59 protein-coding genes and 2 tRNA genes (2 of these 61 running past the window's edge) are annotated in these 54612 nt (G+C 62.0%); 33 read left to right on the forward strand and 28 right to left on the reverse strand.

Going from position 1 to position 54612, the window contains the following annotated elements:
• Positions 1–72 carry the beginning of a trigger factor gene (tig, locus tag ACNQ62_RS06115; RefSeq protein ID WP_037943993.1) on the reverse strand. It extends 1260 nt beyond the left edge of the window, so 72 of the gene's 1332 nt are visible here — the first part of the coding sequence; its start codon is at positions 70–72; the stop codon falls past the left edge of the window.
• Positions 73–285: 213 nt separating this feature from the next.
• Positions 286–573: a DUF2312 domain-containing protein gene (locus ACNQ62_RS06120; RefSeq protein ID WP_009826729.1), complete on the reverse strand. Its 288-nt coding sequence runs from the start codon at positions 571–573 to the stop codon at positions 286–288.
• A gap of 107 nt (positions 574–680) precedes the next feature.
• Between ACNQ62_RS06120 and ACNQ62_RS06125 the strand changes: the two genes are divergently transcribed.
• The 4 genes from ACNQ62_RS06125 to ACNQ62_RS06140 all read left to right on the forward strand — a co-directional run bounded on the left by ACNQ62_RS06125 (position 681) and on the right by ACNQ62_RS06140 (position 2420).
• Positions 681–920 (forward strand): hypothetical protein, encoded by a 240-nt coding sequence (locus ACNQ62_RS06125; RefSeq protein WP_005852805.1) that lies wholly within the window; start codon positions 681–683, stop codon positions 918–920.
• A gap of 204 nt (positions 921–1124) precedes the next feature.
• Positions 1125–1556: a YeeE/YedE family protein gene (locus ACNQ62_RS06130; protein ID WP_418094425.1), complete on the forward strand. Its 432-nt coding sequence runs from the start codon at positions 1125–1127 to the stop codon at positions 1554–1556.
• 1 nt (position 1557) lies between these two features.
• The gene (locus ACNQ62_RS06135) at positions 1558–1989 is read left to right on the forward strand and encodes a DUF6691 family protein (RefSeq protein WP_418094426.1); all 432 of its coding nucleotides are present in this window, start codon (positions 1558–1560) and stop codon (positions 1987–1989) included.
• A gap of 8 nt (positions 1990–1997) precedes the next feature.
• Positions 1998–2420 carry a TIGR01244 family sulfur transferase gene (locus ACNQ62_RS06140; protein ID WP_005852802.1) on the forward strand — a complete coding sequence of 141 codons (423 nt, stop codon included), beginning with the start codon at positions 1998–2000 and terminating at the stop codon, positions 2418–2420.
• Positions 2421–2681: 261 nt separating this feature from the next.
• On the opposite strand, the gene ACNQ62_RS06145 is transcribed toward ACNQ62_RS06140, so the two are convergent.
• The 4 genes from ACNQ62_RS06145 to ACNQ62_RS06160 form a co-directional block, all read right to left on the reverse strand.
• Positions 2682–5375 carry an ATP-binding protein gene (locus ACNQ62_RS06145; protein ID WP_418094427.1) on the reverse strand — a complete coding sequence of 898 codons (2694 nt, stop codon included), beginning with the start codon at positions 5373–5375 and terminating at the stop codon, positions 2682–2684.
• A complete protein-coding gene (locus tag ACNQ62_RS06150; protein ID WP_418094428.1) occupies positions 5375–5647 on the reverse strand; it encodes a hypothetical protein in 273 nt (90 codons plus the stop codon). Before ACNQ62_RS06150 ends, ACNQ62_RS06145 begins: the two co-directional genes overlap by 1 nt.
• A complete protein-coding gene (locus ACNQ62_RS06155; RefSeq protein WP_005852799.1) occupies positions 5644–6027 on the reverse strand; it encodes a response regulator transcription factor in 384 nt (127 codons plus the stop codon). The genes ACNQ62_RS06150 and ACNQ62_RS06155 overlap by 4 nt, the downstream gene beginning before the upstream one ends.
• A 107-nt stretch (positions 6028–6134) precedes the next feature.
• Positions 6135–7430: a helix-turn-helix transcriptional regulator gene (locus tag ACNQ62_RS06160; RefSeq protein ID WP_037943986.1), complete on the reverse strand. Its 1296-nt coding sequence runs from the start codon at positions 7428–7430 to the stop codon at positions 6135–6137.
• 231 nt (positions 7431–7661) lie between these two features.
• Here ACNQ62_RS06160 and ACNQ62_RS06165 point away from each other — a divergent pair, with 231 nt between their 5' ends.
• The 8 genes from ACNQ62_RS06165 to aat all read left to right on the forward strand — a co-directional run bounded on the left by ACNQ62_RS06165 (position 7662) and on the right by aat (position 15695).
• Positions 7662–9026: a substrate-binding protein gene (locus tag ACNQ62_RS06165; RefSeq protein ID WP_005852796.1), complete on the forward strand. Its 1365-nt coding sequence runs from the start codon at positions 7662–7664 to the stop codon at positions 9024–9026.
• 88 nt (positions 9027–9114) lie between these two features.
• Complete coding sequence (locus tag ACNQ62_RS06170; protein WP_009826721.1) at positions 9115–10146, forward strand: branched-chain amino acid ABC transporter permease; 1032 nt, start codon at positions 9115–9117, stop codon at positions 10144–10146.
• Between the two features lie 3 nt (positions 10147–10149).
• Positions 10150–11358, forward strand: a complete 1209-nt coding sequence (locus ACNQ62_RS06175) for a branched-chain amino acid ABC transporter permease (RefSeq protein ID WP_005852794.1) — start codon at positions 10150–10152, stop codon at positions 11356–11358.
• A 15-nt stretch (positions 11359–11373) separates the two neighbouring features.
• Positions 11374–12138 carry an ABC transporter ATP-binding protein gene (locus ACNQ62_RS06180; protein WP_005852793.1) on the forward strand — a complete coding sequence of 255 codons (765 nt, stop codon included), beginning with the start codon at positions 11374–11376 and terminating at the stop codon, positions 12136–12138.
• A 60-nt stretch (positions 12139–12198) separates the two neighbouring features.
• The gene (locus ACNQ62_RS06185; RefSeq protein WP_005852792.1) at positions 12199–12954 is read left to right on the forward strand and encodes an ABC transporter ATP-binding protein; all 756 of its coding nucleotides are present in this window, start codon (positions 12199–12201) and stop codon (positions 12952–12954) included.
• Between the two features lie 249 nt (positions 12955–13203).
• Positions 13204–13704 carry an acetyl-CoA carboxylase biotin carboxyl carrier protein gene (accB, locus tag ACNQ62_RS06190; protein WP_009826719.1) on the forward strand — a complete coding sequence of 167 codons (501 nt, stop codon included), beginning with the start codon at positions 13204–13206 and terminating at the stop codon, positions 13702–13704.
• 10 nt (positions 13705–13714) lie between these two features.
• On the forward strand, positions 13715–15067 hold the full coding sequence (gene accC, locus ACNQ62_RS06195) for an acetyl-CoA carboxylase biotin carboxylase subunit (protein WP_132996778.1): 1353 nt from the start codon (positions 13715–13717) through the stop codon (positions 15065–15067).
• Complete coding sequence (aat, locus tag ACNQ62_RS06200) at positions 15060–15695, forward strand: leucyl/phenylalanyl-tRNA--protein transferase (protein ID WP_418094429.1); 636 nt, start codon at positions 15060–15062, stop codon at positions 15693–15695. The genes accC and aat overlap by 8 nt, the downstream gene beginning before the upstream one ends.
• On the opposite strand, the gene ACNQ62_RS06205 is transcribed toward aat, so the two are convergent.
• From ACNQ62_RS06205 to ACNQ62_RS06225, 5 genes are all read right to left on the reverse strand, one after another.
• Positions 15659–16012: a DUF2155 domain-containing protein gene (locus ACNQ62_RS06205; RefSeq protein WP_340287087.1), complete on the reverse strand. Its 354-nt coding sequence runs from the start codon at positions 16010–16012 to the stop codon at positions 15659–15661. The genes aat and ACNQ62_RS06205 overlap by 37 nt on opposite strands.
• A 91-nt stretch (positions 16013–16103) precedes the next feature.
• Positions 16104–16487 carry an NADH:ubiquinone oxidoreductase subunit NDUFA12 gene (locus ACNQ62_RS06210; protein ID WP_005852787.1) on the reverse strand — a complete coding sequence of 128 codons (384 nt, stop codon included), beginning with the start codon at positions 16485–16487 and terminating at the stop codon, positions 16104–16106.
• A gap of 83 nt (positions 16488–16570) precedes the next feature.
• On the reverse strand, positions 16571–16930 hold the full coding sequence (locus ACNQ62_RS06215) for a RidA family protein (protein ID WP_418094430.1): 360 nt from the start codon (positions 16928–16930) through the stop codon (positions 16571–16573).
• Positions 16931–17074: 144 nt separating this feature from the next.
• Complete coding sequence (gene clpX, locus ACNQ62_RS06220; protein WP_005852783.1) at positions 17075–18340, reverse strand: ATP-dependent Clp protease ATP-binding subunit ClpX; 1266 nt, start codon at positions 18338–18340, stop codon at positions 17075–17077.
• A 134-nt stretch (positions 18341–18474) separates the two neighbouring features.
• Positions 18475–19134, reverse strand: a complete 660-nt coding sequence (locus tag ACNQ62_RS06225) for an ATP-dependent Clp protease proteolytic subunit (protein ID WP_009826714.1) — start codon at positions 19132–19134, stop codon at positions 18475–18477.
• A 367-nt stretch (positions 19135–19501) separates the two neighbouring features.
• Between ACNQ62_RS06225 and ACNQ62_RS06230 the strand changes: the two genes are divergently transcribed.
• The 3 genes from ACNQ62_RS06230 to ACNQ62_RS06240 all read left to right on the forward strand — a co-directional run bounded on the left by ACNQ62_RS06230 (position 19502) and on the right by ACNQ62_RS06240 (position 23034).
• Positions 19502–21532, forward strand: coding sequence for a PhoX family protein (locus ACNQ62_RS06230; RefSeq protein ID WP_418094431.1), 2031 nt, complete (start codon positions 19502–19504; stop codon positions 21530–21532).
• A gap of 138 nt (positions 21533–21670) precedes the next feature.
• Positions 21671–21985 (forward strand): ArsR/SmtB family transcription factor, encoded by a 315-nt coding sequence (locus ACNQ62_RS06235; protein WP_005852780.1) that lies wholly within the window; start codon positions 21671–21673, stop codon positions 21983–21985.
• Positions 21982–23034 carry a permease gene (locus ACNQ62_RS06240; protein WP_418094432.1) on the forward strand — a complete coding sequence of 351 codons (1053 nt, stop codon included), beginning with the start codon at positions 21982–21984 and terminating at the stop codon, positions 23032–23034. The genes ACNQ62_RS06235 and ACNQ62_RS06240 overlap by 4 nt, the downstream gene beginning before the upstream one ends.
• A 15-nt stretch (positions 23035–23049) precedes the next feature.
• On the opposite strand, the gene ACNQ62_RS06245 is transcribed toward ACNQ62_RS06240, so the two are convergent.
• Entirely contained in the window at positions 23050–24255 is a 1206-nt protein-coding gene (locus ACNQ62_RS06245; protein WP_418094433.1) for a zinc ABC transporter substrate-binding protein, read from the reverse strand.
• Between the two features lie 88 nt (positions 24256–24343).
• Here ACNQ62_RS06245 and ACNQ62_RS06250 point away from each other — a divergent pair, with 88 nt between their 5' ends.
• Genes ACNQ62_RS06250 through ACNQ62_RS06260 form a run of 3 tightly spaced genes read left to right on the forward strand, consistent with a single transcriptional unit; the run spans position 24344 to position 26395 of the window.
• Entirely contained in the window at positions 24344–24826 is a 483-nt protein-coding gene (locus ACNQ62_RS06250) for a Fur family transcriptional regulator (protein ID WP_005852777.1), read from the forward strand.
• On the forward strand, positions 24823–25611 hold the full coding sequence (locus tag ACNQ62_RS06255; protein ID WP_418094434.1) for a metal ABC transporter ATP-binding protein: 789 nt from the start codon (positions 24823–24825) through the stop codon (positions 25609–25611). Before ACNQ62_RS06250 ends, ACNQ62_RS06255 begins: the two co-directional genes overlap by 4 nt.
• Positions 25604–26395 (forward strand): iron chelate uptake ABC transporter family permease subunit, encoded by a 792-nt coding sequence (locus ACNQ62_RS06260; protein ID WP_180827530.1) that lies wholly within the window; start codon positions 25604–25606, stop codon positions 26393–26395. The genes ACNQ62_RS06255 and ACNQ62_RS06260 overlap by 8 nt, the downstream gene beginning before the upstream one ends.
• Before the next feature lie 74 nt (positions 26396–26469).
• Here ACNQ62_RS06260 and ACNQ62_RS06265 read toward each other — a convergent pair whose 3' ends face one another.
• Complete coding sequence (locus ACNQ62_RS06265; protein WP_243249979.1) at positions 26470–28017, reverse strand: MHYT domain-containing protein; 1548 nt, start codon at positions 28015–28017, stop codon at positions 26470–26472.
• Between ACNQ62_RS06265 and ACNQ62_RS06270 the strand changes: the two genes are divergently transcribed.
• Entirely contained in the window at positions 27988–28188 is a 201-nt protein-coding gene (locus tag ACNQ62_RS06270) for a hypothetical protein (RefSeq protein WP_418094435.1), read from the forward strand. The two genes, ACNQ62_RS06265 and ACNQ62_RS06270, sit on opposite strands and share 30 nt — an antisense overlap.
• 60 nt (positions 28189–28248) lie before the next feature.
• On the opposite strand, the gene ACNQ62_RS06275 is transcribed toward ACNQ62_RS06270, so the two are convergent.
• The 11 genes from ACNQ62_RS06275 to phnD all read right to left on the reverse strand — a co-directional run bounded on the left by ACNQ62_RS06275 (position 28249) and on the right by phnD (position 36090).
• Entirely contained in the window at positions 28249–29235 is a 987-nt protein-coding gene (locus ACNQ62_RS06275; protein ID WP_418094436.1) for a TonB family protein, read from the reverse strand.
• Positions 29232–29621 carry an ExbD/TolR family protein gene (locus tag ACNQ62_RS06280; RefSeq protein WP_418094437.1) on the reverse strand — a complete coding sequence of 130 codons (390 nt, stop codon included), beginning with the start codon at positions 29619–29621 and terminating at the stop codon, positions 29232–29234. The genes ACNQ62_RS06275 and ACNQ62_RS06280 overlap by 4 nt, the downstream gene beginning before the upstream one ends.
• Positions 29622–29624: 3 nt before the next feature.
• The gene (locus ACNQ62_RS06285) at positions 29625–29969 is read right to left on the reverse strand and encodes an ExbD/TolR family protein (protein WP_009826705.1); all 345 of its coding nucleotides are present in this window, start codon (positions 29967–29969) and stop codon (positions 29625–29627) included.
• 28 nt (positions 29970–29997) lie between these two features.
• The gene (locus ACNQ62_RS06290; RefSeq protein ID WP_418094438.1) at positions 29998–30690 is read right to left on the reverse strand and encodes a MotA/TolQ/ExbB proton channel family protein; all 693 of its coding nucleotides are present in this window, start codon (positions 30688–30690) and stop codon (positions 29998–30000) included.
• On the reverse strand, positions 30690–31121 hold the full coding sequence (locus ACNQ62_RS06295; RefSeq protein WP_418094439.1) for a hypothetical protein: 432 nt from the start codon (positions 31119–31121) through the stop codon (positions 30690–30692). Before ACNQ62_RS06295 ends, ACNQ62_RS06290 begins: the two co-directional genes overlap by 1 nt.
• 223 nt (positions 31122–31344) lie before the next feature.
• Positions 31345–31650 carry an SH3 domain-containing protein gene (locus ACNQ62_RS06300; protein WP_005852768.1) on the reverse strand — a complete coding sequence of 102 codons (306 nt, stop codon included), beginning with the start codon at positions 31648–31650 and terminating at the stop codon, positions 31345–31347.
• Positions 31651–31764: 114 nt separating this feature from the next.
• Positions 31765–32676, reverse strand: a complete 912-nt coding sequence (locus ACNQ62_RS06305; protein WP_418094440.1) for an HAD-IIA family hydrolase — start codon at positions 32674–32676, stop codon at positions 31765–31767.
• Entirely contained in the window at positions 32673–33482 is an 810-nt protein-coding gene (gene phnE, locus ACNQ62_RS06310) for a phosphonate ABC transporter, permease protein PhnE (protein ID WP_005852764.1), read from the reverse strand. Before phnE (ACNQ62_RS06310) ends, ACNQ62_RS06305 begins: the two co-directional genes overlap by 4 nt.
• On the reverse strand, positions 33479–34273 hold the full coding sequence (gene phnE / locus ACNQ62_RS06315; RefSeq protein ID WP_037962787.1) for a phosphonate ABC transporter, permease protein PhnE: 795 nt from the start codon (positions 34271–34273) through the stop codon (positions 33479–33481). Before phnE (ACNQ62_RS06315) ends, phnE (ACNQ62_RS06310) begins: the two co-directional genes overlap by 4 nt.
• The gene (gene phnC, locus ACNQ62_RS06320) at positions 34270–35055 is read right to left on the reverse strand and encodes a phosphonate ABC transporter ATP-binding protein (RefSeq protein ID WP_093733937.1); all 786 of its coding nucleotides are present in this window, start codon (positions 35053–35055) and stop codon (positions 34270–34272) included. The genes phnE (ACNQ62_RS06315) and phnC overlap by 4 nt, the downstream gene beginning before the upstream one ends.
• Positions 35056–35109: 54 nt before the next feature.
• Entirely contained in the window at positions 35110–36090 is a 981-nt protein-coding gene (phnD, locus tag ACNQ62_RS06325) for a phosphate/phosphite/phosphonate ABC transporter substrate-binding protein (protein WP_005852758.1), read from the reverse strand.
• A 166-nt stretch (positions 36091–36256) separates the two neighbouring features.
• Between phnD and ACNQ62_RS06330 the strand changes: the two genes are divergently transcribed.
• From ACNQ62_RS06330 to ACNQ62_RS06340, 3 genes are all read left to right on the forward strand, one after another.
• The gene (locus tag ACNQ62_RS06330; protein ID WP_418094441.1) at positions 36257–37051 is read left to right on the forward strand and encodes a DeoR/GlpR family DNA-binding transcription regulator; all 795 of its coding nucleotides are present in this window, start codon (positions 36257–36259) and stop codon (positions 37049–37051) included.
• A gap of 218 nt (positions 37052–37269) precedes the next feature.
• Positions 37270–39279: an ATP-binding protein gene (locus ACNQ62_RS06335; protein ID WP_418094442.1), complete on the forward strand. Its 2010-nt coding sequence runs from the start codon at positions 37270–37272 to the stop codon at positions 39277–39279.
• A 129-nt stretch (positions 39280–39408) separates the two neighbouring features.
• Positions 39409–39975, forward strand: a complete 567-nt coding sequence (locus ACNQ62_RS06340) for a hypothetical protein (protein ID WP_418094443.1) — start codon at positions 39409–39411, stop codon at positions 39973–39975.
• A 79-nt stretch (positions 39976–40054) separates the two neighbouring features.
• Here ACNQ62_RS06340 and ACNQ62_RS06345 read toward each other — a convergent pair.
• Positions 40055–40130: transfer RNA gene (locus tag ACNQ62_RS06345), tRNA-Thr, on the reverse strand.
• 127 nt (positions 40131–40257) lie between these two features.
• Between ACNQ62_RS06345 and ACNQ62_RS06350 the strand changes: the two genes are divergently transcribed.
• A complete protein-coding gene (locus ACNQ62_RS06350; protein WP_418094444.1) occupies positions 40258–41133 on the forward strand; it encodes a hypothetical protein in 876 nt (291 codons plus the stop codon).
• A gap of 21 nt (positions 41134–41154) precedes the next feature.
• Here ACNQ62_RS06350 and ACNQ62_RS06355 read toward each other — a convergent pair whose 3' ends face one another.
• The 3 genes from ACNQ62_RS06355 to ACNQ62_RS06365 form a co-directional block, all read right to left on the reverse strand.
• Entirely contained in the window at positions 41155–42270 is a 1116-nt protein-coding gene (locus tag ACNQ62_RS06355; protein WP_418094445.1) for a glycine cleavage system protein T, read from the reverse strand.
• Positions 42271–42506: 236 nt separating this feature from the next.
• Complete coding sequence (locus ACNQ62_RS06360; RefSeq protein ID WP_418094446.1) at positions 42507–43850, reverse strand: esterase-like activity of phytase family protein; 1344 nt, start codon at positions 43848–43850, stop codon at positions 42507–42509.
• Positions 43851–43973: 123 nt separating this feature from the next.
• Positions 43974–44063, reverse strand: a tRNA-Ser gene (locus ACNQ62_RS06365).
• Positions 44064–44407: 344 nt separating this feature from the next.
• Here ACNQ62_RS06365 and ACNQ62_RS06370 point away from each other — a divergent pair.
• From ACNQ62_RS06370 to ACNQ62_RS06415, 10 genes are all read left to right on the forward strand, one after another.
• The gene (locus ACNQ62_RS06370) at positions 44408–45211 is read left to right on the forward strand and encodes an SPOR domain-containing protein (RefSeq protein ID WP_418094447.1); all 804 of its coding nucleotides are present in this window, start codon (positions 44408–44410) and stop codon (positions 45209–45211) included.
• Positions 45212–45233: 22 nt separating this feature from the next.
• Complete coding sequence (locus ACNQ62_RS06375; RefSeq protein WP_005852693.1) at positions 45234–46403, forward strand: D-alanyl-D-alanine carboxypeptidase family protein; 1170 nt, start codon at positions 45234–45236, stop codon at positions 46401–46403.
• Complete coding sequence (gene tmk, locus ACNQ62_RS06380; protein ID WP_037943958.1) at positions 46400–47038, forward strand: dTMP kinase; 639 nt, start codon at positions 46400–46402, stop codon at positions 47036–47038. The genes ACNQ62_RS06375 and tmk overlap by 4 nt, the downstream gene beginning before the upstream one ends.
• Before the next feature lie 39 nt (positions 47039–47077).
• Positions 47078–48193: a DNA polymerase III subunit delta' gene (locus ACNQ62_RS06385; RefSeq protein WP_064216861.1), complete on the forward strand. Its 1116-nt coding sequence runs from the start codon at positions 47078–47080 to the stop codon at positions 48191–48193.
• Positions 48194–48225: 32 nt separating this feature from the next.
• Complete coding sequence (locus ACNQ62_RS06390; protein ID WP_009826687.1) at positions 48226–49044, forward strand: TatD family hydrolase; 819 nt, start codon at positions 48226–48228, stop codon at positions 49042–49044.
• Positions 49044–49841, forward strand: coding sequence for an MBL fold metallo-hydrolase (locus tag ACNQ62_RS06395; protein ID WP_418094448.1), 798 nt, complete (start codon positions 49044–49046; stop codon positions 49839–49841). Before ACNQ62_RS06390 ends, ACNQ62_RS06395 begins: the two co-directional genes overlap by 1 nt.
• A gap of 110 nt (positions 49842–49951) precedes the next feature.
• Entirely contained in the window at positions 49952–50881 is a 930-nt protein-coding gene (locus tag ACNQ62_RS06400; RefSeq protein WP_005852681.1) for an AEC family transporter, read from the forward strand.
• Positions 50878–51501 carry a glutathione S-transferase gene (locus ACNQ62_RS06405; RefSeq protein WP_418094449.1) on the forward strand — a complete coding sequence of 208 codons (624 nt, stop codon included), beginning with the start codon at positions 50878–50880 and terminating at the stop codon, positions 51499–51501. Before ACNQ62_RS06400 ends, ACNQ62_RS06405 begins: the two co-directional genes overlap by 4 nt.
• Positions 51502–51675: 174 nt before the next feature.
• Positions 51676–52959, forward strand: a complete 1284-nt coding sequence (locus tag ACNQ62_RS06410) for a serine hydrolase domain-containing protein (protein ID WP_418094450.1) — start codon at positions 51676–51678, stop codon at positions 52957–52959.
• 185 nt (positions 52960–53144) lie between these two features.
• A protein-coding gene (locus ACNQ62_RS06415; protein WP_418094451.1) for a cation:proton antiporter crosses the window boundary here: on the forward strand, positions 53145–54612 show its 5' portion. 335 nt of this gene lie beyond the right edge of the window; only the first 1468 of its 1803 coding nucleotides appear in the window; it begins with the start codon at positions 53145–53147; its stop codon lies off the right edge, out of view.

Genomic DNA, 54612 nt, shown 5'->3' on the forward strand with positions numbered 1-54612 from the left:
CAGCTCAGCTGCTGTCACAGTGATGGCATAGCCGCGTTTCAGACCTTCGTTCAGCGTCTCGTTGACCTGCATGTTTGCTCCATAGGGTAAGGCCGCGCATTGCGGGGCGCGGGCGGAAAAATTTCCGCTCTTCTATTGGGGCCTGCGCTTGGGCGCAAGCGGATTTGGCGGCGGGGTCCCGTGGGACGGGGCGAATTGCCCCCTGCCCCCGCGTACCGATGGCATTAAACGTCTCGCGCGGCGTCCAGTGGGCGCATAATCAGCCCCCGAGGCACCGCATCCGGATCAGGACATGCCAAGCGCTTCTTTGTACATTTCGAGCACGGCTTCTTCTTCGGCGATATCATCAGCTTCACGCTTGCGCAGAGCGATGATCTTGCGCAGCACCTTGGTGTCGTAACCGCGGGATTTCGCTTCGGCCATGACCTCTTTTTGCTGTTCGGCGAGGTCTTTCTTCTCGGCATCCAGCCGTTCGATCCGCTCTACGAACTGGCGCAGCTCATTCGCGGTCACGCGATATGTGGCATCACCGATGGCGTCTTGGGATTCGGGATTGGTGGCACTGTCGCTCATCTGGGGCGTCCTATGTCTTGAATGGGTCAGCGCATTGACTACCCGCGTGCCTGCGCTGCCGCAAGCCACTCTTGCCCATTGGGCGGAATTCGGATAGCTCGCGGCCTATGGAAAATGCATCTCTTTCACTCTTTGACGTCCTGATCTGGGCGGGCGCGGCGATCTCCTTTGTAGGGTTGGTCGGGCTTGTCTGGTGTATCCTGCGCGTGGCCCGTGCCAAACGCGCTGCCCTGCCCGAAGAAGAGATGCGGATCGTCCTGCAAAAAGTGCTGCCGATGAACCTTGGCGCATTGCTGCTGTCGGTGATTGGGCTGATGATGGTCGTGGTCGGTATCATTCTCGGCTAAGGCAGGTGACGGCCACTTTCTGCCTCTGTCTCTATAGATCACGCCCCTGTCTCGATAGATAACGCCCCTGTCTCGATAGATAACAAACGCCCAGAGACCGACACAGCGTCAACCTCGCGCTTGCGGCTTGCCACACATTCAGCATTCATTATATGTTTTCCCGACACCCGCCGCTTACGGCGGTACGAAAGGGCGATATAGCATATGATTGAAGCAGATTGGATTTGGGGCCTGATTGGCGGGCTGATGATTGGCAGCGGCGCTGCGGTCTACCTGTTGGGGAACGGCCGCATCATGGGGGCCAGCGGCATTATCGGCGGGCTGGTGGACGGATCGGCGCGTGGCGCTTGGGCCGAACGCGGCAGCTTTCTGGCGGCGCTGATCATCTTCCCCGCGATGATCGCGTTCTTTGCCCCCGTCCCTGCGACCACCAACCTGACAGAGAACCTGTGGCTGGTCGGCGCGGCTGGCCTTCTGGTCGGGCTGGGCACGCGCATCGGCAATGGCTGCACCTCCGGTCACGGGGTCTGCGGCATTTCGCGGCTGAGCCCACGCGGTATCGTTGCGACGCTCGTTTATATCGCGGCAGGCGCGCTGATGGTTGTCGCCCTGCGCGCCCTGGTCGGAGGGGTCTGAGATGCGCAATATGCTTGCCGCCCTCGCCGGTGCCTTGTTTGGCACCGGGCTATATCTGTCGGGCATGACCGATACCCAAAAGGTCCAGGGTTTTTTGGATTTCTTCGGGGATTGGGATCCGACGCTCGCCTTTGTTATGGGCGGGGCCATTTTGCCGATGGCGGTCGCTTGGGCGCTGACCCGTGGGCGGCGGCCCGTGGTGGGCGGTGACTTCCCCGATCGCCCCGACCCGCGGCTGGACCGCAAGCTGATCGTGGGGGCCGTGCTCTTTGGGGCGGGCTGGGGGCTGGTCGGGCTGTGCCCGGGGCCTGCGCTGGCGTCGCTTGGGTTTGGAGACTTGGGCGGCCTGATTTTTCTGATCACCATGCTGGCGGGTATGATGATCGCCCCCAAAGCGCGGCGGATACTAGACACAACGCGGGCGGCTGGATAAGTCAAACTATGGATATTCGTCAAATCACCCCCCGCTTCTTTGCTGCCCCTCAGATCGACCCCTCCGATATGGAGGCGATCAAAGAGGCTGGCGTTACCTTGATCCTGTGCAACCGTCCCGACGCGGAAGTGCCCCCCAGCCATCAGCATGCCGCCATCCAGGCCGCGGCAGAGGCGGCTGGCTTGCGCTTTGCGGTGCAAGAGCTGACGCACCAAACGATGACCCCTGATGTCATAGCCCGCAACCGCGAGATCGGCGTGGCGCAGGACGAGGTTGTTCTGGCCTATTGCGCCTCGGGCACACGGTCGACCATCGCTTGGGCCTTGGGTCAGGCAGGCGAACAACCGGCAGACGCGCTGATTGAGGCCGCACGGGCCGGTGGCTACGATCTAAGCCACATGCGCGGCGTGCTCAGCGCCCCCTACGCGTAACCGCAACGCGACACGGGTCGACGCGCCGAAGTCAACGCGCCACCGGTCGATCCACCAAGGATCAGGCCAACCGCGCCGTTGCAGAAGCCATACCAACGGATAGCGCCAAGACGGCGCTGTCCCCCCGCGACTGATGCCACCGGCATCATGTGGCAAAACTCACATCCCTTACACCATCGCACGCATCCTTCACTGCCATTTCACCCCTATGAAATGACGCAGAGAGGTTACGATTCCCTTTAAAGAACCGAAAAAATCGCCCTAGGCCCCGCTCTGCGCCAACGGCAGTTCAACCCGAAAACCAGTGCCCGACACCTCGGTAAGATACGAGATATCCCCCTGCAAACGTTTGATAATCTCGCGGCATATCGCCAGTCCCAGACCGGCCCCCTCGCCGCCCTGCCCGGGCAAACGACTAAACTTTTCGAAAATCAATTCCTGCGAGGCAGCATCGATCCCCGCGCCATTGTCGATCAGGTCCACAATGATGCGGGGCCCCCGCTGGTGGGCGCGGATCGACAGCTTTGGGTCGTCGGCAACGCAATACTTCTGCGCATTTGTGATAAGGTTGATGAAAACCTGCACCAGTCGGTCCAGATCCGTCTCCAACATCACCTCCTCGCCCGCCAGATCGCGGTCAATGGTGATCGCGCGGGTATTGGCGGCGCGCGCTGTGGTCACGGCCTGATCCAGCACATCGCGCAGCGACCCGCGCTGACGGTTCAACGACACCTCGCCGTTTTCCAGCACAGACAGGTCCAGCAGATCGTCCAGCAACCGCGTCAGCCGGATGGTTTCGGAGTGGATGATCGAGGCATAGCGCGTCTTTTCCTCCGGCCCGAGCCCTTGGGCGTCACGCAGAATCTCGGAGAACGACCGGATAGAGGTCATGGGCGTGCGCAGTTCATGGCTGATCTGGCTCAGAAAACTATCTTTCTGATGCGACAGTTGCGTCAGCTTGTCATTGGCGCGGCGCAGCTTCGCGGCGGTATCGGTCAGCTCGCGCGATTTGATTTCAAGCTGGCTTGAATACTCCAGCATCTGCGCCGATTCGTCCGCCACCGCCAGCAGATCCTGCACCGAGACAGAGGCACCGCCAACCAGCTGCGACACCATCGCATGGGCCGTCGCCGCCCCGACCGAGGCCGCCAATTCACGCTCCAGCGCCTGAACAAAACGCGGCGTTGGCTCTGGCAAACCATCCGATTTTTCCTGCAACTGGGCTTGCGCGCGGAAAAATCCCTGCGCCTCGGCGGGGCCTAAAATCCGCTGCGCCATGATCATCAGATCCTCGCTGGCCGCGACGGACGCGCTCCACCCGCGGGCGGCGGTGGAATGGTCGAAGATATTGACAAATTGCGCGCCTTGCAGCCGCTCGACAGGGGCCGGAAAGCTGAACAGGGACACGGCGACAAAGACCAGCGCATTGAGCGAAAGGCTCCAGATCACTGCGTGAACAGTGGGGTCCAAACCGTTGATTCCAAACAAGGCTTCGGGGCGCAGCCAGGTCATACCGAACAGCCCGTCCTGAAAGGTCGCAACCGATAGCGCCGCGCCTACGCCAAAGCTGGGCAAGAGCATCGTATAGACCCAGATCGCAAAGCCCACGCTTAGCCCGCAGACGGCCCCCGTGCGCGTGGCCCCGCGCCAGAAGATACCGCCCAGCAACACCGGCAGGAACTGCGCGACCCCCCCGAAAGAGATCGTCCCGATCGCCGCCAACGCACCGCCGCCGCCCGACAGCCGGTAATAGAAATACCCCAGCGAGATGATCAGCAGGATGGACAGCCGCCGCGACAGGATCACCACATGACGCACATCGCCCGATTGCTGCACCGAGTTCTGCCCGTAGGTGAGCCAGATCGGCATGACGATATGGTTGCTCACCATCGTCGACAGCGCGAGCGTCGCCACGATCACCATCGACGTGGCCGAGGAAAAGCCCCCCAGAAAGGCAAACATCGCAAGACTGTTCTGCCCTTGGCTGAGCGGCAGGCTCAGCACGAACAGATCGGGGTTCGACCCTTCGGGCAGCAGGTCCAGACCGACCACGGCAATCGGCACGACAAACAGGCTCATCAGCATGAGATACAGCGGGAAGGCCCAGCTGGCGGTTTGCAGGTGACGTTCGTCGTCATTCTCCACCACCAGCACTTGAAACATCCGCGGCAGGCAGATGAAGGCGGCAGCGGCCAGCAGCGTCAGCGCGGCCCAACGGCCGCCTTCGACCTGCCATTGACCAAGGGCCGACCGGTCAATCTGCGCCAGCGCCTGATCGACGCCGCCCGCCAGCCCCCAGACCACGAAAACGCCGACAGCCAGGAGCGCCAGCAGCTTGACCACGGCCTCGACTGCGATGGCGATCACCACGCCGTGGTGGCGTTCGTTCACGTTAAGATTGCGGGTGCCGAAGAGCACGGTGAATAGCGCCAGCCCCACCGCGACCCAAAAGGCCGCCTGTGCGGAATTCAGCGGATCGCTGCCCGGTGTCACCCCCGGCTCGGCGCTGGCAAAGATCGACAGGGACAGGGTAACCGATTGAAGTTGCAGCGCGATATAGGGCGTCACCCCGATCACCGCCATGATGGTGACCAAGATCGCCAGCAGGTTCGACTTGCCATAGCGCGAGGAAATCAGATCCGCGACAGAGGTCACCCGATGCGACCGCCCGATGCGCACCAACCGCCGCAGCACCCACCACCAGCCGATCATCACCAGCGACGGGCCAAGGTAGATCGTCACAAACTCCAACCCCGACCGCGCGGCATAGCCAACGGCGCCGTAAAAGGTCCAGGCGGTGCAATAGATCGACAGCGACAGCGTATAGACCAGCGGAGAGCGCAACAGCCAGTCGCCCCGCCCCCGTGCCGCCGCACGCTCTGCCGCGAAGGCCACGGCAAAGAGCCCGACCACATAAAGCAGACAGACCGCGACCAACTGGTTCAGCGACACCATCAGTCTTGCGCTTCCTGAGCAATCTGCCGCGCCGTGCGCCGCCAAAGCAGAAAGCACAAGACGATGCCCGCCAGCCAGACGCCAAAGACATAGCGCAGCGCGTGCGACATGGGCACGGCCGCGCCCACGGGGGCATCCTGCACGGGCCAGAGCAGCGGCACCATCCAGAAGGCCAGCACCAGCAAGGGCAGCAGCCGGACGGCATCCATCAAGCGGCGAAACCGGTAGCTGCGCCGTTCCAGAAACAGCGGCGAGCCGGGGGGCTTGCTCATGCTTTTGCGGTGCCTGCGGCGGTCAGGTCGCGCACGGCTGCAAGCATATCGGCGTTGGAAAACGGTTTGGTCATAAACCGGCTGACCCCGGCCTCTAGTGCGATTTCGCGGTCGCGGGTCTGGCCGCGGGCGGTCAACATCAGGATCGGCAGATCAGCCAACGCCGCATCCGCACGCAGTTCTTTCAGGATTTCGAAACCACTTTTGCCCGGCAGCATCACATCCAGCATCACCAGATCGGGGCTGGCGTTGCGGATCACCTCCACGGCTGTCGCGCCATTGGCCAGCGTTTCGACGCGCCAGCCCTCACGGCCGAGTAAAAATCGTATCGCCTCGGCGATGTTCGTCTCGTCTTCCACGAGCACCACATGCTTGCCCATTGGCAAAATCCCTCCCTGTGGCCCTGGTCGCTTGTGCCGCGATCTCGGTAGGCCGAGCGGCAAGATGCACGGAAAACCCTGCCCTGTCAAAAGCCTGTTGCCCCGCGCTAGACCCCGTCATTCAGGATCGACGGTTCGCGCCGCGCCGGACAGGCCGCGCGCGGGCAGACGCGACAGGTGGCCCCCACATCAAGCGCGGGCGCGCTGTCGGGCCCTGCGGGCAGGATCAACATCACCGAATGAAGCAAGGGTACCGCGTTGTAATCGCGCACGTTTTGCGTCTCGCAGGTGGCAAAACAGTCAAAGGCGGAATGGCCCCGCCCCAATTGCGCGACCCGTTGTTTCTGCACCATGCCCGGGCTGCCCAGAACGGCGAACAGCGGCCAAAGCGGGCAACAGGCCCCAAAGCGCGGCACGACGAAACCGTCGATGGATTTGCGAAAGATCAACGTGCCCGACCGGTCGCAGATCACCAGCCCTGCCCCCAGTTCCGGCACCGTTGCCATGCGCCGCAAGACGCGGGCCACGGGCTGGCGCAGCTCTGCACCAAGCGCCACGGGGTCGGGTCCAAGCCGGTCAAGCGCCTGTGTCAGCCGTGTGATCGGCAGGGCTTCGGCATCAATGGCGATCTGCTGCAACACATCGCGCGCGATGTGACGCGCGGCCACGCTTTGCAGTTCGGGGGCGGTCTGGATCAGCTTGTCGATGGCATCCGCATCCCCTTCGGTGACCTCAAGCGTGGCAAAACGATAGCGATGTGCGGCCAGAAACGCCTCTACCTCCTCTTGCGGGGAATCGGCGGCGGGGGTGATTTCGGGGTCGGCCTCAAGATAGCCCACAAGCGCCTGCGCGCTATCGGCAAGGCGACGGCTGTCCTGATCGATGTTGATGTGAAACCGGTCGCGCCATTCGGGTTCTAGCGTTTTGGTATCGGCCAAAATCGACGCGGTGGACCGGATCGCGGCAGCGGTCGTCAGCAGTTCGTGCATAGAGGCGGCCAGATGCGGGTCATGGGCCAGCCGGTCGGTCAGGGTTTCGACCGTACGCTCCAACGTCGCGATCCGGCGCTGCGCGTTGGCCAGCACATCGGCCCAGCCCGGGAACCGCCCGGCAAATTCATCGGCGCGGGTCGCCTCTGGCCCGCTGAGCCGCGCATCATCAGCTGCCTCGCGCAGGGTGGCGATCAGCGCCGCCTCCGCCCCTTCGGTCAACGCCGTCGGCTCCACCCCAAGGGCGGCCGCGATGTTAAGAAGCAGTTTCCCGCCGATTCTGCGACGGTTGTGCTCAATAAGATTCAGATAGCTGGCCGAGATGCCGATCCGCTTGGCAAGGTCCGCCTGTTTCTGCCCCGCCATCACCCGACGTTCACGGATACGGCTGCCGGTCAGCGCATCACGGGTCACGCGGCACCCCCGCGCGAATTATATCGCGTTATCAACGGCTTTCTGCGCTGCAATATCATTAAATTTACAACTCCCCCTCAACCTGTGCGAATATATTTACAGAATAGTTGTTTTTATCAAGGGGCTTGTTGATCGGTTTTCAGTTTTCCTCTCATATCATATTTGCACCTCTGTGCATCATGGACCCGGAAAAATAATCGGGCCGTGATTTCAACATTTGGGAGGAAATACATGTCATTTTCTAACTTGACGCGTCGTGGCGTGATCAAAACCGGCGCTGCTGCCGGGGCCGGTCTGGCGCTGCCGACGTATCTAAGCGCGGCCGCGCATTCCGGCTTTACCAACGCGCCAACGGGCGACACGGTGACGCTTGGCTTTAACGTACCCCAATCAGGCCCCTACGCGGACGAAGGCGCAGACGAGCTGCGCGCGTTCGAGCTGGCGGTCGAGCACCTGAACGGTCAGGGCGACGGCGGTATGCTGAACACCTTCAGCTCGAAGGCGCTGGAAGGTAACGGGATCATGGGCAAGAAAGTCCAGTTCGTGACCGGCGACACGCAGACCAAATCGGACGCGGCCCGCGCATCGGCGCAGTCGATGATCCAGAAAGACGGCGCAATCATGATCTCGGGCGGCTCAAGCTCGGGCGTGGCGGTTGCGGTGCAGGGCCTGTGCCAAGAGGCCGGCGTGATCTTTATGTCGGGTCTGACCCACTCGAACGACACCACGGGTAAAGACAAGAAAGCCAACGGCTTCCGTCACTTCTTCAACGCCTATATGTCCGCTGCCGCTTTGGCACCGGTGCTGAAAAACCTCTATGGCGACGATCGCAAGGTCTACAGCCTGACAGCCGACTACACCTGGGGCTGGACGCAGCAGGAATCCATTCAGGCCGCGACCGAAGCCATGGGCTGGGAAACCATCAACGACGTGCGCACGCCGCTCGCCGCGACCGATTTCTCGTCCTATATCGCGCCTGTCCTGAACTCCGGTGCGGATGTTCTGGTGCTCAACCACTACGGCGGAAACATGGTCAACTCGCTGACCAACGCCGTGCAGTTCGGCCTGCGCGAAAAGCAGGTGAACGGCAAGAACTTCGAAATCGTCGTACCGCTCTATTCAGAGCTGATGGCCCGTGGTGCGGGTGAGAATATCACCGGTATCGTCGGCTCGCAGAACTGGGACTGGAAGCTCGAGAACCAGATGGGCGACCGCTACAAGGGCACCAACGCTTTCGTTCAATCCTTTGGCGAAAAATACGGCTTCCCCCCCAGCCAGGCGGCTCAGACCTGCTATGCGCAGACGCTGCTGTACGCGGATGCGGTGGCCCGTGCCGGGTCGTTCAATCCCTGCGCCGTCGGCGAAGCCCTTGCCGGGTTCGAATTCGACGGTCTGGGCAACGGCCCGACGCTGTACCGCGCCGATGACCACCAGTGCTTTAAGGACGTTGTGGTCGTGCGCGGCAAAGAGAACCCCGAGAATGAATTCGATCTCGTGGAAATCGTCGAAGTCACCCCAGCCGATCAGGTCACCTATGCACCTGACCACCCGATGTTTGCGGGCGGCGAGTTGGGCGACTGCAACCCCGGCGCGTAAATCAAGTCTAAGGCAGGGGGCGACCCCTGCCTTACCTTGCCGGCGGGCTTTTCCGCCTTTCACTTCTTAAAAATTCGAGGGCACCGCGATGGACGCCATTCTTTTGCAACTTCTTAACGGGTTGGACAAAGGTTCAGCCTATGCGCTCATCGCGCTTGGTCTGACGTTGATTTTCGGCACGCTGGGTGTCGTGAACTTTGCCCATGGGGCGCTGTTCATGATCGGTGCCTTCTGCGCCGTCACGCTAAGCAAGATTTTCACGCTCAGCCATAAGGCATCGGAACCGTCCGGCGTCGATTTTCTGGGCAAGCCGAAATACGAGGACATTCTCTATATCAAGGACTGGTTCGGAGAGACCGCCGGTGCCTGGATGCTGGATTGGTCCGTTCCCCTGTCGATCCTCTTTGCCGTGCCGATCATGCTGGCCATCGGCTTTGTCATGGAGCGCGGGTTGATCAAACATTTCTACAAGCGCCCCCATGCCGACCAGATTCTGGTAACCTTCGGTCTGGCGATCGTGTTGCAAGAGGTGATCAAGTATTTCTACGGCGCGAACCCGATCCCCACCTCCGCCCCGGAGGCGTTTCGCGGGTCGTTCGACTTTGGCGTGATGCTGGGCTTTGATCCCAATGCGATCATCTACCCCTACTGGCGTCTGATCTATTTCGCTTTCTCGGCGGTAATCATCGGCGGTGTTTTTGCCTTCTTGCAGTTCACCACCTTCGGGATGGTTGTGCGCGCCGGTATGGCCGACCGCGAGACTGTCGGTCTGCTGGGCATCAACATCGACAAACGTTTCACCATCATGTTCGGCATCGCTGCGGCGGTCGCCGGTCTGGCCGGTGTCATGTACGCGCCGATCAATTCGCCCAACTACCACATGGGTATGGATTTTCTGGTGCTGAGCTTTGTGGTCGTCGTTGTCGGCGGCATGGGGTCGCTGCCCGGTGCCGTGCTGGCGGGGTTCTTGCTGGGTATTCTGGAAAGCTTTGCCTCTATGAACGAGGTCAAGAACATCCTGCCCGGTATTGACCAGATCATCATTTACGTTGTCGCGATACTCATCTTGCTGACACGCCCCCGTGGCCTGATGGGCCGCAAAGGCGTGATGGAGGAATAACCCATGCACTCACTCACGAAAAAAGACTTTCTCCTGCTGTTGGTGGTGGCATTCCTGACCATGGCAGCCCCTATCATCCTCAACCCCTTCCCCGCCGGATCAGGGCTGGCGCAGTTCAACGCGGGCTACCCCGACCTGATGCAACGCTTTGTGATCTTTGGCATCTTTGCCATCGGGTTCAACATTCTGTTCGGACTGACCGGATACCTCTCCTTTGGTCACGCGGCCTTTCTGGGGGTCGGTTCCTACTCTGCCGTGTGGATGATGAAGCTCTTGTCGATGAACGTGATCCCCGCGATCCTTTTGTCGGTGATCGTGGCGGGGCTTTTCTCTGTCGTGATCGGCTTTGTCTCGCTGCGCCGGTCGGGGATCTACTTTTCGATCCTGACGCTGGCCTTTGCGCAGATGTCGTTCAACCTTGCCTATTCGGTGCTGACGCCGATCACCAATGGCGAAACCGGCCTGCAAATCGCACTGAGCGATCCGCGTATCCTTGATGGGGCGAATGCACCCAGCTACCCCAATCTGTTCGGGGCGCAGATGAATGCGGCGACGACGCTGGATTTCGGGGCGTGGTCCTTCACCTTCTCGGTCGGCTATTACCTGTGTGCCGTGATCATGCTGCTGGCGTTCTATATCTCGATCCGCGTGTTCCGGTCGCCTTTCGGCATGATGCTGCGGGCGGTGAAATCGAACCAGCAACGGATGAACTACACGGGCCTGAACACCAAACCCTACACGCTGGCGGCCTTTGTCATCTCTGGCATGTATGCCGGTCTGGCCGGTGGCCTGCTGGCCGCAATGGACCCGCTTGCCGGTGCTGAACGGATGCAGTGGACCGCCTCGGGCGAGGTTGTTCTGATGACCATCCTTGGTGGTGCGGGCACCCTTCTGGGGCCGGTTCTGGGCGCGGGCTTTATCAAGTACTTTGAAAACATCTTTTCCAAGATCAACGATAACGTCCTGCACGGTTGGTTCGCCTTTATGCCTGACGGGCTGGAAGACACGCTGATCACGCTGATCCACCCCTTTGTGGGCAAGGGCTGGCACCTGACGCTGGGCCTGCTGTTCATGCTGGTCGTGATCTTCCTGCCCGGTGGTCTGGTCGAAGGCGGTCAACGTATCGGTCGCGTGTTCCGCCGCAAGGACCGGAACGCCGGATCGGTCGAGGCAGACGCCGCCGCACAACGCAACACACCCCCAGCCGAATAAGAAGGAGCTGAACAGATGGCCATTCTCGAAGTCAAAAATGTCGGCAAACGTTTCGGCGGGTTGCAAGCGCTGAGCGACGTAAACCTCAGCGTCGCGGAAAACTCGGTCCATGCGATCATCGGGCCGAACGGGGCGGGCAAATCCACGCTGCTGAACTGTCTGGTGGGCAAGCTGATCCCCGATACAGGATCGGTCATGTTCGACGGGCAGTCGGTGCTGGGGCGCAAACCCTACGAGATCAACCAGATGGGGATTTCCCGCGTATTCCAGACGCCCGAGATCTTTGGTGATCTCAGCGTGCAGGAGAACATGATGATCCCCTGCTTTGCCAAACGTGACGGGGCGTTCCAAATGAACGCGCTCACCGCGATGTCGAGCCAACGTGACGTGATCGAAAAAGCCGAGGAGATGCTGGTCGAGATGAAGCTCGCCGACAAGCGCCATATGCACGCGGCCTCTATGTCGCGCGGGGACAAACGTCGGTTGGAAATCGCGATGTGCCTGTCTCAAGACCCGCGCCTGCTGCTGCTGGATGAACCCACAGCGGGTATGGCGCGGGCCGATACCAACAATACCATCGACCTGCTGAAACAGATCAAGGACGAACGCGACATCACCATCGCCATCATCGAACACGACATGCATGTGGTGTTCTCGCTGGCGGAACGGATCACCGTGTTGGCGCAAGGCACCCCGCTGGTCGAAGACACCCCCGACAACATCAAAGGCCACCCCAAGGTGCGCGAGGCGTATTTGGGCGAATCCCAGGACGCCGCCTGACGCGCGGGGGCTCCCCCCTCCCGCGTCGCCCCGCTTCCACGGCTTTGCAAGGACAAGACTATGAACACGAAACCCGATTTCTCGAACAGCGCCAACCACGCCGCTACCGCCCCCGCCTATCTTTCGGTCTGGGACATCCACGCCTATTACGGCGAAAGCTACATCGTGCAGGGCGTCAGCTTTAACGTGCATGAAGGCGAAATTCTGGCGCTTCTGGGCCGCAACGGGGCGGGGAAAACCTCTACCCTGCGGGCCATCGCCCAGATCGGCGATCCCGAGTTGCGCAAAGGCGAGGTCTGGCTGGACCACCAGCCGCTGCACAAGATGGCCAGCCACGAGGCCGCCGCCAACGGTCTGGCGCTGGTCCCCGAAGACCGCCGCATCATCGCGGGTCTCACGGTCGAGGAAAACCTGCAACTGGCGCAGATCGCCCCGCCCATCGGCTGGTCGCTTGACCGCATCTACGAATTATTCCCCCGCCTCAAGGAACGCCGCAAGCAAGAGGGCGTGACCCTGTCGGGCGGCGAACAACAGATGCTGGCGATTGCCCGCGCACTGGCCCGTGACATCAAGGTGCTGCTGCTGGATGAACCCTATGAGGGGCTTGCCCCCGTCATCGTGGACGAGATCGAAAAGACCCTGTCGCTGATCAAATCCCAAGGCATCACCACCATTCTGGTCGAACAAAACGCGGTGCGTGCGCTTAAACTCGCGGATCGTGCGGTGATCCTTGATACCGGCGGCGTGGTGTTTGACGGCACCGCCGAAGAGGTGCTGAACAACGCCGAACTGCGTGCCGAATATCTGGCAATCTGACGGCCAAGACTCGACGCGCGCGGGAAAAACAGACGAAACATATGTTTCACACCGGCATTTTCCCGCGCCCGCGTCCCCCTGTCACATCCCCCATATCCCTCGCCCCGATCCGCTGCCCGATCCCGCGCTTTGCGCGGCCAAGCTTACGTTAGGCAACTGCTTGCTTTTCATGCCTGCGCCCATGCCCTATAAGGCAGCAATTCAAGGGCACAGGCAGCGCCCGATCGACTTAGACTGGCTGAGGAAAATATGACAAAAAACACCCATGACGCCGATGTGGCTTTTATCCAGGCGCTCGCCGAGTTGCTGAATGAAAACGATCTGACCGAATTGCAGGTCAAGCGGGATTACGCCGAGGATGACAGCCTGAATGTGCGCGTCAGCCGTAAACCCCCACAACAAATCGTCGCGCCGCAACAGGCGCAGTCGGCCCCTGCACAATATGCAGCCCCCGCCCCCGCGGCCCCAGCAGCGGCAGCAGCCCCTGCCGCAGACAACAGCGACCCGGCGGATCACCCCGGCGCAGTCGTCTCTCCGATGGTGGGCACCGTCTATATGCAAGCCGAACCCGGCGCGCCCGCGTTTATCTCTGTCGGGACAAGCGTTTCCGAAGGCGACACTCTGTTGATCGTCGAAGCGATGAAAACCATGAACCACATCCCTGCGCCACGCTCCGGCACGGTCAAGCGGATCCTGGTAGAAGACGGCGCCGCCGTTGAATTCGGCGCGCCTTTGGTGATCCTGGAATAAGGCGAAACCCATGTTCAAAAAAATCCTAGTCGCAAACCGCGGCGAGATCGCGTTGCGCGTGATCCGTGCGGCCCGCGAGATGGGCATCGGGTCTGTCGCCGTCCATTCGACGGCTGACAGCGATGCGATGCATGTGCGCATGGCAGACGAATCTGTCTGCATCGGCCCGCCCTCTTCGCAGCAATCCTATCTGTCGATCCCGTCGATCATCGCCGCCTGCGAGATCACCGGTGCCGAAGCGATCCACCCCGGATACGGTTTCTTGTCGGAAAACGCGGGCTTTGTGCAGATCGTCGAAGACCACGACCTGACCTTCATCGGCCCCACAGCGGAACACATCCGCATCATGGGCGACAAGATCACCGCCAAAGACACCATGAAAGAGCTTGGCGTGCCTTGCGTTCCCGGGTCTGACGGCGGCGTGCCCACATTGGCCGAAGCCAAGCGTATCGGTGAGGAAATAGGCTATCCGGTGATCATCAAGGCGACCGCCGGTGGGGGGGGCAAGGGCATGAAAGTGGCGCAATCCGCCGCTGAAATGGAACGTGCCTTCATGACCGCCCGCGCCGAGGGTAAATCGAACTTCGGCAATGACGAAGTCTATATCGAGAAATACCTCACCACGCCCCGCCACATCGAGATTCAGGTCTTTGGCGACGGCAAGGGCCGTGCTGTCCACCTGGGCGAGCGGGACTGTTCGCTGCAACGCCGTCACCAGAAAGTTTTCGAAGAGGCCCCCGGCCCGTCGATCACCGCCGAAGAACGCGCGCGGATCGGTAAAGTCTGTGCCGATGCGATGGCCAACATCAACTACATCGGTGCGGGCACGATCGAATTCCTCTATGAAAACGGCGAATTCTACTTCATCGAGATGAACACGCGTTTGCAGGTGGAACACCCTGTGACCGAAGGCATCTTCGGGGTCGATCTGGTGCGCGAACAGATCCGCGTTGCTGCCGGTATGGACATGTCCTTTACCCAAGAAGACCTGCAGATCAACGGCCACGCGATCGAGGTCCGGATCAACGCCGAGAAACTGCCGAACTTCTCGCCCTGCCCGGGCAAGATCACGCAGTATCACGCCCCAGGCGGGCTTGGTGTGCGGATGGATAGTGCGCTGTATGACGGCTATAAAATCCCGCCCTATTACGACAGCCTGATCGGCAAGCTGATCGTCCACGGGCGCGACCGCCCCGAAGCGCTGGCGCGTCTGCGTCGCGCCTTGGGCGAGCTGATCGTGGATGGGGTCGACACCACGGTGCCGCTGTTTCATGCGCTGCTGGACGAACAAGACGTGCTGACAGGGGATTACAACATCCACTGGCTAGAGCATTGGCTTGAAACCAACTTGGGCAATGCCTGACCTCACGCCCGAGCTGTTATTACACGGCTATTCCATCGGGATTTTCCCCATGGCCGAACACCGCGACGACCCAGAGATTTTCTGGGTCGATCCGCGGCGTCGGGGTGTCTTTCCCCTCGACGGGTTCCATATCTCGCGGTCCCTGTCGCGCGCAATGCGGCGCACGCGATTTACCATCACCACCAACACCGCGTTCAACGAGGTTGTCACCGGCTGCGCCGACCGCGCCGACACCTGGATCAACGCCGAGATTTTCAGCCTTTACGCCCAGCTACACGCGCTTGGTCATGCCCACGCCCTTGAGGTCTGGGAGGATGACATGCTGGTGGGCGGGGTCTATGGCGTCACGCTGGGGCGTGCGTTCTTTGGCGAAAGCATGTTTTCAAGGCGCGACAACGCGTCCAAGATTGCGCTGGCCTGTCTGGTAGACCGGCTGAACCGCGGCGGGTTCACCCTGTTTGACACGCAGTTCCTGACCCCGCATCTGGCGTCCCTTGGCGCGCAAGAGATCACCCGCGCGGCCTATCACGCACGGCTAGAGATGGCGTTGATGAAAACCGCAGACTTCACAGCGCCCGCTGCGGCCAGCCCTCAAGAGGTGGTGCAGCGGATGACCCAGATGTCATAGCGCGGATGCTCCAGCGCCGACAGCGCGGGGGCAGAGGCGATCATCCAGCCTGCAAAAAGCCGGTTCTCGTCGCCCGTCTCGACGATATCAAGCTCGGCATAGGCGTCGCCCGCAGGGTTGCCCGACGGATAGCGACATTCATTCATTGTCACATTCAGATTGCCCACGCGCGCCGTTTCGCCACGGCGCATTTCAACGTCACGCGACACACCCGATACCTTGTCGAGCGCGCGCAAAACTCCGCCTTCAGCGCTGGCGACCTGCTGTGCCTGCACCGGTGCGGCCATTATGGCGAGCATCATCAATATCTTGCGCATCACATGGGTTCCTTGAACGTCAAAGGGCGTTGCCAGCACAGCCGGGCCGTCGCAGCAGCGCGCGCCCGATCACGGGGCGCGCGTGTGGCGTTTATTCGGGCTGCCACGCCTCGTAGTCACCGCGGTCCGCAGGCTTCTCGCGGCGGATCGATCCTGCGGGCGCATAGGCCAAGGCGGTGCCTGTCAGGTTCTCTTGGTGGGGCTTTTCCCAGGTCTTATGCGCCAGCGGACGCGCCTCGGGGGTTTCATCCCACGAATGGTGCAGCCAGCCGTGCCAATCCGCGTTGACGCGCGTCGCCTCGATCTCGCCGTTGAAGATCACCCAGCGTTTGCTGCTGTCCGCGTTGCGGTAGTACACATTGCCCTCGGCGTCTTCGCCGACCTTGATGCCCTTGCGCCACGTGAACAGTTGCGTGTTCAGCGTCTGGCCGTTCCACCACGTCACGCCGCGCAAAAGAGAGTTGAGAATGCCCATAGAGGTCTCCTGAAGCTTTGATGGATATATGCACCAAGGCCGCGCAAAGGTCTAGCGGGCTTCGGGGCACATAGCCGCGGTTTTCAGCCGGGTAGGCAGGCGGTGACTTCGATTTCGATGCGGTATTTGTCGTCGATCAGCCCGCATTCGATCATTGTCGCGGCGGGCGGCGCGTCGCCAAAGACCTCGAACAGGATCGGCCAGCAGGGTTCGAACTCTGCGCGGTCGGGTAGATAATAGTTCACGCGCACCACATCCGCCATGGTGCAGCCTGCCTCGCGCAGGGCCCCTTCGATGGTCGCAAGGGCGGCGCGGCACTGGTCGGTCACGGTATCGCCCTGCCCCACGGTGCCCGCCACATGGACAAAGCCCCCCGCCACAACGGCGCGGCAGTAGCCGATCTTGGCTTCGAATTCACCGCCGGAAAAAATACGTCTTGTCATGATGCGCCTCTTGTCTGTCATGCCTGCCCCTGTCAAAGCGCCTGCCCCTGCGAAGGTCAAGCGACAAAGCGGCGGCCCCCTGCCAGATACGAAAAAGGCGCACCATCGCTGGCGCGCCTTGATCAGATAACATGCATGCGATGCCTAGCCGGCGGTTGCAGGCTCTTTCTCGGCGTCGGCGTGGATCATCAGCGGAGCCGCGTCAGAGGTCACCGCCTCTTCGTTCACGACCACCTCGGTGACGCTGTCCATGCCGGGCAGATCGAACATCGTGTTCAGCAAGATGTCTTCGAGGATAGAGCGCAGACCACGGGCACCGGTTTTGCGTTCGATGGCGCGTTTCGCGATCGCCAACAGCGCGTCATCGGTAAAGGTCAGCTGCGTATCCTCGATCTCGAACAAGCGCTGGTACTGTTTGACCAACGCGTTTTTCGGTTCGGTCAGGATGGTGACCAGCGCGTCCTCGTCCAGATCCTCAAGCGTCGCCAGAACCGGCAGACGGCCTACGAATTCAGGGATGAGGCCGAACTTCAGCAGATCTTCCGGTTCGAGGTCGGTGAAAATCTCGCCAATGCCGCGGGCATCCTGATCACGCACATCGGCACCAAAGCCCATGGCCGACCCTTTACCGCGCGCGGCAATGATCCGGTCCAGACCGGCGAAAGCACCGCCGCAGATGAACAGGATGTTCGTGGTATCCACCTGCAGGAATTCTTGCTGCGGATGCTTGCGCCCGCCCTGTGGCGGGACAGAGGCCACGGTGCCTTCCATCAGTTTCAGCAAGGCTTGCTGCACGCCTTCGCCGCTTACATCACGGGTGATGCTGGGGTTTTCGGATTTGCGCGTGATTTTATCAACTTCGTCGATATAGACGATGCCGCGCTGTGCACGCTCGACATTGTATTCGGACGCCTGCAACAGCTTGAGGATAATGTTTTCAACATCTTCCCCGACATAGCCCGCTTCGGTCAGTGTCGTCGCATCGGCCATGGTAAAGGGCACATCCAGAATACGCGCCAGCGTTTGCGCCAGCAGCGTCTTACCGCAGCCCGTGGGGCCGATCAGCAGGATGTTGGATTTCGCCAGCTCGATGTCCCCACCCTTCTGGGCGTGGTTGAGACGTTTATAGTGGTTGTGCACGGCAACCGACAGCACCCGTTTGGCCATCGCCTGCCCGATCACGTAATCGTCCAGAACATCACAGATGTCTTTCGGGGTCGGCACACCATCGGTGGCTTTCAGCCCCGAGGCTTTGGTTTCCTCGCGGATGATATCCATGCAAAGTTCGACACATTCGTCACAAATGAAGACAGTCGGACCTGCAATCAGCTTGCGCACCTCATGCTGACTTTTGCCACAAAAGCTGCAATAAAGTGTGTTCTTGCTGTCGCCGCTCGAAGTATTAGCCATTTCAACCCTTTCAGGTCTGTCGTTTGATCGTGTCCGCCATAGGGCAGCCATCTATATATTTTTTTGCTCGGTGCCAGCTTAGGCCAGCGGTGCGTGGTCCACAATCGCAAAATAACGGGCCACGCACGCCTTATTTACTTGCCTTTTTTGTCGCCATCTTTTGGCGCATCAGGATCATCCATCTTGCCGCGGTTCTCGACGATCTCGTCGATCAGGCCCCAGTCTTTGGCTTCTTCGGGCGACATGAAGTTGTCACGCTCAAGCGCTGCTTCGACTTTTTCCAGCGGCTGGCCGGTGTGTTTGACATAGATCTCGTTCAGGCGCGTTTTCAGCTTTTGCGTTTCCTGCGCGTGAATCATGATGTCCGTCGCCTGACCCTGATACCCGCCGGAGGGCTGGTGGACCATAACGCGGCTGTTGGGCAGCGAGAATCGCATGCCTTTTTCGCCCGCTTGCAGCAACAGCGACCCCATGGATGCCGCCTGCCCGATGACCAGCGTGGACACCTTCGGTTTGATGTACTGCATCGTGTCGTAGATCGACAGGCCAGAGGTCACAACGCCGCCGGGGCTGTTGATATACATGGAAATTTCCTTGGAGGGGTTCTCTGCCTCGAGGTGCAGAAGCTGCGCCACGATCAGCGACGACATGCCGTCATGCACAGGCCCGTTAAGGAAAATGATCCGCTCTTTCAGCAGACGCGAGAAGATGTCGTACGCACGTTCGCCCCGGCTGGTTTGCTCAACCACCATAGGGACCAGCGTGTTCATATATGTATCATGTGGATCGTTCATAAAGCCTGCCTGATATTGCCGTTCGCCGGACCATACCCGCGAAACCTTGGCTTAAGATTAATCGCGCCACCTAGGGGGTTCAAGGGGGGCAGGACCGATCATCCCCTTGGCTTTGGATTTGGCCGCGCGCCACCGCCCTGCCCCGCTGATCTGTGCCGCGGATACCGGCAGCCGATTTTCGCCCACATCCTGCCCGTTCCTGCGCTAAGGTGGCGCGCAACACAGCCCACCGCCGCGCGCCCTGTCACAGAACTGTCATGAAAGCGGAACACGTTTGTAGCACATCGCGACGACATAAGGCGCAACCGCGAGTCACCTCGCCAAACGCAATGCCCGAGGCACTGCCCGACACAATAAAGGAATAGCCATGACACGTCGCCAAATCCTCGATGATCCCGAAATCGGCAACAAGGCCGAAGCTTTCGAAGCCTTCGACGACATCCCCACCAACCCCAATCTGCAGCGCACCATCGGCGATGTGATCAACGCGCGCTACGGACGCCGCGACATCTTGCGCGGCATGCTGGGGGTCACGGCGACAACCGCATTGTTCGGCACCTCGGCAATGGTCGCGCCGCGTCAGGCAAGTGCCGCCACCGCGGACAGCCGCTATGTCTTTGACGAACTGGCATGGGGCAATGACGAAACCCACCATGTGGCCGATGGCTATGACGCCAATGTGCTGCTGCGGTGGGGTGATCCGATCACCGCCGACGCGCCCGAATTCGACGTGATGAACCAGACCGCGGCGGCGCAGCTCAAGCAGTTCGGCTATAACAATGACTACGTGGGCTTTGTCCCGCTGAATGACGACGGCAGCCGCGGGTTGCTTTGTGTGAACCACGAATACACCAACGAAGAGGTGATGTTCCCCGGGCTTGGCCGTCAGGACCGCGCGCAATTTTCCGGCATGACACCCGCGCTCATTGACATTGAAATGGCCGCCCACGGTGGTTCGGTGGTCGAGATCGCCAAGGACGACGCCGGGGTCTGGCAGGTGGTGCGCGACGGCAAGATGAACCGCCGCATCACCCCGCTGGACACCGCGATGACCATCGACGGCCCCGCCGCGGGCCATGCGCGGATGAAGACCAACGACGACCCCGACGGGGTGAATGTGATCGGCACGCTGAACAACTGCGCGGGCGGGCTGACCCCTTGGGGGACGTGGCTCATGGCCGAGGAGAACTTCCACGGCTATTTCTGGAGCGACCAGCTGGACGCCGAAGGCAAACCCGTGATCGCCGATGACCATCCCGAAGCCGCGTCCTACAAACGCTATGGGGTGCCGGGCATGTGGTACGCCTGGGGCGCGCAATACGACCGTTTCAACATCGATAAAGAACCTCTCGCCCCCAATAAATTCGGCTGGGTGGTCGAGGTGGACCCGATGGACCCAACCTCTACCCCCGTCAAACACACCGCTTTGGGCCGCTTCCGCCACGAAGGTGCGGAAACCACGGTCAGCAGTGACGGGCGTCTGGTGGTCTATATGGGCGACGACAACCGCTTTGATTACCAGTATAAATACGTCTCGGGGGGCAAGGTCTCGGACGACCGGGCGGCCAATGCCAAACTGCTGAGCGACGGCACGCTTTATGTCGCGCGCTTTGACGAGGACGGCACGGTGACCTGGCTGCCCCTGACCCACGGCACAGGCCCGCTGACGGCTGAAAACGGCTTCAATGACCAAGGCGACGTGATGATCGACACGCGGATCGCCGCCGATCTGTTGGGCGCGACCCCGATGGACCGCCCCGAAGACGCGCAGCCCCGTGGTGACGGCACGGCCTATATCATGCTGACAAACAACACAAAACGCACAGAGGATGAGGTGAACGCCGCCAACCCGCGTGCCGACAGCAGCTTTGGCCACATCATCGAGATCAAGGAAGACGGCGGCAACCACGCGGCAACGCAGGGGCGCTGGTCGATCCTTGTGAAATGCGGTGATCCATCGGTGTCGGACGTGGGCGCACAATGGAACCCCGAAACCTCCGAAAACGGGTGGTTCGGCAGCCCCGACAACTGCGCCATCGACGCCGATGGCCGCCTGTGGGTCAGCACGGATCAGGGCAGTAACTGGGCCAAGACGGGCAAGTCGGACGGGCTCTATGCGGTCGAAACCGAAGGCGAGGCACGCGGCACGTCCAAGCTGTTCTTCCGCTGCCCCGTCGGCGGAGAGATGTGCGGCCCCTACTTTACCGATGACGGCGAGACGCTGTTTGTCGCCGTGCAGCACCCCGGCACGGACGGGACCAAGAACATCCCCGGGTTCGAGCGTGAAAGCACCTTTGAAGATCCCGCCACCCGCTGGCCCGATTTCGATCCCAAGATGCCCCCGCGCCCTGCGGTGGTTGTGGTCACCAAACAGGGCGGCGGCAAGATCGCCGTCTGACGCCCCGACCCTATTCCAACCAAATTCATTTCAAAATCGCTGCGCCCAAGGGTTCCCCCCCTTGGGCGCAATTTCTTTGTCGCGCCGGTAAATGCGAATCATCTTTACAAAACTAGTTTTATAGTTTTGTTTGGCGCTATGACAGAACATCAAACAACTGCCCGCGCCCTCGCCGCCCTTGGCCATGATACCCGCCTCGCGATCTTTCGCCTGCTTGTCCGCGCCGGTGAAGACGCGCTGACCGTGGGAGAGATCGGTGCCCATCTGAACGCGGCCCCCTCCACCCTTGCCCATCACCTTGGGGCATTGGTCGATGCGGGGCTGATCATCCAGCGCCGCGACGGGCGCAACATCGTCAACCGCGTGGATTTCGACGTGATGCGGGCGACGCTTTCGTTTCTCACCTCGGAATGCTGCACCGGTGTTTCACTTTTGAAAGAGACCGCCGCATGACCGACCTGCCCCACCCCGCGCGTAACCCGCTCAGGTCGCTTGCCCATCACATCTGGACGCGAGAACGCGTGTGGCTGGTCTGTATCGCGGTGCTGGCCGCGGTCGCAGCGCTCGATGCGCCGCTTGCCGTGACCAGCGCGCAATTTACCGCGACCAACCTGCTGGATGTCGCGCCCTTCCTGATCCTGTCCATCGCGGTTGCGGCCTATGCCGGTGCCACGGGGGCCGACGGGCTGATCGCACGCGCCTTTACCGGTTCACCCGCCATGATGATCGCCATCGCAGCACTCGCCGGCGGGGTGTCGCCCTTCTGTTCATGCGGGGTGATCCCCTTGATCGCGGCGCTGCTGGCGATGGGGGTGCCCCTGTCTGCCGTCATGGCCTTCTGGCTGGCCTCGCCCGTCATGGATCCGTCGATGTTCGTGCTGACCACCGGCGTTCTGGGGGTGGAGTTCGCGGTGGCCAAGACCATCGCGGCCGTCGGGCTCGGGGTATTTGGCGGGATCATAGTGCATCTGCTGTCCCGCGCGGGTAGCTTGACCGACCCGCTGCGCGACGGCGTGGGCAGTGGCGGCTGTGGCGCGTCGAAGGTGCGCGCATCGCACCCCGTGGTTTGGGCCTTCTGGCACGACAAGACGCGATCCGCCAAATTCCTGCGCGAGGCCGCCAAGACCACGATCTTCCTGACCAAATGGCTGACGCTCGCGTTCCTGCTGGAAAGCCTCATGCTGGCGTGGATTCCCGCAGAGACGGTGACCCGCGCCCTTGGCGGCAGCGGTCTGGCCCCGATCGGGATTGCGACCTTGGTGGGGGTGCCGGCCTATCTGAACGGCTATGCCGCGCTGCCGCTGGTGGGCGGGCTGATCGGACAGGGCATGGCCCCCGGTGCAGGTCTGTCGTTTCTGGTCGCGGGCGGGGTGACCTCCCTGCCCGCGGCCATCGCCGTCTGGGCCTTGGTCAAACGCCCTGTCTTCGCGCTGTATATCGGGATCGCACTGACAGGGTCATTTGCCTCGGGGCTGCTGTTTCAACTTTGGGCGTCGCTGTGACGCCCAAAGCGGAGCTTATTCTGCCAGACAGCTGGTAAAAGCTGCGGCCAGATCGCGCAGCAAAGCGGGGTACATATCCACCCCCGGCTCAAGTGCGGCACCAATCGGATCAAGCGAGGCGGATTTCAGCGCCGTGCCGTCTTGGAGTGCCTCGACCAGACCGGCGTTGAACTGGGGCTCGGTAAAGACGCAGGCGGCTTGCGTGTCCTTTACCACATCGCGTACCTCGGCCAGACGCGCGGCACTGGGGGCGGCCCCATCGCTCAGCGAGATCGCAGCACTTGCTTCGACATCAAAGCGGGCTTCGAAATAGTGATAGGCGTCGTGGAAGACGACAAACTTCTGCCCCCGAAGCGGCGTCAGCTCGGCCTGAATATCGGCTTGAAGATCTACCAGCTGCGCTTGGGCCTGCGCAGCGTTATCTGCGTAAAGCGCTGCGTTTTTAGGGTCTTGCGCGGACAAGCTTGCAGCGATGGCATCCAACCAGACCATTGCGTTTTGCGGATCCAGCCAGATATGCGGGTCCAGCGCGCCGGGTGCATGATTGTGCCCTTCGTGAGCGTCTGCCTCTTCATGTGCGTCATGGTCGTGGTCGTCATGATCTGCGTGGTCATCGTGACCTTTGTGGTCGTCGTGATCATGGCCTTCGTGGTCGCCGTGATCGTCGTGCTTGGCATGGTCGTGCCCTTCATGATCGCCGTGATCTTCGTGGTCTTCATGCGCGCCGTGATCGTGTCCCTCGTGATCCTCGTGGTCGCCATGCCCCTCATGAGCTGAATGGTCGTGCCCTTCCTGATCATCGTGCTCCGCGTGATCATCATGACCGTCGTGATCATCGTGACCTTCATGATCTCCGTGATCATGGGCTTCGAACGCAACACCGCTGCGGTTGGTCAGCAGGCGGATACCCTCTACGTCTTGCAAGGTCAGACGTTCGGCCCCCTGCGCCAGACTGCTCATCGGCTCTTCAAGCCACGGAGCCAGCGACGGACCGACCCAGACCACCAGATCGGCCTTGGCCACCGCACGCGCCTCGCTGGGGCGCATGGCATAGCTGTGGGGCGACGCGCCGGGCGGGATGATCAGATCGGGGCTGCCTGCACCCTGCATGACCATAGAAACCAACGAATGTACCGGCGCGATATCGGTGGCGACACGGGGCACCTCTGCATGGGCCAGACCGGCAGAGAAAAGAAGGGTTGTGCAAAGCAGGCGGCGCATTGGCGGGCTCCTATTAATGTTATACTATAACCTTGATAGATCACACGTTATAACATATCAACACCGAACCCTGCTACGGAGGCGAAATATGTCGACCATTGGATTTGAAACGCATGATCACGGGGCCTGCGTCGACGACGCGATGGCCGCCGCAGAGGCGCGTTGCGCGGCCTCGGACCTTCGGCTGACACCGATACGTCGCCGCGTGCTGGAACTGCTGCTGGCCGAACACCGCGCCTTGGGGGCCTATGATATTCTGGGGCATCTCTCTGCCGAAGGGCTCGGGGCGCAGCCGCCCGTCGCCTATCGCGCGCTGGACTTTCTGGTGAAGGCGGGGCTTGCCCACCGGATCGAGGCGTTGAACGCCTATATCGCCTGCAGCCACGTCGGTGCCGATCACACGCCGGCCTTCCTGATCTGCCGCAGTTGCCAGTCGGTTGCCGAAAGCGACACGACGCTGACCCAAGGGCGTTTGGGCGATGCGGCCCGCGCGGCGGGGTTCCAGATTGAACGCACGGTGATCGAGGCGCAGGGCCTCTGCCCTTCCTGTCAGGACGGAGCCACCGCATGAGCCTGATCGCCACCCGGAACCTGACCCTGCGCATTGGCGGGCAAACGGTGCTGCGCGACGTTGATATCGCCGTTGAGCGCGGCGAGATCGTGACCATCGTCGGCCCCAACGGGTCGGGCAAGTCAAGCTTGCTGCGGGCGTTGATCGGCGCGCTGAAACCCGCGTCGGGCACGATCACCCGCGCCGCGGATCTGCGCATCGGCTATGTCCCGCAGAAGCTGCAAATCGACGCGACGCTGCCGTTGACGGTGCATGGCTTTTTGAACCTGCCCCGCCGCCAGCCCCGCGAGACCATCGCGCAGGCGCTGCTGCAGGCGGGGGTCACGGATCTGGCGAAAAAGCAGATGACCGACCTGTCGGGCGGCCAGTTCCAGCGCGTGTTGCTGGCACGCGCCCTGCTGAACAAACCCCATATCCTGATCCTCGACGAGGCGACGCAGGGGCTGGATCAACCCGGCTCTGCCGCGTTTTACCGCCAGATCGAAGAGGTACGCCGCGACATGGGCTGTGCCGTCTTGATGGTCAGCCACGATCTGCATGTGGTGATGGCGGCTTCGGATCGTGTGCTGTGCCTGAACGGTCATGTCTGCTGCGAAGGCACCCCCGAGATCGTCGCCGATGCGCCGGAATACCGCGCGTTGTTCGGCACCGGCACCCAAGGGGCACTGGCGCTTTACCGGCACGAACATTCGCATTCGCATGATCATAGCCACACCCACGACCATGCGCAGGGCCATACCCATGGTGCCAGCTGCAACCACGCCCATGGGGACCAAGATGCTTGATGACTTTTTGATACGTGCCGGGCTTGCCGGTATCGGTGTGGCCTTTGCGGCCGCGCCTTTAGGCTGTTTCGTCGTCTGGCGGCGCATGGCCTATTTCGGCGATGCAACCTCGCACGCGGCTTTGCTGGGGGTCGCGCTGGCCTTGGCGTTCGAGCTGCCGATTTTCGCGGGGGTGCTGTTGGTGGCCCTGTCGATGGCGCTGATTGTGACGGCGCTGAACGGGCGCAGCCTTGGCACGGATACGCTGCTGGGGGTGCTGGCCCACGGGGCATTGGCCATCGGCCTTGTGGCGGTATCGCTGCTGCCGAACCAGCGTGTCGACCTCAGCGCCTATCTGTTCGGAGAGATCCTGGCCGTGACCAAGACCGACCTTGCGATCATCTGGAGCGGCGCCGTTCTGTCGATCGCGCTGCTGGTCTGGCGCTGGCAGGCATTGCTGTCGTCCACGCTGAACCCCGATCTGGCGACGGCCAGCGGGGTCAATCCGCGCCGTGAACAGCTGATTTTGACGCTGGCGCTGGCAGTGACGGTCGCGGTCGCGATCAAGGTGGTCGGCGCGCTGCTGATCGCGGCGATGCTGATCATCCCCGCCGCCGCCGCCCGCCCCTTTGCCCGCACGCCCGAAGTCATGGCCATGGCGGCCTGTATCATCGGGATGATCGCCGCCTTGGGCGGGCTGGCCGCGTCCTTCACGCTCGACACGCCGACGGGGCCCAGCATCGTCAGCGTGGCGGCGGTGCTGTTCATGCTGTCCTCTGGCGTGGCCCCGTTGCTGAAACGCTAGGCGCGGATCTGCACACAGCAAGGGCCGCAGCATCACGCTGCGGCCCTTGCTGTTTCGGGGGTGGCCCTATTCGGTCAGGCGGCTGCCGCGAAAGACTGCGACGGGCGCCCGGTGCTCACCAGACTATGCGGGAAGAAGACCGAGAATTTGGTGCCCTTGCCCACCGTGCTGGAGACCGAGATATCGCCCCCATGCGCCAGCGCCAGTTTCTTACAGATCGCCAGCCCGAGCCCCGTACCGCCTTCTGACCGGTTGTCGGCGCTTTCGATCTGGGTGAAGGCCTGGAAGATCGATTCCAGATCTTTCTGCTCCATCCCGACACCATTGTCTTCGACCTCGAAGCGGAAGCCGCCGCCGTCCACTTCGGCCCGCAGGAAGATATCCTTGCCCTTGGAAAACTTGAGCGCATTGCCCACCAGATTGATCAGAATCTGCAAGCAGCGGCCACGGTCGGCGTTCACGTCAAGGCTGCCGTCGGGGATATGCAGGGTCACATCCTTGCCCTGCGCCATGCCCTGAAACTGGTCCTCGACCTGCGCCAGCAGCGCGCGTGTGGGGAATGTGGTCTTGGCCAGTTTGATGTCGTTCAGCTCGATGCTGGTATAGTCGAGAATATCGTTGATGATCGTCAGCAGGTGGTTGCCCGCGAATTTGACGCGCTGGCCATAAAGCTCTGCCTGATCCCCGATGATATTATAGTGTTTTTCGGTGATCGGCTCACCCGGCGACAGTTTGGCCGTGGTCGTGGTCTTGAGCTTGGTCAGGAAGCCCGCATAGCCGATCACGATGGTCAGCGGCGTGCGCAGTTCGTGGCTGAGAACGCTCATGAATTCGGATTTCGCGCGGCTCGCCCCTTCGGCGGCGTCGCGGGCCTTGCGCAACTCCTCGATGCTTTCCATGCGGGTCCGGTTTTCGATGAAATAGGTGAACAGACCGCCAAGGGTGATTGTCGTCGCCGTGCCCGCGATCACCAGTGCCAGCAGCTTGTATTCTTCGGGGTTGGTATAGCCGGGTTTCAGCCCGATGCAGTCCACGCTGAACGCGGCCATGCCGGTGAAATGCAGCCCGATGATGGCGAGCGTCAGGACGCCGGTCATTTGCAGCCCGCTCCACCGTGCGCTGCGGCTGCCAAGATAAAGCGCGGCAGTCGACAGGACCACCGCCAGAATAACAGACCCGATGAGGTAGCCACGGTCCCAGGTCACCACGCCTTCGACGCGGTAGGCCACCATGCCGGTGTAGTGCATCGCCGATACCGCAACGCCAAAGATCGTGCCGCCGATGATCGTGCTCGCGAGCGACCGGAACATGCCCGCCACCATGATGCCCACGGTCGACCCTGCAATCGCGATCAACAGCGAGACAAAGGTCAGTTGTAGGTTAAAGGTTACCGGTGCCGAAGGCTGATACGCGAGGATTGCGATAAAATGCGTACACCAGACCGCAACGCCCGCCGTGATCGCCGTGAGGAAGTACCAGATCAGCGCCTGTCTGCGCGGTCGCCCCAAGGCGTGCTGATACAAACGCGACACCACCCAGCAGCCAAAGGCGCAAAGCAGCCCGGCCAGAAGTACGAGACCAAGGTCGTGATCATGATGGATCGTATGGGCTACTTTGAACATGTCGGCGCACTCTACCTGTTGATTACCGGACAGTTAATCGGCGGAGAAAACGGCAGATTTGAGGCGTGTTTACGTTATACTGGTGGTAACCAAGAAAAATTTCCGGTCTTTTTTATCATGGGAAACAACAGCTTGCAGGGCAGCAATCCGACGGGAATGGCCAGTATATAAGGGCTGATGCCGCCGCGACGGCTGCACTTCAAGCAAGGCACAGGGGGCTGAACGCCCCGCCTATTGCCCTTTGATCTTGATAGAATACTGTCGCCGCGCGCCAGCGGGGGGACGCGGGAAAGGGGCGGCCTTGCGGATCACCGATACCGCCGCCCGGTCCAGCGCGGCAGAGCCGGACCCCCGTGCCACGGACACAGAGGCCAACCCGCCATTGCTGGCGATGGCAAAAGAGATCGTCGCGGTGCCCGTGGTCCGGACCCGCGGCTTGCCCGCCCGCGAGATGCGGCGCATGACCTGACCGGGGTAGTTGCTGGCGGCGGCATTGCCTTGTGCCGATGCCGCGGCTTGGCGTTTGCCGGTGCTCGTGGATTTGGCCGATGTGCTTTGGCCCGACGAAGACCCTTTGGTCGCATTGCGCTGCGCATTGCCACGTGCGGTGGCTTGCTGCGTTGCTTTCTTCTTGGCGGCTTGCTGCTCAGCCGCGCGCCGTTCACGCTCTGCCTGCTCTTGCTTGGCGCGGGCCTGAGCGATCTTGGCAGCGGTTTCAGGGTTCTTGCGCATGGGGCGGCGCGACAGGACGGGGGCGTCGCTGTCGGGGTCTTGCGCCTGCAGGGTTTCAGGCGGCGGTGCGACTTGCGCGCTCTCGGAGGGGGGCACGGCCAGCGGTGTGGGTGCCAAGGCGGCGGGCGCTGCGGGGGCCGCAGGCGTCACCGCTGCCACATCGGGCGGGGTCACGGGCTGCGCCTGTTCGGGCGGGGTGACCGGCTCGGCCTGCTCCGGCGGGGTTTGCTCTGCTGTGGTGGGGCGCAGGGGTTCTGCGGCGGTGGGGGCCTCGGCCACGGGCGTCTCTGCCGGTGCTGCCGGTTCCGGCGTGAGCGTGCCCACAGCCATATCCTCGAAACTGCTGCCCATCATCGCCTCGACCGGTGCACCGCCCCCTTCGATCGCGATCTCATCTTGCGGCAACCCGATGGTGACCGCCCCCGCGACGATCCCGACCGCCAAGGCGAAAGAGATTCCTTTGGCTGTAGGAGAATGCGAAATCATTGCAGTGCCCTTTGCGTGACGAGCATCACCTTTTGCGCCCCCGCCGCGCGCAAGTCGCGGGTGAGCGTGACCAGCGTCTCGGCCGGCAAGGCGCGATCCGGCACAAGGCGTATGGTCTCGCGGTCTTCGTCAGACAGGCTGGCGACATAGGACGCGGCATCTGGCTGCTCCGCGCCTTGGTAGGTCAACCGCCCGTCGGGGTAGATCACCAAAGCGTCCGGCGGGGCCTGCCCTTCAAGCGCGCGGGTCTCGACCAGTTTCAGATCGGGGTCCAGCGGCTGCGCCAGCGTGCCCGCGACCATGAAGAAGACGAGCATCAGAAAGACGATATTGATCAACGCGATGGTCGGTTCGCGCTGCGGTTTGGATTTGGCAAATCGGCGCATCTGTCAGCCCCCCAATACCGACACCTGCAAGGCAGGCATCTCGCGCAGTTTGACCAGCACATCCGTCAACCGCTGCGCATCCACATCCGCCCCGAGCGAGACGAGCAGCACGGTGCCCTTCTCGGCCTCGGCCAAGGATGATCCGGCCAGCGCGTCCAATGCGATTTCGTCGCCATTCAGACGCAGGGTATCGGGGCCAAGCTGCAAGAACACCGGCTTGGCATCGCTGGCCTGCGCGACCGCGCCCGAACCGGCAGCGGCCAGCGGCACCTCGGAGAACTTCGAGAAGGTCGAGGTCAGCATAAAGAACAGCAGCAGCAGAAAGATGACATCAATCAGGGAGGTCATCGACAGCCGCCGTCTGCGCGTGCGCGGCCTAGCCATGTGCGGCGTCCATTTCTGGCGTCGGCGCTGACGTCGCGGCGGCAGGGGCTGGCACGTCGTTGGACGGGTTCAGCACCGTGAGGATCGCCTTATCCGCGATCACCCGCTCTGCCTCCATCCGCTGTTCCAGCCAGCTGAGGATCAGGGCCGTGGGCATCGCCACGACCAGACCGACAGCCGTGGTCAGCAGCGCCACCCAGATACCACCCGCAAGGATCGACGGATCGACCTGCGATCCGGCGGCTTGCAGCGACCGGAAAGCCTCGATCATGCCCAGAACCGTACCGAACAAGCCCAACAAGGGGGCCAGCTGCGCCACGGAATCGAGCAGGCGAAAACCGGTTTCGAGCTTGGCAAAACGCGTCTCTGCCTCGGCTTGCAAACGCTCTACGCCTGCGCCGCTGCCCTTACCGTTCGACACCATCGCCATCTTGATCACGGGGGCGAGGTAGCTTTTCGACCGGCCCAAAGCCTCGCGGGCGGCGGGCTTGTCGCCCCGGTCCCATGCCTCAACCGCTTCGGTCAGCGCCTTGTGCCGCCCCACGGCAGAGCGCCAGAACTGCCAGACCTTATAGATCGCCACTGCCAACGTCAGCACGGCGACGCCCATCAGGACAACAACAACCGGCCCGCCAGTCTCGGCGATCTGGCGAAACGACGCGATCAGTGCAGAGAACATATCCATCAGCCCAGAACCTCGATTGACGTGCGCGATGTGGGCAGCAGGCCGGTGTCACAGATGCCGCTGGCGCTGCCGCCCGTCTCGCAGGCGTTGGCCCCGTTGAACAGGATGCGGCCCAGCCCTTCGCAGGTGGTTTGCGGCACGACGAACTGGCGCACGCGCGGGCGGGCCGGTGGCAGGGTGCCGAAATCAAACAGCGTCAGCCGGTCCACCTGCCCTTCGGTGTCAAACAGCACCGCCTCGTAGATGATCTTGTCGACCGGCGTCTCCAAGCCATTGGTGATCATGAAGGTCAGCTTGCAGGCATCTTCGGTGGTCTCTGCCGCGTTCAGCTCGACCGAGATTTGATCCTTGATATCGGTCTCTTGCGCGGCGACCAGCGGGGCTACGATCACAAGGGGCAGCGACAGAATAGCGGTTCGGAAACGGGACATGGGACCTCCTGACCGTGGGATGAAACGATGAGATTTTTGGCTAAGGCGCTATGGACACCTTTGGCTCTGGCGCGGCGCAGCGGGCAAACAGCCCTTTTGGCACAGCGCGATTGCGCCGTGCCTAGCAAAGATCACGACAAGGCGCAATCCTGACTTTAACGATCAACTATTCAGGAAGGCGCGCGCCAGCGACAAACCGCAAAGGTAGCCTGCGCCGCCCGCGTTACCGAAGCTTGCGCAGATAGGCCCAAGACACATGACCGCGCACGCGGCGGGCCTGATCAAGCGAGACGTCGCACCAGCGCGTGCCGCCGGTTTGCTGACAGTCATGCACCTGCAAAATGGTGCCGTTGGGCAGGCCAAGCAGCACGATGAACCCCGTCCCCGGCCCTGCCCGCATCTTGAGCATGTCATCCTCCCCCACGCCCGTTACCTCGAAACGGCCCAACGATCCTGCGGTTGCGGGGGTAGCCCCCAAGGTGGTCGCGATCACGATTGCCGATATGGCGGCGGTCACTGCTTTGCGCATTTTTCTTGCCCTTGTTCTGATAGCCTCGGGTCCGGTGGTAGCCTGTGGGGGCCACAAAATAAACCGTGATATCGCCCAAGGGGTCATGATCCGCCGATGCGCAGGGGCGCGGCGTCAGATGTTGGGGACGATGAAATCGGGCGACAGACCGGCCTGCGCAATGGCATCCGTCACATCCAGCCCCGTGAGCGCGCCATAGCCCGTGACCAGCGCCGTGGCAAAGCCCGCCTGCGCGCCGCCCAGAATATCGGTATGCAGCGTATCGCCGACCATCAGCACCCGTTCGGGAGGAAGGGCGCGATTGAACCGGCCGAGGGCGATGTCAAAGACCTGCCCGAACGGCTTGCCCAGAAACACAGGCATCACACCGGTGCGATCGGCCAGCCGGTGCGCAAACCAGCCCGGTTCCCGCGAGAGGCCCGTTTCACGCGGTGCCACCAGATCGGGGTTGCCCACCAGCACCGGACGGGGCCCGCGTTTCAGCGACGTCTCCAGCAATGTCTGCCGACGGTCGGTCCAGCCGTCCGCGCCCACCAGCAAGAACCCGTCCTGCGCATCGTAGCTTTCGGCGTCATCCCCCAGCACGGTCGTGTTCAGCGTCGCCAGTTCCCCCAGATCGACGGCGGGGTTGATCATCACGCCCCATCGGCACGGCGGCAGCCCCGCGATATGCGCGGTCAGCGCCTCGCGGCTGGTGGTCACCTCGGAGGCGGAGAAATCGAACCCCAGACGGGCGTAGCGCGCCATCATATGCGCCTTGGGATAGGCGGCGGAGTTTGACACCACGCCAACCGCCTTGCCCGCCGCGCGCAGCGCCGCGATGGTATCGGTCGCACCGGGGATCGCGGTTTCGCCGACGTTCAGCACGCCATAGGCGTCAAAAAGGATCAGATCGAAGCGCGCCGCGATGTCGGTGAACATGCCGGTTCCCGCCAGACCGCCCGCCGCGGTGCGCGGCAGACGGTCGGCGATTTGCAGATAGCGCGCAAAGGCGCTTTGCGGGTCGACGCCGATGCTCTGGGTCACAGGATACGGCGGCGCAGATAGGCAGAGATGACTTCCCCCACCACCACCAGCGCGATGATCGCCAGCAGGATGGTCGCGACCTCGGGCCAGTTGAACGTGTCGATGGCACCTTGCAGGATGATCCCGATACCGCCTGCGCCCACCAGACCCAGAACGGTGGATTCGCGCAGGTTGATATCCCACCGCAGAATGGCGACCGCCCAGAAGGTCGGCATCACCTGCGGCACGATCGCATAGACGATAACCTTGAAACGCGACGCGCCCGTCGCCTCAAGCGCTTCGACGGGGCGTGTGTCGATCTCCTCGATTGCCTCGCCCAGCAGTTTTCCGATGAACCCGATAGATCGGAACATGATCGCCACGATGCCCGCCACAACACCGGGCCCGAAGATCGCCACAAACAGCAGCGCCCAGATGATCGTGTTCACCGACCGCGAGGTCACAAGGATCAGCCGCCCGAGCCATAGGGTCACACGGTTGGGTGTGGTGTTCTGCGCCGAGATATAGGCGACCGGCAGCGACAGCAGCACCGCAAAGGTGGTGGCGAATGTCGCGATGTTCACCGTGTCCCACAGCACCTTGAGGATGGTTTCCAGATTGCTGGGGTCCGGCGGATACATCCGGCCAAACAGATCGGCGATCTGTTCAGGGGCGCCCCAGACCCACGGCCAGATCACTTCAATCGAGGTGAGCGCCCAAGCGATGGCCAGCGCACAGCCCAGAAAGATGGCATAGCGCGTCATACGTTGCTTGAACGTAAAGCGGGACCAGTCGTCGCGCCCGAATTGCGTAGAAAGTGAGGTCATTGGATACGCTTTCGGATGACGCCGCTGACGGCCTCGGAGAAAAGGATCACCCCGACGATGACGATGGTGATAGCAAGGGCAAAGTCATAGTCATACCGGCCGAAGGCATTGGCGAGCGTCGCACCGATGCCCCCTGCCCCCACGATCCCCACCACGGCAGAGGCCCGCAGGTTGGAATCAAGCTGGTAGATGGTCAGACCGATCTGGCGCGGCATGATCTGCGGGAAGATCGCATAGGACAGCGTCGAGAAATACGGCGCACCGGCGGCGCGCATGGCCTCGACCTGACCAAAGTCGATCTCCTCGATCCGCTCGGCCAGCATCTTGGCGACAAAGCCGATGGAATAGACGGTCAGGGTCAGCACACCGGCGAACGGCCCGAAGCCAACGGCCTTGACGAAAAGGATCGCGACAATGACCGGATGGAAGCTGCGTGCGATGATGATGATGGCGCGGCCCAGATAGAACACTGGCTTGGGGGCCACATTGCGTGCGGACATAAAGGCGATGGGGATCGACAGCAGCACGCCAAGCGCCGTGGCCAGCACCGCGATCTTGAGGCTTTCGAGAAAGCCGTCGATCAGCAGACCGCTGCGCTCAAAGCTCGGGGGAAAGGCCCCGCCAAAGATCTTTCCTGCGCGGCCGATACCTTCGGCGACGCGGTCCCAGTCGATGGGCATGGTCAGCCCGACCCAGCCGAAATAGGCGATGGCCCCAAGATACACGGCCCAGCGGAGCGCCGGATTGGCGATGAAGGGCGGCTTGACCCAAGTGTCGCGCGGCGCGGTCATGATGCGGCTGCCTTGTCATCCGGCCCGCCGCTGCGGTCGGCATGGGGGCTGCCCGCATAGATCGCCTCCATCGCGGAGGGGTCCAGCATGTCGGGCTTGTCGTCAAAGATGATCCGGCCATAGCGCATGCCGACGATGCGGTCGGTGTATTCCTTGGCCTCGTTCACATTGTGGATGTTGATCAACACCGGCAGCTTCAGCTCGCGCGACAGGTCGCGCAGCAGGCCCATGATCTGTTCCGATGTCTTGGGGTCAAGCGATGCGGTGGGTTCATCCGCCAGCAGGATATCGGGCTCTTGCATCAGGGCGCGGACCACGCCGACACGCTGACGTTCACCGCCCGACAGCTGGTCGGCGCGGGTGTCAGCGTAATGGGCGATGCCGACCCGTTCCATCAACTCGTAAGCGCGGCGGATGTCTTGCTTCGGATAGCGCCGCGTGATGGCGGACCATGTTGAAATATACCCCAGACGGCCCGACTGGACGTTCTCCATCACGGTGAGACGATCGACGAGGTTGAACCCCTGAAACACCATCCCGATCTTGCGCCGTGCGGCCCGCAGGTTCTTGCCCCGCAGGCGGGTCAGGTCGGTGCCGTTCAGCTCGACCGTGCCGGAGGTGGGTTCAACCAAACGGTTGATGCAACGCAGCAACGTGCTTTTGCCCGCACCGGAAGACCCGATGATCGACACGACGCTTTCGCCCTCGATTGTGAGGTCGAGATTCTTGAGGACCGGATCGCCTGAGCCGTAGCGTTTGACGAGGTCAGTAATTTTCAACATGTAGGATACCTTATGCGTGAGGCCGGCCCATTGGGACCGGCCTCGACGGGAAAATCATTCAGCAGCAAGGCCTTGTGGCGTGTACTCAACACCGTTGGCAGACTGGATCTGGCGAATGACGGCCCATTGGTCTTTATAGGTGATCGGGACGAATTTGCTCACGCCCGAAAACTCTTCGCCCAATGCGGTGCCGGTGAAATCGTAGCTAAAGAAGGCTTCCTTGATCTTGTCCTTCAGCTCGGGCGTCAGGTCGTGGGCCACGCCGTAGGATGTCGTGGGGAACGGATCGCTTTCCCAGACAATACGCACCTCGGCAGGATCATAAAGCCCGCGTTCCGCCATGCGGTCCACCACTTCGGACGCAACCGGTGCCGCATCATAGTCACCCGCGACCACACCCAGCATGGATTGATCGTGGCTGCCCGAGTACGTCACTTCGTAGTCCTGATCCGGCACGACGCCCAGATCAGGGAACAGCGCGCGCGGTGCCTGATTGCCTGAGTTCGACGTGGGCGATGTATGCGCGACGCGTTTGCCAGCAAGGTCGGCCATCTCTTTGATATCGCTGTCGGCTTGGGTGTAGACCTGCAACTTGTAGCCGAACTGCCCGTCTTCGGAGCCCATGATCGCGAAGGGTTCAACGCCCGCAAGGTTCACAGCAAAGGGTGTGGGTCCGGTCGAGAAGCCCGCGATATGCAAACGGCCCGAGCGCATCGCCTCTACCTCGGCAGAGTTGGATTGCACGGCAAAGAACTGCACCTTCTTGCCGGTCACCTCGGACAGGTGGTCGATGAAGGGCGTCCAGATGTCTTCGTAGATCGCGGGATCTTCGACCGGTGTATAGGCAAAGACCAGCGTCGACGGGTCTTTGAGCATGCTTTCGTCCGTGGGCGCATCGGCCACCAGATCGCCGTTGGCGTCACAGAACATCGCGTCCAGCGCGCCGCGCTCGGCGCATTCTTCGGCCAATGCGGTGGTGCCGGTCATGGCAAAAGCGGCCATCAGGCCTGCCGTGATAAAGCTGCGTTTGATCATCTTGTTTCTCCTCCCCGAGAATACCCGCACAGAGTGTACTGCACGATTAATTACGCGATACGAGCATTGAAGCTTTCGATTCGCAACATTTTCCGCCTAGTAATTTGGCAAGTGCCAAATATTGACGGACGGTTGCATCGCCTCGACCGCCGAAAGGAACCGCAGAATGGATACCGGAACGGAACGCCGAAACCTGCGCAAAGCAGAGCGCCACGCGCAAATATTGCTGGAACTGCGCCTTGCCCCGCATGTGCGTGTATCGGACCTTGCGGCCAGCTTTGATGTGACCACCGAAACCGTCCGCCGCGATATTGCCGAGCTCAACGCGCAGGGGCTTTTGCAAAAATCCTACGGCGGGGCCTCCCCCCGCGCGCCGGGGGCGCAAAGCGTGCTGGATGAACGTCAGCGCGAACATGTGGATGAACGTCGCCAGATGGCGCAGCTTGCCGCAAAACGGGTGACAGACGGGCAAACGCTGATGATCGACGCAGGCGCCACGATGATGGAATTCGCGCGGGCGCTGACCCTTTCCGGCGTGACGGCGACGGTATTAACCAACAGCCTGCAGGTCGCGATGATTTTGGGGGCCTCGGACAGGGTGCGGGTGATCATGACCCCCGGCGACTATATGAATGCAGAGGCCGCGCTGACCGGCACTGCCACCTGCGACTTTCTGCGCGGTTTCAATGTCGACGCGTGTTTTCTTGGGGCCTCCGCGCTGGATGAAACCGGCGTGAGCGAGGCCATCGCGGGCTTTGCCGAGGTGAAACGCGCCATGCTGGACCAAAGTCGCGCCGCGCATTTTCTGATTGATGCCAGCAAGTTCGGCAAACGTCACCTGACGCAGGTTACCCCGCTTGAGCATCTGGGCCATCTGATCACCGATGCAGCACCCAAGGACGGGCTTGCCCTAGCGCTTCGACAGCATCGCATCCCCGTGATCACCCCCGAAAACACCTGACAGTGACCGGCATGACCGCTTTGCGCAAAAGTCTACAAAATGCCTCGATTGCGCCCGTATTTTGTCCGTTCGATAAACAATGATGCAGTCGATAAAGGGGACAAAGGCAGGCAAACCAGCAACGACAGAAAGTCGTGCGGCGGCCTGGCTGGACGGAAGAGGGTGGTACTTTGCTCAATAAGTTCACGGGGTATTTAGCCTCTAAGGTATTCGTCGTTTTGACGATTGTCCTGCTCGCAAGTATCGGCGGGATTGCCTATTCTATTGTGAAGCTCGACCGCGACAATCACCTCGCCGCGCTGCGCCTTGAGGTGGAACAGGCCCTGCATTCGGTGGCCGACCAGATCCAGCTGCGTTTCTTCGAAGCCGTACTGGTGGCCAAGAACATCGAGAATACGCTTGCCGTGGCGGGTGAGATCAACGAGCGTCAGATCGCGCGTACCGTGAGCGACCTGCAACGGCACAACCCTGACGTGATTGCCGTCGCTTTGGCCCCTAACCTGTCGATTACACACAGTTTCCCGCAAACCGATAACCGCGAGACGATCGGTGTCAAATACTGGCAACTGCCCGCCCAGATGGCGAGCGTTGCCCAAGCTTACCGCACCCGCGCGCCCGTAGTGGACGATCGTGTGAACCTTGTGCAGGGCGGGACCGGCTATATCATGCACTACCCTGTGTTCCTGCCGAACGCCGAGCTGAACACCGATCAATTCTGGGGCGTCATCTCTGTCGTGATGGATCAGGAAGGTCTGCTGCAAGCTTCGCAACATGATTTCTCGGACCCCGCGCAATATAGTTTCGAGCTGCACCCGCTCAAAGCCTCCGGACTGGTAGAGGCCCTGCCCGATCACCGGTTGAGCACGTTGAAAGACAAGCCCGTCGTGACGACGTTCAACGTTCTGGGCACCACATGGGAAGCCGCCGTACGCCCCGCCGCGGGATGGCCGGCCTATTCACCACAAAGCCGGAACCTGGTGGGTTTCGCCCTCATTTCCGCCATATTCCTGCTGGGCGTGCTGTTGGCGTTCCGCCGGTTGGCGCTGAACCAGACCAACGCCCACGCCCTGCTGGCCGAGGCCATCGACGCGATCGACGAAGGCTTTATCGCGTTTGACGACAAGGAACGGGTGATGGTGGTGAACCAGAAGTACCGCGACTATCACCCCCAGATCGCCGATCTGATCGTCCCCGGTGCCACCATGGGAGAGCTTGTGGTCAACTGGGCCAACCGGACCGAAAGCCTCAGCGGATCGAAAAGCAAACAGGCCTGGGTACGCGAGCGGCTGCAACGTTTCCGCAATCCGGGTCAGGCGTTCTTGCAAGACATCGGCAACGACAACTGGCTCAAGGTGACAGAGGCAAAGACCCCCCACGGTTATACCGTCGGCATCTGGACGGATGTGACCGCCGAGAAGCGCGCGCAAGAAGCCGCTGAAGCCGCCGACCGCGAGAAGACCGAGTTCCTGAACAACGTATCCCACGAGCTGCGCACCCCGCTGACCGTGATCTTTGGCCGTGCGTCGTTCATGCGGCACAGTGATAAGATGCCTCAGGCGCAGCGGTTGATGTCGGCGCTGACCGCCGATGGCAGCGGCTGTCCGAAATCAGCTGCCGCCGCGATAGAGTATCAGAAGTTCATCACCGATCAGGGTGCCGGAATCGCGGAATCCTCACAGCATATGATCCGCCTTGTCGAAGATCTGCTGGACTGGACCAAAGTATCCCGCGGCCAGCTAGAGCTGGACATGGCCCCCACCCAGCTGGACGAGATCGCCCGTACGGTCACGCAAGAACTGCGACCCGCCGCAGAGGCAAAAGGGCTGACCCTCACCTATGCCGGCGACGGCCCTGCTGCTACCGTAGCGGATAAGGTGCGCGTCAAACAAATCCTGTACAATCTGATTACAAATGCGATCAAATTCACCAGCGAAGGCAAAATCCACCTCTCGATGCTACATTCTGCCGACGAGATCGTGTTCAGCGTCACCGACACCGGCAACGGCATTGCAGAGGAGGACGCAAGCCGCGTGTTCCAGCGTTTCCAACAGGTTGACGGGTCCATGACACGGCAAAACGGCGGTTTGGGGCTGGGGCTGGCCATCTCCGAGCAGCTGGCAGAGCTGCACGGCGGATCGCTGTCACTGGAAAGCAAACTGGGCGTCGGTAGCACCTTTAGTCTGACGCTGCCCTGCACCGGCGCGACCGATAACCAGAAGACGGCTTGAAGCGCAGAAGGGCGTGGTACTTTAAATTCTAACGATAAATATTTGGGCAAGCGCCGGTTTCGCGCTTATGATGACCTAGCGTAACGATGATCCTGTTTATGACCTGAAATTTTTCCAAGGGCATTTTCATTGGACCTCAAAACAAACAGCTATGTCGTGGACAACAAAGATCGGATCATCTCTGTCGGGTCTGAATGGGATGCCTTCGCCATAGAGAATGACGCGCCGGGGGCGACCTCCACCCATGTGCTGGGGCGGGAAATTTGGGATTTCGTCGAAGGGGCAAACACCCGTACCTATCTGTTCGGCGTGTTTCAGGCCTGCAGGATCGAACAGCAACTGTTCAGTATCCTTTACCGCTGTGACGGGCCGGATGTGCGGCGGTTGTACCGGCTGACGATCTGGCCCTCCCCCGACGATAGCCTGACCATCGGCAGTATGCTTGTCCATGCGATCACCAGCCCCCCTCACCCTACGGTCAGCGCCTTTGAGGAATACTATGATACCACGCGATGTTCGGTTTGCTGCGCATTCCAGATCGGCGACAAATGGATCGATCTGCGCACCCCGCCGGATGCAGATAACTTCGCCAAAAGCTATTCCATCTGCCCCACCTGCAAAGACGCCGCACAGGTGGAGTTTGCGCGGATGAAACGAAAACCAAACATCATCCCCCTACCGCGCGCCAAGCAGTGAGGCGCGCACAAATGTGGGAAATGCATTGCGGATGCGGCGACGCATAAAGTTGTCAATGTATTGAAATCAGGGAAAATAGTGGTGCCCCCACACGGACTCGAACCGCGGACCTACTGATTACAAATCAGTTGCTCTACCAGCTGAGCTATAGGGGCACTGAGGGAGCGTTTAAGAGATTGCTGCGGGCCGTGCAAGAGGGGAAATGTCAATTTTTTGCAGTTTTACACAAGTCGCAGGAAAGGCTATTGGAAAGCCGGTATCAGTAAGGGTGAGAAGACGTTCATGCAGTTGATTTTGCACACAGGTGCCCATTACACCGAAGAAGACAGGTTGCTGAAAAGCCTCCAGTCGAACCACGATCTTTTGACGCAGGCGGGCACCCATGTGCCGAGCCCCGCGACCTATCGTGGTCTGTTTCGCGATACGTTGAATGCGATGTATAAAACATCCGCCTCGGACGGGGCGCGGGATGTCTTGCTGGACGCGGTCATGGGGGATTCTGACGCGGATCGGGTGATCTTTTCCGACGCGAACTTCTTTCGCACCCCTGCGACGGCGGTTGTTGAAGGGATGCTTTATCCCGCAGCACCTGTGCGGATGATGCGCATGGCGCAGCTTTTCCCCGAGGATGAACTGCAGATTTTCATGGGCATCCGCAATCCCGCGACCCTGCTGCCGGTGCTGTATGATGTATCGGCCGATAAATCTCCGCCGCAGTTCTGGGGCGACAAGGATCCTCTGGATGTGCGCTGGTCAGACACGCTGGCGCTGCTACGTGATTCTGCGCCAGAGATTCCCGTGACCGTATGGTGCAACGAAGACGCCCCCCTGATCTGGGGCCAGATCATGCGCGAGATGGCGGGCCTGCCCACGATGGCACCGTTGGACGGGGAATTCGACCTGCTGGAAACGATCATGCGCCCCGAAGGCATGAAACGGTTCAAATCCTATCTCGCCTCCCACCCCGAGATGACAACGGCAGAGCACCCGCGTGTGATCGCGGCGTTTCTGGACAAATACGTGATCGACGACGCGCTTGAGGAAGAGCTGGACATGCCCAGCTGGACCGAAGAGCTGGTCGAAGAGATGACCGAGGTTTACGACGAAGACGTTGCGCGCATTCAGGGAATTCCCGGCGTGCGGGTGATCCTGCCATAACGGCGGGACCACCGTCTAAGGTCAGCTGTCAAATGGCAGGCTGCGCAGGGTTACGTTGCGGGCCTCGTCCCCAATGACCACGTGGAGCGACGCTTGCTTCGCATCCGATGCGATCATCCCGACGCCGATATTGGCCTCGAAACGTTTGGAATAGACGTAATCGCTAAGCACACCGCGCGGCTGGCCTTTATCGTCCAGCACGGAAATCGAATGTGCCGCCCCCGTCAGTGGCGCGCCCGCGATGACAAAGCCTGACCTTTCCCGTTGCGGGCCTTCATCGGCGATGCGGCGCAGCGCCTCTTTGCCGATAAAATCGTCGGGGGTCTCGAGATCGACCAGCTTGCCCAGACCGATGTCATACGGGGTGCAAGGGTTGGTCTGAAGACGACCATCCGCACCATAGGACACCAGCCCGCTTTCGATCCGTTCAACGTCATTGGGCGCACCGGGGCGGATGCCAAAGGACGCGCCTGCGGCCTTTACCATTGCCCATAGCTCCCCCCCGCGGCTGCTGTCCTGGAGATACATCTCGAAGCCGCCCTGTTTCGACCAGCCCGACCGCGCCAGCACCAGCGGGATATCCCCCAGCTGCGTTTGCTTGAAGCCGAAATACCTCAGATCGCGCACCCAGTCGCCGAACAACGCGGTGATCACCGCCTCGGCCTTGGGGCCCTGAACCGCCAGCGGGGAGACGTCTGGCTCAGCCACGGTCACGTCCCACCCGCGCTCTGCCGCGATGGCGCTGGCCCATAGGGCGATGTCACTGTCCGCAATCGACAGCCAATATCGATCCTGCGCCAGCATGAGCAGCACGGGGTCGTTGATAAGCCGCCCCTGATGGTCGCACATGGGCACATAGCGCCCCTGCCCGATCCGGGTTTTCGACATATCGCGCGTGGTTAGATACTGGATCAGCCGCGCCGCATCCGGCCCGGACAGTTCGACCTGCCGTTGCGCCGCGACATCCCACATGGCCACACCGTTCATCAACGCGTCATATTCCCCCTCTGGGTCGCCGAAATGCGCTGGTATGAACATGTGATTATAGACCGAGAAACAAGCCACACCCTCTGCGACAGTCGCATCGAAATAGGCGGATTTGCGATTATTCGGGCCAATGCCGATCTGAAACGTCATGGGGGAGATCCTTTTACCAAGGCCCACCGTACCATCCCTATGCCCTGTCCCAAGGCGCGGGGGTCAGGGAACGGCGAGGCCATCAGGCGGGCGTTCGCTTTTTCTGACACGGCATAGCCCCGCACATCAACCGGCATCCTCCCAAAGGTTGGGATGCGCGGGCAATGGCGGGGCCTGGGGTGTGTCTAGGGTGTGAAACGCCCCCTCGGCATTCTCTGCGACAGGGGCGCGTCGGGTTACTGCGCGGCCAGCAGGTCGGGCACGCTCAGCAGCACCACTTCGTTATCCGCAGCGGCATCCAGCTTGCGCCCGGATGAGAACGGCAAGTTGTTGTCCACGGCGACCATGATGTGCGTCTCGTCCACCCGCATCACGTCCTCGATGGTGAAGAACGGCAGGCTGAACCGCCCTGCCTCGACGCCATCGGTTTCGATGCGGGCCTTACCCTCGGGGTCGGCGATGTTCATCAGGTCGATCTGGCCGATGCGGCGCACATAGCCCTCGGCATCCACATCGGCGGTATCGATCAGAACCACATGCTTGACCATCGCGGGGTTCGGGAAACAATCTGCCTGCGGGTCACCGGCGCATTTCAACGAAGGCTCGCCCTCGCCATTGTCACGCTCGATCACCAGCGCGCGGGTCTCGTCGATGAAGTTGAAGTCACCGATCGCCGTGGCCCCTTCCGCCAGCTTGAACTTAAAGCCCTCGCCCGTCCAGTCGCGTGCCTCGGGGTCAAAGGCCATGACGCGCAGGAAATCACCTTCGTTCTCGCCGCTCGCAGCCAGCAGAGGTTTCTCGAGCATGGCCCAAAGCAAACCCGTTTCAGGCTGCAGCGCCATACCCTCGTATCCGCCCGAGCGTGGCACGGTCCAATCCGTCCCCTTCACCGATGTGGCCGAGATACCGGGCGTGTCCGGCCCTTTCAGTTGCACACCATCCACCATTGTCGGATAGACGCCCTTGATCCGCCCGTCCAATGTGGCCTCGATCAGATAGGGGCCGAACTCCTCGCCGATCCAGATGCTGTCGCCGACGCGCTGGATGCTCTCCAGATCGAAATCCGCGCCGGTCAGATAGCGGCTGTCTGTCCCGCCATAGGAAATGCGGAAGGGCACTTTGAAATCGGGATCATGCAGAAATACCGTTTCCTTGATCTCGACCTCGCCTGTGTCGAAATCAGCGTCCATCCGGCTGAAGAACAACAGTGTATCGGGGCTGTTCGCCTTTGAGCCAAAGCCGTTGTCCGTCAGCACATAGACCGACCCGTCCTCGGCACGGTTCATTGCGAAACCGGAAAACCCCTGCAACGGCTGGCCAATGAAGGGCAGATTCAGCCCCGTCAGCCGTTTACCATGCAGCCCGCCCGTATCGCCCGGCACCGACATCGGCACGCCATTGCGCGCGCCACCAGTGAATTTACCACTGATCCACGCATCCTTCGGCGCATCCGCAGGCGGCGCGACAAGGCTCAGCGCAGGCAGGTAGGCATGTCCCGCAAGCGTGGCATCAAACGTCTCTTGCGCGGCAGCGGGGACGGCCAGAAGGGACAGGGCAACAGGAAGAATAGGGTGTTTCATAAGGGCTCTCCGTTAAAGACGGCCCCTGATGCGCGATTCTGGTAACAGCCGCGTAACGCAAAGGTGACGGTTCCACGACAGGCGCGGAATTGGGGAGAGGCGTAGTGAGAGGGTGGGATTTTATGGCGGAGGAGGTGGGATTCGAACCCACGGTACGCTCTCACGCACGCTGGTTTTCAAGACCAGTGCATTCGACCACTCTGCCACTCCTCCGCAGCAAGCACCGCATAGAGGGGTGTCAGCGATTCTGCAAACCTGGAAATGACGCGCACTGCGGCGCCGTTACGCAATGCACCGGCAGCCCGTGTTAGGCGGGTTCCGGCCGGGTGGGGAAATTTGCCGATGCCGTCCTGTCAGCCTTTCCAAAACCCCTGTACCCGCGTTAGTGTAGCGCAAAGACCCCGGCAATGGGGCATCAAACATGCCGTATTGACGGCGCGATCAGGCGGCGGCGGACAACGCCGCGCCAGCAGGCAAGGACGACGGACATGAACAGCCTTGGGCTACACCCTTTTTCTGGCAACCGGCCGCTGCGGTGCACGGTAGGGGTTTTGCTGATGATGACGACTTTGGCGGGCTGCGATGCGGTCGGCAATCTGACCGGCGGTCAGAAAGGCTCTGCTGCGGTGGCGTCCAGCTCGACCAAGCTGGTGGAGCGTGACGTCGAAGCGCCCGAGGTTTTCTCGGTCAGTGATCAGGGGCTTTGGGACGGACGCCCCAGCCTTGGCGGTGTCTGGGTCGCGCATCCCGATGTCACAGATCCCGAACGGGTGATCATCCGCAACGAGGCCAATGGCAAATTCGTCATCGGCGCGTTGTTCCGCCGTGAACGCGATCTGCCCGGACCCAAGCTGCAGATGTCGTCGGATGCGGCGGCGGCCCTTGGGATTCTGGCCGGTGCCCCTGCGCCATTGAACGTCACCGCCCTGCGCCGTCAGGAGGTCGATGACACCCCTGCCCCCGACGCAGCCCCCGAAGGCACGATCGAAACACCGTCGGAAGTGACAGAAACCACGCTTGATCCGGTCGCTGTCACGGCAGGTGCCGCGATTGATGCCGCACCCGCTGCGGCCAAGCCCGCTGCACCGGCGGCCCCGAAACCCGCGGCACCCAAACCTGCGTCTTCACTGGCAAAGCCCTTTGTCCAGATCGGCATTTTCAGCGTAGAGGCAAATGCCGAACGCGCGGCCAACCAGATGCGCAGCGCGGGCATGTTGCCCACCGTCAAACGGAGCGAGATCAACGACAAGCCGTTCTGGCGCGTGGTCGTCGGCCCTGCCGCTACGAAATCCGAACTGACCAATTTGCTGAAATCCATCAAGACCGAAGGGTTCTCTGACGCCTACGCCGTGTCGAACTGACCCACCGCCAAAGGAAACTGCCATGATCCGTATTTTTGCAGCCACGATTGCGACCCTTCTGTTGGCCCTGCCCGCGCAGGCGTTCGAGACACAGGCCCGCGCGGCATATGTGGTCGACCAGACCACCGGCACCGTGCTGCTGACCAAGAACGCGGATGAACCGCTGCCGCCGGCCTCCATGTCGAAACTGATGACGCTGTATATGGCGTTCGAGGCGATCGAGCGGGGCAAAAGCAATGGCGGGCTGGATCTGACAGAGGAACTGCCCGTGTCGCAGCACGCCATGTCCTACGGCGGGTCGACCATGTTTCTGGACACCACCGACCGCGTAAAGGTCGAAGACCTGCTGCGCGGCATCATCGTGCTGTCGGGCAATGACGCCTGCGCCGTGATCGCCGAAGCGCTGAGCCCCGATGGGTCAGAGGCCGGTTTTGCCCGCCTGATGACCCAGCGGGCGCAGCAAATGGGCATGACCAACTCGACCTTCGCGAACTCCAACGGCTGGCCTGCCGCCGGTCACCGCATGTCGCTGCGCGATCTGGGGCTGCTGGCCACCCGCCTGATCGAGGATTACCCGCAGTACTACCCGATGTTCTCGCAGCGCGAATTCCTGTTTGACGGGCGCGCGCCGCAAAACAAAACCAACCGCAACCCGCTGCTGGGGCTTGGTATCGGCGCGGACGGGCTGAAAACCGGCCACACCGAAGAAGCGGGCTACGGGCTTGTCGGCTCTGCCAAACAGGGCGACCGCCGCGTTGTGTTTGTTCTGTCCGGTCTCGAAAGCGCCGCGGCCCGCGCACAGGAGTCGGAATCGATTGTGAACTGGGCCTTTCGCCAATTCTCGCAACGGTCCATGGGCAAAGCCGGCACAATGATTGCCGAAGCCCCCGTGGCGCTTGGGGCGCAGGGTGCCGTTGGCCTTGAACTGGAAAGCGATCTGTCGGTGCTGGTGCCTGTGTCCGGCGGCAGCGATGTCTCGGCCGAGGTGGTTTATACCGGCCCGCTGCGCGCGCCCATCACCAAGGGCCAGAACATCGGCGAACTGGTACTGACCCGCGGTGATCTGCCAGAGGTACGTGCCCCGCTGGTTGCCCGCGACAGCGTTGCCGCAGGGGGGTTCATGGTCAAACTTGAAGCCGCCGCCCGCCATCTGCTGACCCGGTTGAACGAAGGGCCAGAGGCCGCTTCGTGAGCACCGCGGCCAAGGGCCTGTTCATCAGCTTCGAAGGCATCGACGGCTCGGGCAAATCGACCCAGACCAAATTACTGAAAGACCGGCTTGAGGCCGACGGGCATCAGGTCGTGCTGACCCGCGAACCCGGCGGCTCCCCCGGGGCCGAGGAAATTCGCGCCTTGGTCTTGCAGGGCGATCCCGACCGTTGGTCCGCCCGAACCGAGATCCTGCTGTTCACCGCCGCCCGTCGGGATCACCTTGAACGCACGATCCTGCCTGCGCTCGAGGCGGGCAAGATCGTGATCTGCGACCGCTTTGCCGATTCCACCCGGATGTATCAGGGGCTCAGCCGGGGTGACCTGCGCGGTGCCGTGGATCAGCTGCACAGCCTGATGATCGGCGTCGAGCCCGATGTCACCGTCCTGATCGATATGGACCCCGGCGAAGGGCTCAGCCGCGCCTTGTCGCGCAACACGGTCGAGGAACGGTTCGAGGATTTCGGCGAAAGCCTGCAGGTCGCCATGCGCGCCGGCTTCCTGTCGCTTGCCGCTGAATTCCCCGATCGTTTCGTCACCATCAATGGCGCACAATCCATCGATGCGGTGGCGGCGGATGTGTTTGCGCAGGTGCGCCCGCGTCTTGATGCGCGCTGACCCCTTTTCCTGCCGCCGCAATCTGCTAGACCACGTGACATGAGTGATGACGCCCCCCAGCCCGACCGTATCGACGGCGCGCGCCACCCGCGCGACACGCCGCAGCTTTTCGGCCAGTCGGCGGCAGAGGCCGCGTTCCTCGATGCGTTCAACTCGGGCAAGCTGCATCACGGCTGGCTGCTGACCGGCCCGCGTGGCGTGGGTAAGGCCACATTGGCGTGGCGTATTGCGCGGTTTTTGCTGGCCACCCCCGATGCGGAGGACGGCGGCATGTTCGACACCCCCGCCCCCACCAGCCTTGATATCGATCCCGACCACCCCGTCGCCCGCCGTATTGCGGCCGGGGGCGAAGGCGCGCTGAAGGCGATCACGCGCTCTGTTGACGAGAAAACCAAACGGCTGCGCAAGCAGATCGTTGTGGATGACATCCGCAAGCTGAACGGGTTCTTCCAGATGTCCGCTGCCGATGGCGGGCGCCGTGTCGTGATCGTCGATGACGCCGACCTGATGAACCCCAATGCTGCGAACGCGCTGCTCAAGATGCTGGAAGAGCCGCCCGCCCGCGCAATCATGCTGCTGATCAGCCACCGCCCCTCCGGCCTGCTGCCCACCATCCGCTCGCGCTGCCGGACCCTGCGGCTTGGCACCCTGACGCCGGACGATATGGCGCAGGCGCTCGGGCAGTCCGAGGTGGATATTCAGGGCGATCCCGCAGCGCTCGCGGCGCTTTCCGGCGGATCTGTCGGCGGCGCGCTGTCCCTGTCGCTGATGGGCGGGCTCGCGATGTATGGCGAACTGGTCGCCCTGCTAGATACGATGCCGCGGCTGGACCGCGCCCGCGCGCTCAAACTGGCAGAGGCCGCCGCCGCCCGCGGAGCCGAAGAAAAACTGTCGCTGCTGTTCACGCTGGTGGATCTGCTGATGCTGCGATTGGCCCGCACCGGTGCTCTTGGCCGCCCACCCGAAACCGCCGCCGCTCCGAACGAGGCCGCGGTGCTGACCCGCCTGTCGCCTACCCCCGCCCAAGGACGGGTCTGGGCCGAGACCGCGCAAGACATCGGCACCCGCGCGCGCCACGGGATGGCGGTCAACCTTGACCCTGCCGCACTGGTCCTAGATACCCTGTTCAAGATGGGCGACGCCGCACCGCGCTAGCCCACGCAAGACGAACAGGCAGGACCCCAGGCATGACAGACAGCACCCGCGACATTCACCCGATCACCGACAGTCACTGCCACCTGGACTTTCCCGATTTCGACGGTGAACTGCCCGATGTGATCGCCCGCGCCCAAGCCGCAGGGGTGACACGCATGGTCACCATCTGCACCAAGCTCAAGAACGAACCCGCCGTGCGCGCCATTGCCGAGGCGCATGCCCCGGTTTTCTACGCCGCCGGCACCCACCCTATGAGCGTCGCGACAGAGCCGATGGCCAGCTATGACGATCTGATGGCGCTGACCAAACACCCCAAGATGGTGGGCATCGGCGAAACGGGGCTGGATTACCACTACACCGCCGACAGCGCCGAGGCGCAGCAAGCCAGCCTGCGCACCCATATCGCCGCCTCACGTGACAGCGGCCTGCCCCTGATCATCCACGCCCGCGACGCCGATGACGATATGGCCCGTATCCTCAGAGAGGAACATGCCAACGGGGCCTACCCTTGCGTGATGCACTGCTTCTCCTCGACGCAGGCGCTTGGCCGTGCGGCGCTGGATCTGGGGTTCTACCTGTCGATGTCGGGCATCACCGCCTTCCCCAAATCCCAGGACCTGCGCGACATCTTTGCCGATGCCCCGCTGGACCGGATATTGGTCGAAACCGACAGCCCCTATCTTGCCCCGCCGCCCCATCGCGGCAAACGCAACGAACCCGCCTTTACCGCCCATACGGCGCGGCGTGGAGCTGAAACTTTCGGCATCGATTATGCCAGCTTTGCCGCGCAGACGCAGGCGAATTTCGACCGGCTGTTTACCAAGGCCGCCCAATATCAGGACGCCGCCTGATGGCCGAGATGAAGATCACCATCCTGGGCTGCGGCTCGTCTGGCGGGGTGCCGCGCCTTGGCGGGCACTGGGGGGCCTGCGATCCGTCCAACCCCAAGAACGCCAGACGCAGATGCTCTATCCTGGTCGAGCGGATCACGGATGCGGGCACGACATCGGTGCTGATCGACACCTCCCCCGATATGCGCAGCCAGCTGCTTGATGCGGGCGTCGGACGGCTGGACGCGGTGCTTTATACCCACTCCCACGCCGATCACGTGCACGGGCTGGATGACCTGCGGATGATCGTGATCAACATGCGCCAACGTCTGCCGGTCTGGGCCGACACGCCCACGCGCGAGGCGCTGCTGGACCGTTTCGGCTACGTGTTCATCCAGCCCCCCGGATCGTCCTACCCGCCCATCCTCGAGATGAACCATATTGACGGCGACGTGGTGATCGACGGGCCCGGTGGCACGCTCTGCTTCACGCCCTTTCTGGTGAACCACGGCGGGATGGATGCGCTTGGCTTCCGCGTCAATGATGTGGCCTATCTGCCCGATGTGGCGCAGATCCCCGATGACATCTGGCCCCACCTCAAGGGCCTGCGCTGCTGGATCGTCGACGCGCTGCGCCGCGACCCGCATCCAACCCACAGCCACCTGGCTCAGACCCTGGACTGGATCGAACAGATGGCACCGCAAACCGCTGTGCTGACCAATATGCACAACGACCTCGACTATGACACGCTGGCCGCGGAAACCCCCGACCATATCGAACCCGCCTTTGATGGCATGACCCTGAGCTTTCCGGTCTAGCCCCCGCCCGCGGGGTCCGGACTTCATTTTGCCCTATAAACTCCACGGGGGCGTGGGGGTGTGGCCCCCCCACTCCGACAGCGCCACCCGCACCCAAGGCCATATCTCTCGTGCAAACGCTTCTCGAAGTCATCCTGCCCGTCTTCCTTGTTATCGGCTTTGGCTATGTCTCTGTCTGGCGAGGGTATTTTCCGGTCTCGGGCATCGACGGGGTCATGCGGTTCGCGCAAAGCTTCGCGATCCCCTGCCTGCTGTTCCAATCAATCGCGCATCTGGATCTATCGGCCTCTTTCGACCCGCGACTGCTGTTCAGCTTCTACACCGGCGCGGCGGTCTGTTTCACGCTGGGTCTGTTCGGCGCGCGCATCCTGTTCAAACGCGACTGGGAAGACTGTGTGGCCATCGGGTTCTGCAGCCTCTTTTCCAACTCGGTCCTGTTGGGGCTGCCGATCACCGAACGCGCCTATGGGCCCGAGGCGCTGATCGGGAACTTTGCGATCATCGCCATCCACTCGCCCTTTTGCTACGGGCTGGGGATCACGGTGATGGAGTTCGTGCGCAACCGGGGCCAATCCGGTCCGGCTTTTGCGCGCAATGTGGCGCGGGCGATGTTCCACAATCCGCTGGTTCTGGGCATTCTCGCGGGCTTTGCCGTGAACTTTAGCGGGCTGGCGATCCCCGGTGTGATCGACGACGCGCTGTCGCTGATCGTACGCGCTGCCCTGCCCGCGGCGCTCTTTGCCTTGGGCGGCGTGTTGATCCAGTACCGCCCCGAGGGCGACAGCAAGACCATCGCCATGGTCTGCCTTTTGGCGCTGATCGTCCATCCCGCGATTGTCTGGTTCATGGGCAGCGGCTTTGGCCTGCCGCAGGATCTGTTCCGCTCGGGCGTGCTGACGGCAGCGATGGCACCGGGGTTCAACGCCTATATCTTCGCCAATATGTATGGCCGCGCGCGGCGGGTCGCGGCAAGTTCGGTGCTGGTGGCAACGGTGGGGTCGGTGCTGACCGCGTGGCTCTGGCTCAGCGTGCTGCCATGATGACCGTGCTCTATTCTTTCCGGCGCTGCCCCTATGCCATGCGCGCGCGGCTGGCGCTGCGGTCGGCCCGCCAGCAGGTGCAGCTGCGCGAGGTCGTGCTGCGCGACAAGCCCGCCGCCTTTCTGGCGACCTCGCCCAGTGGGACGGTGCCCTGTCTGGCGCTGGATACGGGCGAGGTCATTGACGAAAGTCTCGACATCATGATCTGGGCCCTGCGCCGACACGATCCCGAAGGGCTGCTGCAGATGCCTGACGCGGGATGGGACTGGATCAACCGCTGCGACGGGCCGTTCAAACAGGCACTGGACCGCACGAAATACGCCACCCGCTACCCCGACGCCGATCCGGAGGCAGAGCGGGCCAAAGCCGCCGCTCATCTGACGGCGCTGGACGCGCAAATTGGCACCTATATTTTCGACACCCCCAGCCTTGCCGACATGGCCATTGCCCCCTTCGTGCGGCAGTTCGCCTTCATCGACAAACCATGGTTCGACGCGCAGCCTTGGCCCCGGTTGCAGGCGTGGTTGGACCGGTTCCTGACCTCGCAGGCCTTTGCCGCCGTGATGGATAAATACCCGCAATGGGCAGAGGGCGACGCGCCTACGGTCTTTCCCGCCTAGGCTGACAAACCCTTCGCCCCGCCCCCGCGTACGCTGCATCGCGGCACAAGTTACCCTACGTCACAAAGCCGCGCCGCCACCCTGACAGCCGTCAGGCAGGTTGCCACAGCGGCGTGCACACTCCTAACCTTGGGTCGTGGTCCCACCGGATCACAACAACCGGGAGGAGATATAATGAATCATTTTAAATCAGGTCTGGTCGCCGGGGCGCTGGCCCTTGGCACCGCCTTTGCCACCCTAACCCCCGCATGGGCCCAAGAGCTGCCGCGCGGCGATGCGACCGCCTTGGGGTTCGACCCTGACCGACTGGCGCGGATGGATGCCACCTTTGGCGCGCTGGTGGACAAGGGGATGACGCCGGGGGCCGTGCTGATGCTGATCCGCGACGGTCAGATCGCGCATCTGTCCACCATGGGCAAACGCACCCCCGACGGGGAGCCGATGACCGAAGACACGCTGTTCCGCATCTACTCCATGACCAAACCCATCACATCCGTCGCCGCGATGATGCTGGTCGAAGAAGGCAAACTGCTGCTGAACGCGCCCGTCTCAACCTATCTGCCCGCCTATAAGACCCTGACCGTGGTCACAGGTGAGAAAGACGCCGAGGGCAAGCCCGTGACCCGCCCCGCCAAAGGCGTGATGACCGTCCGCGACCTGATGCGCCATACCTCGGGGCTGACCTATGGCTTCTTCGGGGCCGGTCCCGCGCGCGAGGCCTATAACGCGGCCGGGGTCGCCTCGCCCGAGAACACGGCGATCGAACAGGCCAATCTGCTGGCGTCCCTGCCGCTGGAGCATGACCCCGGCACCACATGGGAATACTCCCGCGCGACGGATGTTCTGGGCGCGGTGGTAGAGGTCGCCTCAGGCCAGACGCTTGAAGAATTCATGAAGGCGCGTATTTTCGACCCGCTGGGGATGGAGGATACGGCCTTCTACATTGATGACGCTGCGGATTTCCCGCGGATCGCCGAACCCTTCGCCGATCAGGCCAAACTGGGCAGCCGCGATGTTTTTGACCCGCGCGTGCGCAAGCCGAACCAGTCGGGCGGCGGCGGGCTGATGTCCACGGTGCATGACTACGCAAAATTCGCGCAGATGATGCTGAATGGAGGAGAGTTGAACGGTACGCGGCTGCTGTCGCCTAAGTCGGTGCAGCTGATGACCTCGAACCACCTTGAGGGCATCAAACCCGGCAAATACTACCTGCCCGGCCCCGGCTACGGCTTTGGTCTGGGGTACGGTGTGCGACTTGAAACCGGCAACGCCCCGTCAATGGGCTCCGCCGGTGAATACAACTGGGGCGGTGCCGCGGGAACCGGCTATCACGCGGATCCTGCCGAAGATATGATCGCGCTGCTGATGATCCAGTCGCCCGCCAATCGGGGGCCACTGCGGCTGATCTTCAAGAACCTCGCCTTTAGCACGCTGGCCGACAGCCGCGTCGACGATTGACCTCGCGGGGCCACGCGCCCTGCCCCATACCCTCGCACAAAAGGCCCCTGACGTCGGGGCCTTTTGTCGTTCAGCACGACAGATCGCTGGCTTGCGACAGGGAAACCCCCTAAAATTTCACACCGGCCATTGTCAGCGGGATGGTCCGCGTTACGTCATCGCTTTGATTATAAAGGGTTCACATTGTGGCAACAGAAACACTCGGCGCGCTAAATCCTGTAACTGCGATCGCATTGGTCGGCGCGATCGGGGTGGGGTCTCAATGGATCGCATGGCGGCTGCGCATGCCCGCGATCGTACTGATGCTGGTGGCCGGCATCCTGATCGGGCCGGTTCTGGGCATCTTCGACCCCGCACGGGATATCGGGCCGTTGATGGGGCCGATGATCTCTATCGCCGTGGCGATTATCCTGTTCGAGGGCGGTCTGTCGCTGAACTTTCACACGCTGCAGGACGCGGTCGGCGGTGTCCGGCGGCTGGTCTATATCGGCGCGCCCCTTGGCTGGCTGATGTCGGCGCTGTCGCTGCATTATGTGGCGGGGCTCAGCTGGTCCAGCTCTGCCGTCTTTGGCGGGATCATGATCGTGACCGGCCCCACGGTGATCGCGCCGCTGTTGCGCACCGCGCGGCTGTCGCGCCGCCCTGCCACCCTGCTGCAATGGGAGGCGATCCTGAACGACCCCATCGGCGCGCTGGCCGCCGTGCTGGCCTTCGAGGTCGTCATTGCGCTGAACACCGCCACAACGGCGTCCGAGGCGATGCTGGAGCTGTTTATCGGTGCCGCCGTCGCCACGGCCGCTGGTGTCGCTGCGGGGATCGGCCTGTCGCGCGCCTTCAAACGCGGCTGGGTGCCCGAGTATATGAAGGTGCCCGTGCTCTTTGCCCTGCTGCTGGGGGTCTTTGCCGCCTCCGATGCCGTGCTGCATGAAAGCGGGCTGCTGGCGGTGACCATCATGGGGATCGTGATCGCGAACTCCAAACTGCCCAGCTACGAGGAAATGCGCCGCTTCAAGGAACATGCCACCGTGCTGCTGGTGTCGGGCGTGTTCATCCTGCTGGCCGCAGGGCTGGATGTCGAGGCGCTTGGCAATCTTGACTGGCGCGCGGCGGCCTTTGTGGCTGTGGTGGTGCTGGTCGCACGGCCTGTGACGGTGTTTATCTCGCTCGTCGGGTCGGGCATCCCGTTCCGCGAAAAACTGCTGGTGGCCCTGACCGGACCGCGCGGCGTCGTGCTGGTCGCGGTCGCGGGGCTGTTTGGCGAACGCCTGCTGAGCCTCGGGTTCGAGGACGCCGCCCTGATCGCGCCGCTTGCCTTTGCGCTTGTGGCGGTGACCGTGGTGGTCAACGGCTTCACCCTCGCCCCCTTTGCACGGCTTTTGGGGCTGACCGGTGCGGACACGCCCGGCGTGGTGATCATCGGCGGCTCGGACTGGACAACGCAGCTGGCCGAAGTGCTCAAGAAAGCGAAGATTCCGGTGCTGATGACCGACCCCAACTTCATCCGCCTGCGCAAGGCGCGTGCGGCGGGGATCGATACATTTTCGGGCGATATTCTGTCAGAAGCGGCAGAGCAGCGCGTGGAACTCGTCAGCTATGCCACGCTGATCGCTGCCACGGATAACGACGCTTACAACACGCTGGTCACCACAGACC

The organism is Sulfitobacter sp. SBS6 (genome assembly GCF_048285585.1).
Lineage (GTDB): Bacteria > Pseudomonadota > Alphaproteobacteria > Rhodobacterales > Rhodobacteraceae > Sulfitobacter > Sulfitobacter pontiacus.

Excerpts from the sequence above, each read along its gene's own strand:
- phnC (WP_093733937.1), bottom strand. The coding sequence starts at position 35,055 with ATGTTGAAAATTACTGACCTCGTCAAACGCTACGGCTCAGGCGATCCG.
- ACNQ62_RS06255 (WP_418094434.1), top strand. The coding sequence starts at position 24,823 with ATGAGCCTGATCGCCACCCGGAACCTGACCCTGCGCATTGGCGGGCAA.
- ACNQ62_RS06285 (WP_009826705.1), bottom strand. The coding sequence starts at position 29,969 with ATGACCTCCCTGATTGATGTCATCTTTCTGCTGCTGCTGTTCTTTATG.
- ACNQ62_RS06120 (WP_009826729.1), bottom strand. The coding sequence starts at position 573 with ATGAGCGACAGTGCCACCAATCCCGAATCCCAAGACGCCATCGGTGAT.
- ACNQ62_RS06290 (WP_418094438.1), bottom strand. The coding sequence starts at position 30,690 with ATGGATATGTTCTCTGCACTGATCGCGTCGTTTCGCCAGATCGCCGAG.
- ACNQ62_RS06150 (WP_418094428.1), bottom strand. The coding sequence starts at position 5,647 with ATGAGCAAGCCCCCCGGCTCGCCGCTGTTTCTGGAACGGCGCAGCTAC.
- ACNQ62_RS06180 (WP_005852793.1), top strand. The coding sequence starts at position 11,374 with ATGGCCATTCTCGAAGTCAAAAATGTCGGCAAACGTTTCGGCGGGTTG.
- ACNQ62_RS06245 (WP_418094433.1), bottom strand. The coding sequence starts at position 24,255 with ATGCGCCGCCTGCTTTGCACAACCCTTCTTTTCTCTGCCGGTCTGGCC.
- ACNQ62_RS06235 (WP_005852780.1), top strand. The coding sequence starts at position 21,671 with ATGACAGAACATCAAACAACTGCCCGCGCCCTCGCCGCCCTTGGCCAT.
- ACNQ62_RS06125 (WP_005852805.1), top strand. The coding sequence starts at position 681 with ATGGAAAATGCATCTCTTTCACTCTTTGACGTCCTGATCTGGGCGGGC.
- ACNQ62_RS06210 (WP_005852787.1), bottom strand. The coding sequence starts at position 16,487 with ATGGGCATTCTCAACTCTCTTTTGCGCGGCGTGACGTGGTGGAACGGC.
- accC (WP_132996778.1), top strand. The coding sequence starts at position 13,715 with ATGTTCAAAAAAATCCTAGTCGCAAACCGCGGCGAGATCGCGTTGCGC.
- ACNQ62_RS06390 (WP_009826687.1), top strand. The coding sequence starts at position 48,226 with ATGACAGACAGCACCCGCGACATTCACCCGATCACCGACAGTCACTGC.
- ACNQ62_RS06405 (WP_418094449.1), top strand. The coding sequence starts at position 50,878 with ATGATGACCGTGCTCTATTCTTTCCGGCGCTGCCCCTATGCCATGCGC.
- ACNQ62_RS06295 (WP_418094439.1), bottom strand. The coding sequence starts at position 31,121 with ATGTCCCGTTTCCGAACCGCTATTCTGTCGCTGCCCCTTGTGATCGTA.
- ACNQ62_RS06170 (WP_009826721.1), top strand. The coding sequence starts at position 9,115 with ATGGACGCCATTCTTTTGCAACTTCTTAACGGGTTGGACAAAGGTTCA.
- ACNQ62_RS06360 (WP_418094446.1), bottom strand. The coding sequence starts at position 43,850 with ATGAAACACCCTATTCTTCCTGTTGCCCTGTCCCTTCTGGCCGTCCCC.
- ACNQ62_RS06230 (WP_418094431.1), top strand. The coding sequence starts at position 19,502 with ATGACACGTCGCCAAATCCTCGATGATCCCGAAATCGGCAACAAGGCC.
- ACNQ62_RS06265 (WP_243249979.1), bottom strand. The coding sequence starts at position 28,017 with ATGTTCAAAGTAGCCCATACGATCCATCATGATCACGACCTTGGTCTC.
- ACNQ62_RS06300 (WP_005852768.1), bottom strand. The coding sequence starts at position 31,650 with ATGCGCAAAGCAGTGACCGCCGCCATATCGGCAATCGTGATCGCGACC.
- ACNQ62_RS06130 (WP_418094425.1), top strand. The coding sequence starts at position 1,125 with ATGATTGAAGCAGATTGGATTTGGGGCCTGATTGGCGGGCTGATGATT.
- phnE (WP_037962787.1), bottom strand. The coding sequence starts at position 34,273 with ATGACCGCGCCGCGCGACACTTGGGTCAAGCCGCCCTTCATCGCCAAT.
- ACNQ62_RS06205 (WP_340287087.1), bottom strand. The coding sequence starts at position 16,012 with ATGCGCAAGATATTGATGATGCTCGCCATAATGGCCGCACCGGTGCAG.
- phnD (WP_005852758.1), bottom strand. The coding sequence starts at position 36,090 with ATGATCAAACGCAGCTTTATCACGGCAGGCCTGATGGCCGCTTTTGCC.
- ACNQ62_RS06280 (WP_418094437.1), bottom strand. The coding sequence starts at position 29,621 with ATGCGCCGATTTGCCAAATCCAAACCGCAGCGCGAACCGACCATCGCG.
- phnE (WP_005852764.1), bottom strand. The coding sequence starts at position 33,482 with ATGACCTCACTTTCTACGCAATTCGGGCGCGACGACTGGTCCCGCTTT.
- ACNQ62_RS06395 (WP_418094448.1), top strand. The coding sequence starts at position 49,044 with ATGGCCGAGATGAAGATCACCATCCTGGGCTGCGGCTCGTCTGGCGGG.
- ACNQ62_RS06355 (WP_418094445.1), bottom strand. The coding sequence starts at position 42,270 with ATGACGTTTCAGATCGGCATTGGCCCGAATAATCGCAAATCCGCCTAT.
- accB (WP_009826719.1), top strand. The coding sequence starts at position 13,204 with ATGACAAAAAACACCCATGACGCCGATGTGGCTTTTATCCAGGCGCTC.
- ACNQ62_RS06240 (WP_418094432.1), top strand. The coding sequence starts at position 21,982 with ATGACCGACCTGCCCCACCCCGCGCGTAACCCGCTCAGGTCGCTTGCC.
- ACNQ62_RS06145 (WP_418094427.1), bottom strand. The coding sequence starts at position 5,375 with ATGGTGTCGCTGAACCAGTTGGTCGCGGTCTGTCTGCTTTATGTGGTC.
- ACNQ62_RS06350 (WP_418094444.1), top strand. The coding sequence starts at position 40,258 with ATGCAGTTGATTTTGCACACAGGTGCCCATTACACCGAAGAAGACAGG.
- ACNQ62_RS06135 (WP_418094426.1), top strand. The coding sequence starts at position 1,558 with ATGCGCAATATGCTTGCCGCCCTCGCCGGTGCCTTGTTTGGCACCGGG.
- ACNQ62_RS06250 (WP_005852777.1), top strand. The coding sequence starts at position 24,344 with ATGTCGACCATTGGATTTGAAACGCATGATCACGGGGCCTGCGTCGAC.
- ACNQ62_RS06385 (WP_064216861.1), top strand. The coding sequence starts at position 47,078 with ATGAGTGATGACGCCCCCCAGCCCGACCGTATCGACGGCGCGCGCCAC.
- ACNQ62_RS06225 (WP_009826714.1), bottom strand. The coding sequence starts at position 19,134 with ATGAACGATCCACATGATACATATATGAACACGCTGGTCCCTATGGTG.
- ACNQ62_RS06155 (WP_005852799.1), bottom strand. The coding sequence starts at position 6,027 with ATGGGCAAGCATGTGGTGCTCGTGGAAGACGAGACGAACATCGCCGAG.
- ACNQ62_RS06140 (WP_005852802.1), top strand. The coding sequence starts at position 1,998 with ATGGATATTCGTCAAATCACCCCCCGCTTCTTTGCTGCCCCTCAGATC.
- clpX (WP_005852783.1), bottom strand. The coding sequence starts at position 18,340 with ATGGCTAATACTTCGAGCGGCGACAGCAAGAACACACTTTATTGCAGC.
- ACNQ62_RS06370 (WP_418094447.1), top strand. The coding sequence starts at position 44,408 with ATGATGACGACTTTGGCGGGCTGCGATGCGGTCGGCAATCTGACCGGC.
- ACNQ62_RS06185 (WP_005852792.1), top strand. The coding sequence starts at position 12,199 with ATGAACACGAAACCCGATTTCTCGAACAGCGCCAACCACGCCGCTACC.
- ACNQ62_RS06375 (WP_005852693.1), top strand. The coding sequence starts at position 45,234 with ATGATCCGTATTTTTGCAGCCACGATTGCGACCCTTCTGTTGGCCCTG.
- ACNQ62_RS06410 (WP_418094450.1), top strand. The coding sequence starts at position 51,676 with ATGAATCATTTTAAATCAGGTCTGGTCGCCGGGGCGCTGGCCCTTGGC.
- ACNQ62_RS06165 (WP_005852796.1), top strand. The coding sequence starts at position 7,662 with ATGTCATTTTCTAACTTGACGCGTCGTGGCGTGATCAAAACCGGCGCT.
- ACNQ62_RS06215 (WP_418094430.1), bottom strand. The coding sequence starts at position 16,930 with ATGACAAGACGTATTTTTTCCGGCGGTGAATTCGAAGCCAAGATCGGC.
- ACNQ62_RS06330 (WP_418094441.1), top strand. The coding sequence starts at position 36,257 with ATGGATACCGGAACGGAACGCCGAAACCTGCGCAAAGCAGAGCGCCAC.
- ACNQ62_RS06260 (WP_180827530.1), top strand. The coding sequence starts at position 25,604 with ATGCTTGATGACTTTTTGATACGTGCCGGGCTTGCCGGTATCGGTGTG.
- aat (WP_418094429.1), top strand. The coding sequence starts at position 15,060 with ATGCCTGACCTCACGCCCGAGCTGTTATTACACGGCTATTCCATCGGG.
- ACNQ62_RS06175 (WP_005852794.1), top strand. The coding sequence starts at position 10,150 with ATGCACTCACTCACGAAAAAAGACTTTCTCCTGCTGTTGGTGGTGGCA.
- ACNQ62_RS06270 (WP_418094435.1), top strand. The coding sequence starts at position 27,988 with ATGATGGATCGTATGGGCTACTTTGAACATGTCGGCGCACTCTACCTG.
- ACNQ62_RS06275 (WP_418094436.1), bottom strand. The coding sequence starts at position 29,235 with ATGATTTCGCATTCTCCTACAGCCAAAGGAATCTCTTTCGCCTTGGCG.